This is a genomic window from Methylomonas sp. PHL2-19 (genome assembly GCF_059331595.1).
Genome location: NZ_CP196839.1, coordinates 1,557,134 through 1,613,654, shown reverse-complemented (window position 1 = coordinate 1,613,654; position 56,521 = coordinate 1,557,134). Strand labels below are relative to the sequence as shown.

General features: G+C 51.9%; 58 protein-coding genes, 1 tRNA gene and 1 riboswitch (2 of these 60 cut by a window edge). Of the genes, 26 read left to right on the top strand and 33 right to left on the bottom strand.

What is annotated here, in order from left to right:
* Positions 1-252, bottom strand: the 5' portion of a protein-coding gene (locus ACR02O_RS07765; protein ID WP_494523123.1) for a sigma-54 interaction domain-containing protein. 1,266 nt of this gene lie to the left of the window's left edge; only the first 252 of its 1,518 coding nucleotides appear in the window; the start codon lies at positions 250-252; its stop codon lies beyond the left edge, outside the window.
* A 103-nt stretch (positions 253-355) separates the two neighbouring features.
* Between ACR02O_RS07765 and ACR02O_RS07760 the strand changes: the two genes are divergently transcribed.
* Positions 356-520 carry a hypothetical protein gene (locus ACR02O_RS07760; RefSeq protein WP_494523122.1) on the top strand — a complete coding sequence of 55 codons (165 nt, stop codon included), beginning with the start codon at positions 356-358 and terminating at the stop codon, positions 518-520.
* A 231-nt stretch (positions 521-751) separates the two neighbouring features.
* On the opposite strand, the gene ACR02O_RS07755 is transcribed toward ACR02O_RS07760, so the two are convergent.
* From ACR02O_RS07755 to ACR02O_RS07745, 3 genes are all read right to left on the bottom strand, one after another.
* The gene (locus ACR02O_RS07755; protein WP_494523121.1) at positions 752-1,357 is read right to left on the bottom strand and encodes a hypothetical protein; all 606 of its coding nucleotides are present in this window, start codon (positions 1,355-1,357) and stop codon (positions 752-754) included.
* A 901-nt stretch (positions 1,358-2,258) separates the two neighbouring features.
* Positions 2,259-2,669 carry a hypothetical protein gene (locus ACR02O_RS07750; RefSeq protein WP_494523120.1) on the bottom strand — a complete coding sequence of 137 codons (411 nt, stop codon included), beginning with the start codon at positions 2,667-2,669 and terminating at the stop codon, positions 2,259-2,261.
* A 121-nt stretch (positions 2,670-2,790) separates the two neighbouring features.
* Positions 2,791-3,333 (bottom strand): flavin reductase family protein, encoded by a 543-nt coding sequence (locus tag ACR02O_RS07745; protein ID WP_494523460.1) that lies wholly within the window; start codon positions 3,331-3,333, stop codon positions 2,791-2,793.
* 369 nt (positions 3,334-3,702) lie between these two features.
* Between ACR02O_RS07745 and ACR02O_RS07740 the strand changes: the two genes are divergently transcribed.
* A complete protein-coding gene (locus tag ACR02O_RS07740) occupies positions 3,703-4,551 on the top strand; it encodes a DUF6387 family protein (protein WP_494523119.1) in 849 nt (282 codons plus the stop codon).
* Between the two features lie 300 nt (positions 4,552-4,851).
* Here ACR02O_RS07740 and ACR02O_RS07735 read toward each other — a convergent pair whose 3' ends face one another.
* Positions 4,852-5,754: a hypothetical protein gene (locus ACR02O_RS07735; protein ID WP_494523118.1), complete on the bottom strand. Its 903-nt coding sequence runs from the start codon at positions 5,752-5,754 to the stop codon at positions 4,852-4,854.
* A 178-nt stretch (positions 5,755-5,932) separates the two neighbouring features.
* On the bottom strand, positions 5,933-6,745 hold the full coding sequence (locus ACR02O_RS07730; RefSeq protein ID WP_494523117.1) for a hypothetical protein: 813 nt from the start codon (positions 6,743-6,745) through the stop codon (positions 5,933-5,935).
* Between the two features lie 998 nt (positions 6,746-7,743).
* On the opposite strand from ACR02O_RS07730, the gene ACR02O_RS07725 reads away from it, so the two are divergent.
* The 5 genes from ACR02O_RS07725 (at position 7,744) to ACR02O_RS07705 (ending at position 10,420) form a co-directional block, all read left to right on the top strand.
* The gene (locus tag ACR02O_RS07725) at positions 7,744-8,013 is read left to right on the top strand and encodes a hypothetical protein (RefSeq protein ID WP_494523116.1); all 270 of its coding nucleotides are present in this window, start codon (positions 7,744-7,746) and stop codon (positions 8,011-8,013) included.
* A gap of 95 nt (positions 8,014-8,108) precedes the next feature.
* Positions 8,109-8,459: a type I restriction endonuclease subunit M gene (locus tag ACR02O_RS07720; protein WP_494523115.1), complete on the top strand. Its 351-nt coding sequence runs from the start codon at positions 8,109-8,111 to the stop codon at positions 8,457-8,459.
* A 76-nt stretch (positions 8,460-8,535) separates the two neighbouring features.
* Positions 8,536-9,153 carry a hypothetical protein gene (locus ACR02O_RS07715; protein ID WP_064024759.1) on the top strand — a complete coding sequence of 206 codons (618 nt, stop codon included), beginning with the start codon at positions 8,536-8,538 and terminating at the stop codon, positions 9,151-9,153.
* Between the two features lie 140 nt (positions 9,154-9,293).
* Positions 9,294-9,806 carry a RadC family protein gene (gene radC, locus ACR02O_RS07710; protein WP_064024757.1) on the top strand — a complete coding sequence of 171 codons (513 nt, stop codon included), beginning with the start codon at positions 9,294-9,296 and terminating at the stop codon, positions 9,804-9,806.
* Between the two features lie 164 nt (positions 9,807-9,970).
* Positions 9,971-10,420 (top strand): hypothetical protein, encoded by a 450-nt coding sequence (locus tag ACR02O_RS07705; RefSeq protein WP_494523114.1) that lies wholly within the window; start codon positions 9,971-9,973, stop codon positions 10,418-10,420.
* 104 nt (positions 10,421-10,524) lie between these two features.
* Here the strand turns inward: ACR02O_RS07705 and map are convergent, their stop codons facing one another.
* The 7 genes from map to ACR02O_RS07670 all read right to left on the bottom strand — a co-directional run bounded on the left by map (position 10,525) and on the right by ACR02O_RS07670 (position 14,757).
* A complete protein-coding gene (gene map / locus ACR02O_RS07700) occupies positions 10,525-11,298 on the bottom strand; it encodes a type I methionyl aminopeptidase (protein WP_494523113.1) in 774 nt (257 codons plus the stop codon).
* Positions 11,291-11,497 (bottom strand): ParD-like family protein, encoded by a 207-nt coding sequence (locus tag ACR02O_RS07695; protein WP_064031023.1) that lies wholly within the window; start codon positions 11,495-11,497, stop codon positions 11,291-11,293. Before ACR02O_RS07695 ends, map begins: the two co-directional genes overlap by 8 nt.
* Positions 11,498-11,932: 435 nt before the next feature.
* Positions 11,933-12,008 (bottom strand) — tRNA-Lys (locus ACR02O_RS07690).
* 101 nt (positions 12,009-12,109) lie between these two features.
* Positions 12,110-12,658, bottom strand: coding sequence for a response regulator transcription factor (locus ACR02O_RS07685; protein WP_026603562.1), 549 nt, complete (start codon positions 12,656-12,658; stop codon positions 12,110-12,112).
* Positions 12,636-14,009: an ATP-binding protein gene (locus ACR02O_RS07680; RefSeq protein WP_415878990.1), complete on the bottom strand. Its 1,374-nt coding sequence runs from the start codon at positions 14,007-14,009 to the stop codon at positions 12,636-12,638. Before ACR02O_RS07680 ends, ACR02O_RS07685 begins: the two co-directional genes overlap by 23 nt.
* Before the next feature lie 266 nt (positions 14,010-14,275).
* Positions 14,276-14,551: a hypothetical protein gene (locus tag ACR02O_RS07675; protein WP_494523112.1), complete on the bottom strand. Its 276-nt coding sequence runs from the start codon at positions 14,549-14,551 to the stop codon at positions 14,276-14,278.
* 65 nt (positions 14,552-14,616) lie between these two features.
* Positions 14,617-14,757, bottom strand: a complete 141-nt coding sequence (locus ACR02O_RS07670) for a hypothetical protein (RefSeq protein WP_494523111.1) — start codon at positions 14,755-14,757, stop codon at positions 14,617-14,619.
* Between the two features lie 171 nt (positions 14,758-14,928).
* A riboswitch (cyclic di-GMP riboswitch) is annotated at positions 14,929-15,013 on the top strand.
* Between the two features lie 100 nt (positions 15,014-15,113).
* Between ACR02O_RS07670 and ACR02O_RS07665 the strand changes: the two genes are divergently transcribed.
* Together ACR02O_RS07665 and ACR02O_RS07660 are read left to right on the top strand one after the other, a co-directional pair.
* On the top strand, positions 15,114-16,226 hold the full coding sequence (locus ACR02O_RS07665; RefSeq protein WP_033158424.1) for a hypothetical protein: 1,113 nt from the start codon (positions 15,114-15,116) through the stop codon (positions 16,224-16,226).
* A gap of 99 nt (positions 16,227-16,325) precedes the next feature.
* The gene (locus ACR02O_RS07660; RefSeq protein WP_494523110.1) at positions 16,326-17,093 is read left to right on the top strand and encodes a hypothetical protein; all 768 of its coding nucleotides are present in this window, start codon (positions 16,326-16,328) and stop codon (positions 17,091-17,093) included.
* A gap of 195 nt (positions 17,094-17,288) precedes the next feature.
* On the opposite strand, the gene ACR02O_RS07655 is transcribed toward ACR02O_RS07660, so the two are convergent.
* From ACR02O_RS07655 to ACR02O_RS07635, 5 genes are all read right to left on the bottom strand, one after another.
* Complete coding sequence (locus ACR02O_RS07655; RefSeq protein WP_051670308.1) at positions 17,289-18,941, bottom strand: tetratricopeptide repeat-containing sulfotransferase family protein; 1,653 nt, start codon at positions 18,939-18,941, stop codon at positions 17,289-17,291.
* A gap of 41 nt (positions 18,942-18,982) precedes the next feature.
* Positions 18,983-20,350, bottom strand: coding sequence for a DNA repair protein RadA (radA, locus tag ACR02O_RS07650; RefSeq protein WP_101054680.1), 1,368 nt, complete (start codon positions 20,348-20,350; stop codon positions 18,983-18,985).
* Between the two features lie 12 nt (positions 20,351-20,362).
* On the bottom strand, positions 20,363-20,719 hold the full coding sequence (locus tag ACR02O_RS07645; protein WP_033158421.1) for a type II toxin-antitoxin system RelE/ParE family toxin: 357 nt from the start codon (positions 20,717-20,719) through the stop codon (positions 20,363-20,365).
* 3 nt (positions 20,720-20,722) lie between these two features.
* Positions 20,723-21,025: a type II toxin-antitoxin system Phd/YefM family antitoxin gene (locus ACR02O_RS07640; RefSeq protein ID WP_033158420.1), complete on the bottom strand. Its 303-nt coding sequence runs from the start codon at positions 21,023-21,025 to the stop codon at positions 20,723-20,725.
* A 208-nt stretch (positions 21,026-21,233) separates the two neighbouring features.
* Entirely contained in the window at positions 21,234-21,428 is a 195-nt protein-coding gene (locus ACR02O_RS07635; RefSeq protein WP_101054678.1) for a hypothetical protein, read from the bottom strand.
* 145 nt (positions 21,429-21,573) lie between these two features.
* On the opposite strand from ACR02O_RS07635, the gene ACR02O_RS07630 reads away from it, so the two are divergent.
* Positions 21,574-22,512, top strand: coding sequence for a hypothetical protein (locus ACR02O_RS07630; protein ID WP_033158418.1), 939 nt, complete (start codon positions 21,574-21,576; stop codon positions 22,510-22,512).
* Positions 22,513-22,678: 166 nt separating this feature from the next.
* On the opposite strand, the gene ACR02O_RS07625 is transcribed toward ACR02O_RS07630, so the two are convergent.
* The 4 genes from ACR02O_RS07625 to ACR02O_RS07610 all read right to left on the bottom strand — a co-directional run bounded on the left by ACR02O_RS07625 (position 22,679) and on the right by ACR02O_RS07610 (position 28,261).
* Complete coding sequence (locus tag ACR02O_RS07625; protein ID WP_033158417.1) at positions 22,679-24,271, bottom strand: phospholipase D-like domain-containing protein; 1,593 nt, start codon at positions 24,269-24,271, stop codon at positions 22,679-22,681.
* Positions 24,272-24,465: 194 nt separating this feature from the next.
* Positions 24,466-25,962, bottom strand: a complete 1,497-nt coding sequence (locus ACR02O_RS07620) for an endonuclease/exonuclease/phosphatase family protein (protein WP_033158416.1) — start codon at positions 25,960-25,962, stop codon at positions 24,466-24,468.
* Positions 25,963-26,010: 48 nt separating this feature from the next.
* A complete protein-coding gene (locus ACR02O_RS07615; protein ID WP_101054676.1) occupies positions 26,011-27,600 on the bottom strand; it encodes a glycoside hydrolase family 57 protein in 1,590 nt (529 codons plus the stop codon).
* A 7-nt stretch (positions 27,601-27,607) separates the two neighbouring features.
* Positions 27,608-28,261: a DUF4912 domain-containing protein gene (locus ACR02O_RS07610; RefSeq protein WP_033158414.1), complete on the bottom strand. Its 654-nt coding sequence runs from the start codon at positions 28,259-28,261 to the stop codon at positions 27,608-27,610.
* 217 nt (positions 28,262-28,478) lie between these two features.
* On the opposite strand from ACR02O_RS07610, the gene glgX reads away from it, so the two are divergent.
* Complete coding sequence (glgX, locus tag ACR02O_RS07605) at positions 28,479-30,677, top strand: glycogen debranching protein GlgX (protein ID WP_445368093.1); 2,199 nt, start codon at positions 28,479-28,481, stop codon at positions 30,675-30,677.
* A 174-nt stretch (positions 30,678-30,851) separates the two neighbouring features.
* On the opposite strand, the gene ACR02O_RS07600 is transcribed toward glgX, so the two are convergent.
* The 5 genes from ACR02O_RS07600 to ACR02O_RS07580 all read right to left on the bottom strand — a co-directional run bounded on the left by ACR02O_RS07600 (position 30,852) and on the right by ACR02O_RS07580 (position 34,488).
* Positions 30,852-31,268, bottom strand: a complete 417-nt coding sequence (locus tag ACR02O_RS07600) for a type VI secretion system amidase immunity protein Tai4 (RefSeq protein ID WP_458136800.1) — start codon at positions 31,266-31,268, stop codon at positions 30,852-30,854.
* A gap of 37 nt (positions 31,269-31,305) precedes the next feature.
* The gene (locus ACR02O_RS07595) at positions 31,306-31,440 is read right to left on the bottom strand and encodes a hypothetical protein (RefSeq protein ID WP_458136799.1); all 135 of its coding nucleotides are present in this window, start codon (positions 31,438-31,440) and stop codon (positions 31,306-31,308) included.
* A gap of 98 nt (positions 31,441-31,538) precedes the next feature.
* The gene (locus tag ACR02O_RS07590; protein ID WP_458136798.1) at positions 31,539-32,051 is read right to left on the bottom strand and encodes a hypothetical protein; all 513 of its coding nucleotides are present in this window, start codon (positions 32,049-32,051) and stop codon (positions 31,539-31,541) included.
* On the bottom strand, positions 32,048-32,683 hold the full coding sequence (locus ACR02O_RS07585; RefSeq protein WP_033158411.1) for a hypothetical protein: 636 nt from the start codon (positions 32,681-32,683) through the stop codon (positions 32,048-32,050). Before ACR02O_RS07585 ends, ACR02O_RS07590 begins: the two co-directional genes overlap by 4 nt.
* The gene (locus ACR02O_RS07580) at positions 32,680-34,488 is read right to left on the bottom strand and encodes a VWA domain-containing protein (protein ID WP_033158410.1); all 1,809 of its coding nucleotides are present in this window, start codon (positions 34,486-34,488) and stop codon (positions 32,680-32,682) included. The genes ACR02O_RS07585 and ACR02O_RS07580 overlap by 4 nt, the downstream gene beginning before the upstream one ends.
* 136 nt (positions 34,489-34,624) lie before the next feature.
* On the opposite strand from ACR02O_RS07580, the gene ACR02O_RS07575 reads away from it, so the two are divergent.
* The 3 genes from ACR02O_RS07575 (at position 34,625) to ACR02O_RS07565 (ending at position 37,279) form a co-directional block, all read left to right on the top strand.
* Positions 34,625-35,797 carry a phosphoglycerate kinase gene (locus ACR02O_RS07575; RefSeq protein ID WP_494523109.1) on the top strand — a complete coding sequence of 391 codons (1,173 nt, stop codon included), beginning with the start codon at positions 34,625-34,627 and terminating at the stop codon, positions 35,795-35,797.
* Positions 35,798-36,082: 285 nt separating this feature from the next.
* A complete protein-coding gene (locus tag ACR02O_RS07570; protein WP_171694377.1) occupies positions 36,083-36,442 on the top strand; it encodes a hypothetical protein in 360 nt (119 codons plus the stop codon).
* A 309-nt stretch (positions 36,443-36,751) separates the two neighbouring features.
* Positions 36,752-37,279 (top strand): REP-associated tyrosine transposase, encoded by a 528-nt coding sequence (locus tag ACR02O_RS07565; RefSeq protein WP_171694376.1) that lies wholly within the window; start codon positions 36,752-36,754, stop codon positions 37,277-37,279.
* A gap of 161 nt (positions 37,280-37,440) precedes the next feature.
* On the opposite strand, the gene ACR02O_RS07560 is transcribed toward ACR02O_RS07565, so the two are convergent.
* Genes ACR02O_RS07560 through ACR02O_RS07545 form a run of 4 tightly spaced genes read right to left on the bottom strand, consistent with a single transcriptional unit; the run spans position 37,441 to position 43,868 of the window.
* Positions 37,441-40,542, bottom strand: a complete 3,102-nt coding sequence (locus tag ACR02O_RS07560; RefSeq protein ID WP_458136794.1) for an efflux RND transporter permease subunit — start codon at positions 40,540-40,542, stop codon at positions 37,441-37,443.
* On the bottom strand, positions 40,539-41,651 hold the full coding sequence (locus ACR02O_RS07555) for an efflux RND transporter periplasmic adaptor subunit (RefSeq protein ID WP_494523108.1): 1,113 nt from the start codon (positions 41,649-41,651) through the stop codon (positions 40,539-40,541). The genes ACR02O_RS07560 and ACR02O_RS07555 overlap by 4 nt, the downstream gene beginning before the upstream one ends.
* Positions 41,648-43,210, bottom strand: a complete 1,563-nt coding sequence (locus tag ACR02O_RS07550; RefSeq protein ID WP_494523107.1) for an efflux transporter outer membrane subunit — start codon at positions 43,208-43,210, stop codon at positions 41,648-41,650. Before ACR02O_RS07550 ends, ACR02O_RS07555 begins: the two co-directional genes overlap by 4 nt.
* Entirely contained in the window at positions 43,200-43,868 is a 669-nt protein-coding gene (locus ACR02O_RS07545) for a CerR family C-terminal domain-containing protein (RefSeq protein ID WP_033158404.1), read from the bottom strand. Before ACR02O_RS07545 ends, ACR02O_RS07550 begins: the two co-directional genes overlap by 11 nt.
* 344 nt (positions 43,869-44,212) lie before the next feature.
* On the opposite strand from ACR02O_RS07545, the gene ACR02O_RS07540 reads away from it, so the two are divergent.
* The 6 genes from ACR02O_RS07540 to ACR02O_RS07515 all read left to right on the top strand — a co-directional run bounded on the left by ACR02O_RS07540 (position 44,213) and on the right by ACR02O_RS07515 (position 51,829).
* Positions 44,213-44,728: an RNA polymerase sigma factor gene (locus ACR02O_RS07540; protein ID WP_171694371.1), complete on the top strand. Its 516-nt coding sequence runs from the start codon at positions 44,213-44,215 to the stop codon at positions 44,726-44,728.
* A 12-nt stretch (positions 44,729-44,740) separates the two neighbouring features.
* The gene (locus ACR02O_RS07535) at positions 44,741-45,697 is read left to right on the top strand and encodes a FecR family protein (protein ID WP_494523106.1); all 957 of its coding nucleotides are present in this window, start codon (positions 44,741-44,743) and stop codon (positions 45,695-45,697) included.
* Positions 45,698-45,823: 126 nt separating this feature from the next.
* Positions 45,824-48,169: a TonB-dependent receptor gene (locus ACR02O_RS07530; RefSeq protein ID WP_494523105.1), complete on the top strand. Its 2,346-nt coding sequence runs from the start codon at positions 45,824-45,826 to the stop codon at positions 48,167-48,169.
* Between the two features lie 12 nt (positions 48,170-48,181).
* Positions 48,182-49,378 (top strand): PepSY-associated TM helix domain-containing protein, encoded by a 1,197-nt coding sequence (locus tag ACR02O_RS07525; protein WP_494523104.1) that lies wholly within the window; start codon positions 48,182-48,184, stop codon positions 49,376-49,378.
* Between the two features lie 171 nt (positions 49,379-49,549).
* Positions 49,550-50,452, top strand: coding sequence for a cation diffusion facilitator family transporter (locus ACR02O_RS07520; RefSeq protein ID WP_494523103.1), 903 nt, complete (start codon positions 49,550-49,552; stop codon positions 50,450-50,452).
* 99 nt (positions 50,453-50,551) lie between these two features.
* Complete coding sequence (locus tag ACR02O_RS07515) at positions 50,552-51,829, top strand: D-alanyl-D-alanine carboxypeptidase family protein (RefSeq protein ID WP_494523102.1); 1,278 nt, start codon at positions 50,552-50,554, stop codon at positions 51,827-51,829.
* 8 nt (positions 51,830-51,837) lie between these two features.
* Here the strand turns inward: ACR02O_RS07515 and ACR02O_RS07510 are convergent, their stop codons facing one another.
* Positions 51,838-52,044: a SlyX family protein gene (locus ACR02O_RS07510; protein WP_033158397.1), complete on the bottom strand. Its 207-nt coding sequence runs from the start codon at positions 52,042-52,044 to the stop codon at positions 51,838-51,840.
* 129 nt (positions 52,045-52,173) lie between these two features.
* On the opposite strand from ACR02O_RS07510, the gene ACR02O_RS07505 reads away from it, so the two are divergent.
* Genes ACR02O_RS07505 through ACR02O_RS07490 form a run of 4 tightly spaced genes read left to right on the top strand, consistent with a single transcriptional unit; the run spans position 52,174 to position 54,875 of the window.
* A complete protein-coding gene (locus tag ACR02O_RS07505) occupies positions 52,174-52,476 on the top strand; it encodes a DUF6763 family protein (RefSeq protein WP_033158396.1) in 303 nt (100 codons plus the stop codon).
* Between the two features lie 8 nt (positions 52,477-52,484).
* A complete protein-coding gene (locus ACR02O_RS07500) occupies positions 52,485-53,333 on the top strand; it encodes an ATPase (RefSeq protein WP_494523101.1) in 849 nt (282 codons plus the stop codon).
* 13 nt (positions 53,334-53,346) lie between these two features.
* Complete coding sequence (gene metA, locus ACR02O_RS07495; RefSeq protein WP_494523100.1) at positions 53,347-54,411, top strand: homoserine O-succinyltransferase MetA; 1,065 nt, start codon at positions 53,347-53,349, stop codon at positions 54,409-54,411.
* Complete coding sequence (locus ACR02O_RS07490; RefSeq protein WP_033158393.1) at positions 54,411-54,875, top strand: nucleoside deaminase; 465 nt, start codon at positions 54,411-54,413, stop codon at positions 54,873-54,875. Before metA ends, ACR02O_RS07490 begins: the two co-directional genes overlap by 1 nt.
* Here ACR02O_RS07490 and ACR02O_RS07485 read toward each other — a convergent pair.
* The gene (locus ACR02O_RS07485) at positions 54,869-55,315 is read right to left on the bottom strand and encodes a hypothetical protein (protein ID WP_129871437.1); all 447 of its coding nucleotides are present in this window, start codon (positions 55,313-55,315) and stop codon (positions 54,869-54,871) included. The genes ACR02O_RS07490 and ACR02O_RS07485 overlap by 7 nt on opposite strands.
* Before the next feature lie 211 nt (positions 55,316-55,526).
* On the opposite strand from ACR02O_RS07485, the gene hslV reads away from it, so the two are divergent.
* Both hslV and hslU read left to right on the top strand, forming a co-directional pair.
* Positions 55,527-56,087, top strand: coding sequence for an ATP-dependent protease subunit HslV (gene hslV, locus ACR02O_RS07480; RefSeq protein WP_020483114.1), 561 nt, complete (start codon positions 55,527-55,529; stop codon positions 56,085-56,087).
* Between the two features lie 4 nt (positions 56,088-56,091).
* Positions 56,092-56,521, top strand: partial view of an ATP-dependent protease ATPase subunit HslU gene (gene hslU / locus ACR02O_RS07475; RefSeq protein WP_458136783.1) — the start only. Its footprint extends 890 nt past the window's final position; the window shows 430 of its 1,320 coding nt (coding positions 1-430); the start codon lies at positions 56,092-56,094; the stop codon falls past the right edge of the window.

Below are 56,521 nucleotides of genomic sequence, written 5' to 3'. Positions count from 1 at the left end.
ATCGATTGGGGAACGCAGAGAGCATGGAATCGACAGGATTTTTATAGTATTGACCTGAGTTAGCCAATCAAGATAGGCAGCGACTTTTTGTGGGGCTTGATTGTGCAATAAATGCAGTTCATCAAAGCTGAGATTTTTTATGGCTCCGAGTATTGGCCCATCACCAATAGGTTCTTCGGCATTGTTAGGCAACAATCCAGCAGCCTTCAAATCGGCGATTCCCAACCAAGACAACAAGATCTGCTTGCTCATTAACATCTCTCGCATCGTGCTAAGAAGAGCTATCAAAAATAGCTGATGACCAATCCTACCACTTTGTCAGTAAATTTATTTGTTGAGCAATAATAATATTTATGTGTGCAAATTGATTCATATCCCCGAAAACGAGGGTATCATCAACCTTTACGCGCATTATTTAGGCTTATGCCAATTGGTACATGACGGCAGCATTACCGAACAGGCGGCAAGCGTTTTATGGTTAGAACAACGTAACAGCCTGATTGAAAAGCGCAAGAAATAAGCGGTTATAAATCGTTAGCGTCGGTTAGGCGAAACCCGATAGCAGACACTTACAGGCTAAACGTTCCGCCTCGCCTGGCAGAGCAACTACGGCCAATAACCGTCAGTCGGGGTTGATTGTTGAATGGCTGGTTTAGATTAGGAAATTGCTTGTTTAACGCTCCGCTTAAGGCGCGCGTATGAGCCAAAGGCGAATACGTCGCACTGGAAGCGATTGTTAGGCGCAAATTTGTTAGAATCCATACCAATGCTCAATCTTTTGAATATGCTTTTTTCTTTCCTCGCCGTCGGCGAAATAAGTGAGAACACAATCAGTTTGAACCTCTGCGATCTCTCCGTCTTTGGGGTCATGAGCCAAAATTTTATCGATATCGGCGCCCTCGAAGTACACACCTGAGAATACAAGTACTTCTTGGGATTTCTCCTTGACAGCATAAAATTCGGGCGCGAATGAATGTGCTTTTTCTTTGCTATTAAGAAGTAGTCTTGCCCGCACTACTGCACTTGGAGCTTTGACATTTCTGATGTCGCATTCGAGTAAATAATTTATTGCCAGTAATTTTTGCTCGTTGTTCACTATCAGAACAGTCGCATCATCGGGGAGCGCTTCCGGCTTTTCACCATTTTCTGGGTTTTTTGAAAACGACATTTCAAGAAAATAGGTGTGAACCTCTGGCAACCTTGTGACGTACGCATAAAAATCTCGCCCTGAAGTAAACACTACAGTTAATACTGCCAACACAAGCGACAAAACCGGGATGCTGAAGCCAATGTGATCGCGCCAATTTTGCCAATGCCCGCATTTAGTGCAAATCTTCGCTCCCTTTGGCAATGACAACTTGCAATATCTACAACTCTGACGGGTGTCCGTCTTGGGTTCCGACTCATTGCCTGGACTGAAGCACCGCTCATGAGTTTCTTTAGCTTCGGACGGTTCGCGGGACTTACACATACATCGTCAAATGGAATTTGGTCATGTTTTAACCTCGATCAAGCCGCTGAAGGACACATCACCTGTTGCAATAAGTATCGGGTAGTCAGTTAAGTTCGGCGCCTAACCAGTAATCAGATGGCTTCCGTATATCCACCGAAAAAACACCCTTTAAAGCAATAATTTCTTGATTTTCCCTTCTGTATATCGTCGGAGACAAGTAGATATGGCTGGTTAACATCAAATTGCTGACATTGAATCAGATTAGGCGATAGGCAGCAACGGGTCGCTATGTTAATCTACACATAGCGACCCCTATGTGTAGTTCCAAACTATGTGTATTTGCTAATTTACCTTGTGGCTCAGCCCTCGGTGTCCGTTGCATAAGGCCGAGTGCAACTACACATAATTTCAATGCTTGAAGATGTAGCATCAACATGCCATCGTTTGGATAACATCGGCTCATTGTTGATTCCAGCTCTTTGATACATAGCGATAGTCATGAAATCTCGAGTTAGGGTGCCAATTAGCTCTGAAATAGCTAACTGGTTGAGTGGTGCCGGACATGACTCATTGAAATCCCTGATGCCACTGAGTTTTTACTTCAGGACAATGGCAAAACTATGTGAAGCTAAGAATTGCTCATATTGACCGTATCCCAGGTGAACTCTACCCCTCATCCGGGTGATATTAACGATCTACACATAGTTTGGAACTACACATAGGGGTCGGCTCTTGTCTGTCAACCCTACTCAGTTTTCCGGTTTCTGACCGTCCGCTATAATCTTCAATTGGAAGAAGCTTGCAGCTATTCAAGGATTTCAGCAAAGTACAAATTCAAGTCATCCTTTTTCCCATTGGTGATGCGCTTGAGTACTTTGGCAAGGGGGAAGATCCAAGTTTCACCCTCCAACAAGCCGATAGCTTGGTGGTCATGGTTAATCTGCCATTCACCACCTTTGTTCCGACGGTAGACCTCGCCTATATAGCTCCCCAGCATTTTACAAACATTTTGGACGTCGCTTTCTGATGGCTCTTTTCTAAACAGTTTGGATATGAATCCTTTTGGGCGAGTGTGAAACAGTCGGTTTGCTAGCGTTTCAACTTGTTCCACGCTATCAACTGAAAAATCCAGTGTTATGCCAAAATTACTTTGAGCGAAATTAACAGCATTTGCCGCATAGGCAGCCATCATTTCATTCGGACTGGGTTCAGTCATCGTTGATTCCTAAAGGGCTAAATGGATTCTGCAGCAACTATACAATGCAGCCAGACGGTTTGGGACAAGGCATAATCCTAGGAGTCGAGTAATAGACCCCCCATTTCCAAAATTTGCAGTGTTATATACCATCGGGAAGTTTAGATCGCATCATTTCTCGTCGGTCGAGTTTGAATCCGTCAACTATGAAGGTCCCGTCGCCGTTTGCGTGAAGGGTTCGCTTCTCTTCTCGTAAATTATCATAGTAGGCTTCGACACCTTCAAGGACAACGATGTTGTGCTTTTCGACAATATCGATAACTTTACATTCGATATTTGCCAGGCATTCCCAAATAAGGGGTGCCCCGACTTGCTTTCCTTTGAGGGGAGTCAGTCCGAACTTTACAAATTTGTCCGTGTCGGCTCCAGAACAAGTCCCGACCCCAACCACGTGATCAATGAGTTCCATCGTAGGAATAGCAATGACGCATTCTTTGGAGTTCCGGAGCGCGGTATAGGAATAGTTCCAGGGCCCCGTCGTTATGGCAAATATCGGCTTGAAGTCCATTACCATGGTCCAAGAGATAGTCATGATGTTATTTTTCTCGCCATCATTTGTCGTAATGAAGACCACTGGGCCCGATTCGATCAACGTGAATGCTTTGGTGATCTGCATACTTTTCATCACTGAACGCCCCTCTGCCTTACAGAAACACATAACAAGCGGACATGGGCAGCCGCTCGCTTGGTACGCAACGCCAAGTATTTTGCAGGTAACAACAAACATTCCGGGCGTTGTAATCAGTATAGTTATCAATACACTCACGCCGCCTGATTGGACAGGAATCGTTGCTGGTATCCTTTGGAAATTAAAAACTTTAAAGCCTGGCGTTTAGCGGATTGGAAATCAAGTTGCGCTGGATCAAGCAGATCATCGGGAGTCTTAGCCTCAAAGCATTGAGCCAACCGATTAGTTGCAACCGGTAAGCTATGATTGCTGTTATGTTTAGTCCTACATAATTAGGATGGTTTTATTTATATTAAGGGTGAATATTTGAAAGTTAATAACATAAAAAATGATTTCGATACAAGCTGGTTTGATTTGAATAACTATAAACTGTTTGAGAAACTGAGTATTGCTGAGTGGATGTACCAACTTGAGTCACGTATCGAGTTTTCCGTTATCTTAGAGCGAAAACAGAACTTTTCGGGGGTAGATAATAATAAAGAATATTTCAGGTCATGGGCGAATGAATTGAAAAACGGATTAACTAATGAAAATTCAGACAATTATATCTGTGAAGAAATTAAAAAGAAGTCTTCACAAAATGAGAAATCGCCAATTATAAATACGGCAGCAAGAAGCCTTACAAATAATGATTTTGGAGACATGGTAGGCGAATTTCTTCGAATTAATACTTGGAGTAAAAATTTTAATGGACTTACAGGACCTTTCATCTTAAATAAAATAAAAGAACTAAATAAAAAAGGTAATGAAAATTATAGATATTATGCCCATAATTCAAGAGCGATTTTTGGCAAAATTGAAACTTTAATAGTTAATGTATCTGCGACCGATGAGCAAATAAAAAACGATTTCGCGCAATGGTTAAAGTATTACCGAAGTACAAGCAGCCGTAGTGCTATAAAAAATATAATCAAACAAAACGATTTTGACAATTGGGTAAAGTTTAGAGTTATTCCGTATCTTGATTTGTATCTAAATGCAAAGCTAGAAGGGAAAAAAATTACAAATGTGCACTATGCAAAACTCCTTTTCCCAGATGAGCCCGAAGTTGACACTGTTGAGCGTGTGCGTAAAGTAACCAAAGTTAAAGCAAAGTGGATGATCGATAATGAGATCCATCGCGTGCTAAGGAGCCAAATTGAAGCAATGCGTTAGCCGTGTCTTTTAATCACAACTAAGTAAGTGTTGGCTTGCTTAGCTGTTACCTTTGGGCCCGATCACGCCAGCGAAACCTGCCGAGCCAATTGATGTACTTGCCGAGACGTCCAATGTAGTTGGTATCTTCAAAGCCGCTCCCAAAAAACGACCAGCTGGCGCGCAGACGATGCCAAATTGAGCAAGGCTAGTTATGCTCGGCTGATAACCGCTCATATCCACTATTCGCCCCTGAAAAACTTGAAATTCACGCAATTATGTTGAGCCCTCATAGTGCGGAAAGCTATACCTTACTAGCTTTTAGGTTTTGCACCTCACATTTGAATCCATCCGCCAAATTAAAAAGCGTAAAGCCTGACGACGAGTATAGTCAAAATCCAATTGCTCATGGTCCACTAGTGGGAACTGATACTCAGATGAATATCGACGATAACAACGGCGTAGATTCGAATCGCAACAGACATTTAGAGCATGATTTATGCCGGATTCATAGGTAGTCATAGAAAACGCTTCAGAAAAACGATAATCAGCTAGTAAATCTGAATCATAAAACTCTAAGTTGTAAAGTAGATCCATAAGATTATCACCTAACCCATCCAATGAACAATTAAGATTGCGTAATCTAAGTTCTAAACGAGTTTCTGCACCATCATAAGCAGTATCATTATCACTTTGTTCTTCGGCTTTATTGTAAATGGTAACCCGACAGTCACTATGCTCACTCCCTGCAATTTGAGAAAGCATTTTCCCATCTTCAGCTCTAAAGATTTCTGAAGAGGTAGCAGCAGGTTTATAGAGATAAATATCAGAATATTCTTGAAAAATATCAACAGTTAAATCTAATCGGGTAACTCTGCAATCAAAATAAATTGTTTTAACTAACTTTAAACCTAAGACCTTAATCAAGAATTCCATCAGGTTTTTCTTAGCTTTCTTAGTCAATTTAGCCGGATTAAATTCGACTCGAATAAAATTATTATTTTTATTCCTTGGGTAAATGGATATAGAAGCGCTATTTTCTGAGTCAACTTGAATGGTATAGTTATTTTTATACCTGCCTTTACCATCTTTATGTACTCTAATACTATACATTTTCTTTATAGCAGGTTCAGATATATTATCAACTACTGACAATCTGTATTTTTCTGGTACAAATAGCGTAAACGCTAACTTGTCAAATATTAAGCATTGTTTTGGCATCATAATAGTACTAATAATATTTAAACATTTAATTGTAAATTAACATTTTATAAGCGTGATACCTACAAAATATTCCCAAATGAAAACAGTCCATTTTGTACTTCGCAATCATGTTGTCTTTACAATTGAGCAGAGTAGTCGTTTCCTGTGCAAAATGTACGGTCACGACTACATACAGCAATCATGGGTAAATCAATTGATTTACCCTAAAGATAAACGTTACATGGGTACCATTATTGGATAATAGCCTCCCAAAAAACGATTGAATTATTGAGACAACGGTTGTTTTAAACGTTCCCGATTCGCCAAGTACGAACAAACTAACTGTATTATCGATGAATAAGGTCAAGATAGAACGTGAATAGAAAGCGATAAGCAAAATCGCCACTCCCTTTCTTTTGCGATATATTTTCAATATTTTTCGCACTGAATGAATTATTTTTCTAGCGCTAAAGCCTGCTGCTAATTCATCCGTAATCGATATATCACCAAATCCACCCGGCAAGCTTGCTCGAATGTTTTTGTCAAATTTTTTTGCAAAAATACACCCACCATTAGTAACGTATCCAATCTCTTGTCCATAGATAAAACCCGTAAAGCTATATCTCTCGTCACCTATAATATTTTTACTGTTTGATTTTATCGCTTCAGTAATTTTTGTTTTAGCTCCTTTATATGAAGATTTATTTGCATCACTCCCCCAATATCTTGCAATCCAGTCACCTTTTTCATACTCAACAGCCTCAACTGTTACTGTAGGAAGTACTTTGCCTTCATGGTTTTTGCCAGTTATTACAAAGTGGTGAGCTATATTATTATCAACATCTATCATAGATATGTCTTTTTCGATAGTCGCTGAAAAATCACTCAAGATTATTTCATTATTCTCATTAACTTCAATTACGCGATTATCAGAAATTATTAAGTTTTTATTAAAAACTTCCGAATCTATCGCCATTTTTTCTAAAACGGATTTCGATTTTTCATTACTCATTACACGACCTGCAATTGATAATTTATGGCATCTATACGTGAACAACACTACAAGCGCTGTTTTCCGAAGTGTTATTTCATGGCAAAAAGCTTATAGAATTAAAAATTCTTCTTAATCACCTCTCATCTGTTGTGCTGGTGATTAGTATTGTCCTGAATTTTTTCTAAATATCTAAGTAACGACATTTAGAGTTTTTTGTTCCGGCGTCATATACTTTATTTTTTATTCCGGAACCAAAATTAACAATTTTCATTCCGATTTTTTTAGAAATGAAGTGTTCACCAGTCTTTAAGAAATCTGGTTTACATACGCATGGTCAATCAATTGAGGAGTTCGTTGGCAAAGAGTTATGGAGGAGTCCGGGCTGTTTTGTTAAACAGTTGCCGTATTATGCCCGGGGGGGTAGCCTTGGCTCCCGACAGCATGCGGATTCGGCGCTTTCAGAGCTTGGGTGAGTACTACAGCTCTTCTGATAAAAAACTTGACGCACGTCTGCACCTTAATGAGCCTACATGTGCCGGCCTAGAACTTGAAAGGGTGGGTCAACATCATGGCCTTAGATCACTGATTGAGCGCATAAAAGCTAAGATGGTTTTTTGTTGAGATCAAAGCGAAATTGCTATATCGGTTTGAGGGATATTTAGGATTGTCTTTTTGGATAATAGTGGGACAAATTGTCAATCACGCTCATTTTTTCTTCTAGCTGTTCAAACCTGTAAAACTGCCAGCCGATTTCAGCGCGAATATCGGTTGTAGCCTCAGAAAGCTTAGGTTGGGATAAGTCATTGAATATGTTATACTATATCAACAGCAATCATATTTCGTTTGATCGCTGTTCTCACCCTCCGCCTCTCGACGCTTCCATGACATGACGCCTATTTTCATCGGGTTTGATCATCCGCTGCGCGTTCGTGCGCCTGTGGTTTTGTGCGGGTTAGTCTGAGGTTCGGAGGGATGTGCTCGTTTAATGTTGTTTACTTCATAACAGGAGACATCTGATGTCAATTACCACGCTTGATAATGCCAGTCCGTCGCTACAGGTGTTAGCCGACGGTTTAAAAGCCGCTTGTCGGGACTACACGCAGACGCTGCAACAGCCCGCTTCTTATGCCCTGACCCTGGAACTGGGCCATACCGTGCGCTATTTAGCCCGCTGTATCACGTTGGTGTTATGCGCGGCACTGGGTGAGCACGATCCAGATTTAGACGAGTTGGACAATCTGAGTCTGACTGACCTCAGCGGTGAAGACGATGACGAACAGGAATAAGCGCAATCGCTTAGGTCGATTTAATCACTTGGCCTTAAGGCGGCTTAGTTTAAGAGCTAGCCTGTTTTTCCGATTCGCCCAGGGAGGACACAACTATGTCCAGTGATGCCGAGCACGAAGACGTTGGAGTTCAACCGTGTCTGCCGCAACCGCGTTTCGAATCAGGGGAGTTGGTGGCGACGCCGGGTGCTTTGGATGTCCTGGAGCGCTTAGGCATCAGCCCGTTCGATTTACTGCGCCGTCATGTCCGCGGGGATTGGGGCGATGTCTGTGCCGAGGATGCCAAGGCCAATGAAGACGCCTTACGCAGCGGCTCACGCCTACTGTCAGCCTATGAATTACCTACCCCAGCAGCGGATAGCCCTGCAACGGGGTCAGTCAAGCTCTGGTTGATATCCGAGGCAGACCGTAGCGTGACCACCATTCTGTTGCCCGAGGAGTATTGAACAACAACTGGCTGTTCGTTTTCACTTCCTATTTTTCAACACTGATTGATTTCGTAAATACTTTGGAGAACTTATCATGACGCAAAAAACTACCCAACCCGCATTAGATTCTAATACCCCCGCTAAAGCCGCTGCAGAGACTGGCCCAACCGATAGTGCAACTACAGGTACGGCGACTGCTAAAGGCGCGGCTACCACTGCCGGTAAAACCGCGTCGGTCAAACCTGTAAAAAATCAACCTTCGCCTGAGCAAGTCAAGGCGTCAGCTTTGGCTGGCGATGACGGCATTGGCCATGATAATGGCGTTGGCGGTGGTACTGGCACGGATGCTGATGCTAATGGTAACGGTGATACTGAGAGTGGTACCGATAAGGGTGTCCTTGACGGTGATGGTGATACTGATCAGGCTGGCGTTGACGGTGCGGGTGTTAGTGCCCCTGCAACGATTGCCACAGATGCCACTGCAGGTACCAACATTGGGCACACACGTACACCGGCTGGCAAAAGCACCGGCAAAGCCGCTGACACCAAAGGTGAACTCTCGCCGGAAATCGTGGAACTGGTGACGGAGTTACGCGATACGGTCAAGCAACTTGCCCCCAATCGGCATACGCCTAAGACCTTGAAACGGGCTTTGTCCAATGTCGCTGCGATTCTGCAGGACATCGACAGCCTCTATCAACAGACCGAATAACCGCTATTCGTAGTGATAAGCGCTTGTCAGTTGTACTAGTTCTGAACTGACGCACCTTTAATTTACATCCCGACGTGACTTTTCCGAATGGGCTTCACCGCTCAGGCTAAGTCACGTCCATCGTTTTTGGAGTATTGACCATGACCAATCAGCAGCCATCCGATCATCCCTTTCAAGTTCATGAACTGCCCGACCAGTTTTGGGTGTTGCGCCCGGTAACCACGGAGGAAATTCTGACCATGGCCCGGCAATTGATTCAGGCGCGCTTCAGCCGGGGCCAGGCGATTACCAGTCCCAACGACACCCGCGAGTTTTTGATGTTGCAGTTGGCTACGTTGGAACACGAGGTGTTTTACTGCATTTTCCTGGATAACCAGCATAAAGTCCTGTTAGCCGAAGCCTGTTTTCAAGGCACGGTGGATGGCGCCAATGTCTATCCACGGGAAATCGTCAAACGTGCCCTGCAACTGAATGCCAGTGCAGTGATTCTGGCGCATAACCATCCTTCGGGTTTGGCCGAGCCCAGTCAAGCCGATCAACTGATCACCCATAAGTTGAAAGACGCCTTGGCATTAATCGAGGTACGGGTACTGGATCACTTCGTAATTGGCGGCACCGAATTTTGTTCGTTTGCGGAACGGGGCTTGTTATGAGCAGGCAATATAGCATTAGGTCAAGTCAATCGAATGGCAACTTAGCCGACAACGACAACGACAACGACAGTGGCGTCTCCAACTGCAGCGGCTTGGGTGTTATCAGTGATCATTTTCTCCCTGCATTTTGTACGGGTTGCAAAAATCGACAGTACACGCGGTACATGACGCGAGCATCGGGCATGTTAATGATGATTAACATGCCTGGTAGCGCATCGGTATACCGCAACGAGGCTAGCAGCACGGTGTTGGACGATTACGAAATTGACGCTACGCTGTATTTTATTCTGCGCTCGGTCGATCCTGAATTTGACGAGGACTCGGATAATTTCTTAGCCACCCGCGAGATCAGTCTCAAAGGGCTGGATGTCGATAATCGGCTTGCCGACGGCCAAGACCACCGTAATCCCCTGCGGTCATATCCCGAGCCACTACGCCAAGTTATTCTGTGCCGGTTATTTTATGACTTGATCAGTTATAACTACAGTTTGGCACAACCCGAGCTGAGCCTGCGGGACTGCTTACGCATAGACAACATCTGGGTCAATGTGGCCATAAGGCATCAGGCGACTTTGGATATTGAAACCGGTGAGTGGGAAAAGCCAAATGCCTGAGAGATTTATGATGTAATAAGTTAGAGAGCAAAAACGGGGCTTGGGTTTTTATTGAACTGTCATTCAGTTTTTAGCACTTAGTGCCGTTTAAATTGAAGTTTTTGTTAAACGCGCTCTTCATCTCGCAGAGTCAGAACTTCATAGCCATCTGCTGTAACCGCAATAGTGTGTTCCCATTGTGCAGAGAGTTTTTTGTCACGAGTAACAACTGTCCAACCATCACGCTTCGTTTTTACTTTAGCTTCGCCTTGGTTGATCATAGGCTCAATGGTAAAAGTCATACCTTCTTGCAAAACAATTCCGCTATTCGGTTTTCCGTAATGTAAAACCTTAGGCTCCTCGTGCATTTCTTGACCAATACCGTGACCGCAGTATTCGCGTACAACCGAGTAGCCTTGTGAAGACGCAAATTTTTTAATCGCGTAACCAATATCACCAAGTGTTGCGCCGGGTTTCACTGCGCGAATACCCTGCCACATAGCCTCGTAAGTTTTATCAACTAGCCTTTGGGCTAATGGCGAAACATCCCCAACCATGTACATTTTACTTGAGTCGGTGATAAAACCATTTTTTTCAAGCGTTATATCCACATTGATGATGTCGCCGGACTTAAGCAATTGAGTCATGGAAGGTATGCCGTGACACACCACATCATTGATCGATGTGTTTAGAACAAAAGGGAAATCATATTGCCCTTTACTGGCCGGTCTTGCATTTAACGTGTTGGTAATAAAATCTTCAACCCGATCATTTATGTCCATGGTTGAAATGCCCGCTTTGATGTGTTGATCGAGATAAGTGAACACAGATGCGAGCAAACGCCCTGATTCACGCATCAAATCAAGTTCATTCTCATTTTTTAGGATACCACTAGCCATTGCTAACTTCATTTAACTCAACAGCAGCAAGGCGTAATTGTTCTCGCAAAATCTCTGTGTAAGTCATATTGGGATGAGTTTCGGCGAGCATGCCGATTTTTATCCAAAACTCAGCCTGGGAATTGATCGAACGAACCATCGTGCTACTGGCTTTCCGAATCTCTTCATGTAGTTCGTCACTGATTTTAACGATACCCATATTTACCTCAAATATACGAAACGTATATATATCGTATATCAATGTGGCAATATTCACAAGAGTCTGCAAAGGATGTTTAGCGTTCAAGCTATCCGGTCTACCGTAGCCGATCCGGTCATTGAGCAAGGGGTTAAGGCTCACTCTTTTTGCCCGCACCGCTCTGGAAAGGTGGAACCTGACTTCTTGGCACGTGTTACCGGTATGTGCGGGTAACCGTGAGCACACAATGCTGCAACGTGTTTTTTTGGCTAACGCCCTCAATCCAATCTGGCGTTATAAGCAGGAGCTAATTAATACGGCTAGTGTGTCATGCGGACGAATTGAGCCGGTGATGCGTGAAATCAAGTCACGCAAAATTCACGCAAGGCAAATTTCAGGCATAAAAAAAGCAGGTATCGAACTAACGATAACTGCTTGTTTTTCCTAGTCATTCGATGGTGGGTCGTGTGCGATTCGAACGCACGACCATCGCATTAAAAGTGCGGTGCTCTACCGGCTGAGCTAACGACCCCCTGAATGAGCCGCCCATTATACTCAGAAATATTAGTTTTGCAACGATTACTTGTAATAAATACAAAATAATATCTTCACTTCCTAAATAGTGCTGGTCGCCTACTCTTTTACCGGCCGTTTTTCCAGCTTTCTTTGCAAGGTTCTTCTGTGCATATTCAATGCTCTGGCGGCGGCTGAGATGTTACCGTCGTGCTGCATCAGCACCTTTTGCAAGTGCTCCCACTCCAAGCGCTTTACCGATAGCGGATTGTCACTGATGGCTACCGAGGCATCGCCTTCGTTCTTGTACAAAGCACTGACAATCTCATCAGCGTTGGCCGGCTTGGTCAGATAATGAATCGCGCCCAATTTGATAGCCTCCACAGCGGTGGCGATACTGGCGAAACCGGTCAGCATGACGATTTGGGTATTGTCATCTAAAGAAATCAATTTCTTGACCATTTCCAAACCGGAGTCAAAACCGATCCGCAAGTCGATTACCGCGTATTCAGGCTCGGTTTGTTCCGCCAGTTTCATTGCCGTATCGACATCATTGGCGACAGTCACTTGAAAATTACGCTTTTCCAGTGCCGGCTTCAACACCGAACAAAAGGTGACGTCATCATCGACAAGCAATAAATTGGGTTTATCCATAGGTAATTGATTCATGCATACTCTCCTTAGCTAAAAGCGGCAAACTGATTTCAACGCAAGCACCGCCCGACTCTAAATTACTGAACTGTATTTTACCGCCGAGTCGCTTGATAGTGGTATAAGTCAAAAACAAGCCAACTCCCATGCCTTGCTTATTGCTCTTGACCGGTTGGTGCCCGGCAAACTCGATAAATTCAGCCGGCAAGCCTGGACCGAAATCCCGGATTTTCAAGTTTAGCGTTGCTTCATCCCATTCCACATGAAACTCGATGCCCGCATCGACCGGCGATGCCTCGGCAGCGTTATTTAGGATATTAATGATGGAGTGAGTCACAGTACGTTCCGCAATCACGCGCGCTTCCATATCCACATTCGGCGAAATAAATAGCTTGAGCCTGGTGGCGGCTTTATGCGTGCGCCACTGGCCTAATACTTCATCGATATATTCGCTCACCAGCATCACCTTGCCGGATTCCGCCCGCATCTCGCCGGCGGAGGCCGACATCACCGACAAGGCTTGTTTGCAGCGATCAATCTGCTGTTGAACAATTACCAGTTTCTGATGCAGATCCGGATAGCGATGCGCCGACAGCTCTTCCGCCATCTCATGCGTCAAAATGGCGATCGTGCCCAGCGGCGTACCCATATCATGCGCGGCGCTGGCTGCCAAGGTGCCTAGGGACACCACGCGCTCGTCGCGTAGCGCACTCTCGCGGGCATCCGCTAAATTACGCTCCCGCTCTTTCAAGGTCTTGGACAGTTCGACCACAAAAAAAGCGACTAAGCCGGCGCTAAACACAAAACCAAACCACATACCGAATACATGCAGATTGAAATAACGCCTGTCGTTCATCAAATGCATTTGCAGGCTCATTTCCGGCGTCATCTCCGTCATCGCCGGATGGGCCATGTGCGGCTCGACAGCCGGCAAGGGTACGTTGTAGGCAATCAATACCGTATACACGCAGGAGGTAATGATCACCATATTCCAGGCATAAGCCTGCGGCAGCATGATGGCAGTTACAATCAAAGGCAGCAGAAACACCCAAATGATCGGGTTTGACGCGCCGCCGGTCAGATAAAGCAGATAGGCCAACGCCAACACGTCCATGCATATTTGCGAAAAAATCTCGTGCTCGGTAACTTCTTCCGGCGTCCTCAGCCGTAGCCAGGTGTAAAGATTAAGTATGGAAATCGCAAAAATCGCCAGCCACAGCTGGTTTTGCGGCAAATTAATACCCAGGCCGTTCACTGCAATAAACACCGCCACCGTAACGGCAAACAGCATCAAATTTCTAAGAATGTATAACCACCGCAGGTTTTCGCGAATGGATATTTCGGCTTTGGGCAGAATGTGTGAAAGCATAGAAACAACACTAAATTGAAGAACGCATCGCCGCTAGATACTACCGCCGCTTGCTTAAGAAGGTGGAAAGCCGACCAAACCTGGATGGCGGCCACCTAAGTATTCAATCGATTTTTGATAGCAACCTTCACTCCAACCGCTACATGCCATGGCAAATAAGGAATTAGGCTAGCCACTTAAAAGATCGAACGACAATCTACGAGCTAATCTTTTAGGAACAAGCGTCACGATCTGACGAATCATGTCCCAAAAAATAGTGCGGCATATCACGCACCAGCCAAACGCCAGCCGCCGTTTTTATCCACCCACCTCATGCTCAGCCAGTACCAAAACGTCATAGGCAGCATCATCGCAAACCATTCCCAATCGTCGATCAAAAATAATTTGGCAACCCAGCCATTGCCATCGAAATAGAGCGACCAAGGCACACAGTAAAGAGTAAAAACAATACTACTCCAGATCAACAGTAACGCGCCTTTGCGGGTTTCTATACTCGACAGGGCCAGGAACACCCACAGCGGGGTTTTATCGGTTTTTTGCATACATCTCTCCACTGAAAAATCTCGTGCCAACCCAATGAGCGGCGCAACAACCTAACAATAAACGACTAGAAAAGAAAGAAATTCCTGATCAAATCCACCAAAACAAACTTCACCACCAAGCGGGGATTATCTCCCAACAATTGAACTGTGTTATTTAAAATAAGCGCATGCGCTATTTCGCTGAATTTCGCCAGCAGCTCACTCATGCCATCCCAGGCAAAATAAGCAGCAATACAATGATATTTATATATTTTATTAAGTTGGCCCGCTATTCGCTGTAACTAGTGTACTTGCTTCGTGGTTTGCTTTCCGAAAAGCGGTTAGTAGGTCTCTATCCCTGCCATGTCTGCCGCTGGCGGAATGAGCAAATCTCTGAAAGCAAGCTTTGCCACACCCGTCGTGAGGCGGGGCCGGAAAATCACGGTTCTTAAAAAACGATTTAAAGAAGGCCGGATTGCCCCCATGCGCGCCATGGGCGAGGGCAAAGTTTGGCTCGCTGCTGTTGGTCAAGTTTTGTCAGTTTCGCTGTTACCTTTAATTCCAATAACAAAAGAGGACGATCATGATCTTTCATAAAACGGCTATAGCAGCTATTTTGACAACTGGCCTGGCGGCTGTTTCCAGCCAAGCGTTCGCGCACTCTTACTACAACCTGACCGGCGCGGGCACAGTAGCCTCCGGTAACTCCGCTATCGGCTTCGGCATAGCCAACAGCATCAACGGCACAGACGGTGTATCTGCAAACTCCAACGGCACCAATAGAGTCGCTAACGGTACCAACGTTTATACGGTCGGCGACTTAAACGCTAACACCTTAATTCCGGGCACAGGTACCGCGGCTGAGACAGCCACAGAAGTAGCAGGCAACCTGCCCTATATGTGGTATTCAGGTCAGCATACAACAGCTACAGGTTTCACCAAACGCGAATTACATACGGGCTCCAGCGCTACAGACAACGATGGCGCACTGACAGCAAATCTTATTAACTCAAACCCTAGTTTCGGCACCAATACTATCGGTAGCTTGTGGAAAGCTTACTCGGACAAAAACGGCGGCACCAACGCCGCCACCTGGGGCACCATCATGGCCGATCTGCCAGCTGATGGCGACCATCCTTACTTAGCGGTAGCAGGCAATTCGGCATCAACCGGCCTGGGACTGGACTACGGCTTGATTCATATTAGCTGCGGCGCAAACACAGCAAGCGCTAACTGCGCCAGCGCGGGCAATATCAAAACCACCATTACCGTGAAAAACGACGCCGATTACAGCCAATTTAACGGCTTATTGGACGTGGCCCTGTATCGCAATGTGGACAGCAGTTCCACATCTGACCGTAACGCAGCTGCCACAATCGGCGAAACGGGCCTGCAAGGCTCAAGCTTGGGCGAAGCTATCTGGACAGCCAGCATGAGCAGCACTTCCGACACCTTGTTCTACTCGTTTGTGTTCGACCAAGCCGAGTGGAATGCCACAGGCACACCCGGGCTGCACACCAATGGCTTTTATACCTTGGTGGTCGGCGCGCACGGTGGCGGCGCGCTCGATGGCGTAACCTACGACGTACTGGTTACCACTTCGGCAGTGCCTGTTCCAGGCGCAGTCTGGCTGTTCGGCAGCGCGATGGCCGGCTTGATCGGTTTCGGCCGCCGCAAACAAGCACTAGCGGCTTAATTACCCAGCGGGGTTGCCGCCAAACAACGGCAATCCCCTCACCAAGCGCTGTTTAACAACAGGTTTTAGCTCATATATTTAATTCGATAGAGATCCAAAATGACTGCAAACTTAACCTTTAAGAAACTAGCATTAGCCGGCGCCATGGGCGCGTTAATGTCAATCAGCGGCATGGCTAGCGCTCACATAACCTACAATTTAGCTTCCGGAGATCCCTTACCAGACGGTTCTGCCGCAGGCCCATGGTCGGCCGGCGATCCAGGCTATATTGGCAATTTGCCCGCCACCTGGGTAGCGATGATCCACAATGACGGCGGCGTTGCCAACTCGCAAACCGCCAGCGGCCACGGCATAGGCATGGGCGCCAAAGCTTATAAAGACGGCGCGACAAACTGGGGGCATACCGCCGATTACGGTTTGTTTGAACTGCATGCCGACGCAGAAGTGACTATCACCGTATCGTCGGACGGCTCCAATCTGCGCCCGGCTTTTGGTTTGTGGAGCGGCTGGGATACCGCGGGTAGCAGCAGTCGTCATCAAGAATACCTGAACAACGGTGCTCTGAATCCCATGGCTGCCAGCCCACTTGGCACAACGCTGGCTTTGGTTGACGCAAACGCCTGGGCCTTCGCAGCCACTCAAGGCACCACCGCCAGCGCGACGCTGACCCGTTTCCTGACTGCCGGTACTTACACACTGATTTTGGGTGGTTACGACGGCACGGTAGGCGGCGCCAATCTGGCCTATACCGCTACCATCTCCGCCGCCGCATCACCAGTACCCGTGCCGGGTGCGGTTTGGCTGTTCGGTAGCGCGATGGCGGGCTTAGTCGGTTTCGGCAAACGCAAAACCACAGAAAACGTCTGAGACGTATCTATGTCACTTAAAGCTGATTTTTAACCCGGCGCCCTTAATTACCAGTGTGATCAAGGGCCGGGTTAATCAGCAAGAAATTGGATCGGTTTCGGTCAAGGATGACCGGGGGCACGGAAGCTCCATTTTTACATCCGTTTGATCGTAGTCTACTTGATCAAAAAGCTTGAACAACCCTGCCCATTCGCTTCATTCGTAACCGAACGCATCGATATACGACGCTAAAATCGGTAATACGGGTTCGTAAAACTTTTCATAGTGCTGCCAACGCGCCACCGAGCGCGAATAAATCGGCTGAGCGACAGCGGCAAAACTCGGCGTGGCAATGTAACGGCCCTTAGCCTTCTCATGAAACGCGCTAACTTCGGCCACCCATTCCAAATCCAATAAGGTAAACACCCGGCGAAAACTGGTTTCGAAATCGTTGACCGTGTCCTCGTAACGCAATTCCATATAACGCGGCTGCATCATCGGTTTAATGTAAAGCCACAGATCCATTACGGCCGCATATTGCTTGGCCACACCTTCCCAGCTCAGTAGATTGACTGTCACGCTAGACGGCTTAAACGCCTGCTGGAAGCAACTCAAACACACATCGCGCGGATCGCGTAGCGCAAAGATAATCCTGGCCTCCGGAAATAGGCTGCTAATCAGGCCAATATCGATACTGTTCAGCGCTACTTTATCGATAAAACATTTATTCAAGGCACCCGCGCCATATTCTTCGCTAACCCGCCGCCAATAGTAAGCGCGCAACTTTCGGACATCATCCAGACCAAGCTGGCGGAGGGCGGCCGGGATGTCTTCTCGCACACCGCTCAACCTTTGCAGCTCTTGGATCAAACCATGAATCAGATCATTTTCATCGGAGGTAAACACCTCGGGATGCGCCGCCAGCACTTGCTCGGTCAACGTCGTGCCGGACCTCAAAAAGCCCAGCAGAAACGTCGGGGCCGGCAAGTTATCGGCAAAGTCGCTGAGAGCCCATCGATGCAGTAACGCCTGATCAAAGCCCTGCTTGTTACGTTGAATCGCACGAAATACCTGTCCGGCGTCAAGTGAGCTGAGTTCAGGTAATTGCTTATACAAAGCCTTAGCTTGCTGGCAAGCCGCAAACGATGCATCGTATTCTTCCAATTTATCCAGCACGCCAACCAACTCCTGCCAGGCGCGTGCGGTCTGCTGCATATTGCGATTGGCGGCTATCACAGCCTGAAAGCGCTGCTTGGCTGCCGGCAAACGGTTTAAATGCGCTTCCAGCACCGCCAGCATATTATTGCAGGCCGGATCATCCGGACGTAACTCGCAAACCTTGCTGGCAAAAGGCAAAGCCTCTTCGAATCGATTAACCCTTGTCAAATACAGGGCGCGATTATTCAGCGCGGCAGGGTTCTCAGGTTCCAGTTTGACCGCCAATTCGGTTAATTTCAGCGCGGTATCCAGATCGCCCCAGTGATGCAATTGCTCGGCCAGTTCCAGCATAAAACGGATATTGCAGGTTTGCTGAGCGTCGATTTCCAGTTGAAGAGCGGCCTGCTGTAGATAGGCTAAGCCTTCCCGGCGCTGCTGCTGCCAACACAAAGCCTGTCCCAATCCGGCCAGTGCTTCTGCATGATTGGGTTGGATCGCTAACACTTGCCGAAACCCATGCAACGTACCCGCCATATCGCGCCGCGCCACGGCTTGCCAGGCTTGTTTTAAGGCGTCGTCCACACTGGGTTGAACCGGCCTCGCCGCCGCCTCGGCTTGCTTTAAACAACAGGCTTTGTATTTCTTGCCGCTGCCGCATGGGCACGGATCGTTACGGCCAAATTTACCGTTGACGGCTGCTGTATTTTTCATATCGTTCCCTGACGAAGTTTGGCATTGATTATGGGCAGCAATTATAAATCCGCCAGCACGGCCAGCGCTTCTTGAATGTTACTGACTGCATGGATTTGCAAGTTTTTCACCGGATCCTTGGGTTTGTTGCTCTTAGGAATAATCGCCTTTTTGAAACCATGCTTGGCCGCCTCGTTGAGCCGAGCATGGCCGTTGGCCACCGGACGAATTTCGCCATTCAAACCCACCTCACCGAAGAACACAGTGTCGTAAGGAATGATGCGATCACGCAGACTGGACACCACGCCTATCATGATCGCCAAGTCGCTGCTGGTTTCCGTGACTTTAATGCCGCCGACCACGTTGGCGTAAATCTCGTCGTTGCCGGTAAAAATCCCGCCGTGGCGCGACAACACCGCCAGCAACATGGCCAGCCGGTTTTGGTCAAGACCCACCGCCAAACGGCGCGGATTGCCGTACTGGCTTTCGGTGACCAAGGCCTGAATCTCCACCAGTAAGGGCCGGGTACCTTCCCACAACACCGTCACCACACTGCCGGGCGACGGTTTTTCCGCACGCGACAGAAACATCGCCGACGGGTTTTTCACTTCCTTCAAGCCACTGCTTTCCATCGCAAAGAAGCCCAACTCGCCGACACTCCCGAAGCGATTCTTGTCGGCGCGCAACACCCTAAAGCGTGAATCGTCGGTAGACGACAACACCACTTGCGCATCGACGATATGGCTCAAGGTCATTGGGCCAGCGAGCGATTGATCCTTGGTCACATGGCCGACCATGAAAAACGACACGCCGGTAAGTTTGGCGTATTGTGTCAGATAGCTGGCGGATTCGCGCACCTGCGATACCGAACCCGGCGCCGAGTCCGAGTCGGCGGTATACATCACCTGAATCGAATCGATGATCACCACCTTGGGCTGTTCCTCGTCCAAGACTTGGCAAATCTGCTGTACCGAAGTTTCGGCCAACATTTTGATGCCGGCGGTATTCAATTGCAGACGATGGGCGCGCTCGGCGATCTGTTGCAGCGATTCCTCGCCCGACACATACAACACCGGCAGTTGCTGCGCAATATGACCGATGGCTTGCAGCAGGATGGTACTCTTGCCGGCACCCGGTGCGCCGCCGATCAACACCACGCTGCCGGTAACGATGCCGCCGCCCAACACCCGGTCGAACTCGGCCAGACCGCTGGAAATCCGTTCAGCTTGCGCCAGATTGACTTCGGACAACAACCGTACTTCGCTGCGGCTACCGGCATAGCCGGAATTATCGCGCGCGGTTTTGCCGCTACCCAACTTCACTTCCTTGATGCTGTTCCAGGCCCCGCACTGGTTGCACTGCCCGGACCAGCCGGGAAAATCGGCGCCGCATTCGGTGCATACGTAAGCGGATTTTGATTTTTTTGCCATAGGGATAAAGGTTTAACGATTTAGCCACAAGCCAGCCAAATCATAGCTGAGTTGTTGGTAGTGTTTGATGGCGAGCAGATATACGGCGTCAGTCGGTAAGTACAACAGCAAATAGTCCTCTAAAACATATTCACGGACCGCCGGATAATGGTCGGCAATTCGCCCGGTCGCGCTCAGCGCTTCCACCGAGTCTGGGTTATGGCGAGCAAATAACCGACCCATTTCCGGATAACGCTCGAGATTAGGGATAACGGAGTCCTCCAAACTATCAAGCAGCCGATCATAAGCCTGCGGAAAATTGTTTACTTGCCAATAGCCTTCTATGTCTTGCAAATTGGCGAGAAAGTTATCGGTAAAACGTACCTGCATGGGTCAGGTGGATACGGATTTAGCCCGGTCTTGCTTGATTTGCTTTAACGCTTCGCGGGCATCCTGGTGACGCCCTGCATCGAGATCAGCCAATCCGCGTTCGATTTCATGCAATAACAGTAAGTGGATATGCGCACGCTCCAGGCGATGGTAGTGATCTAAGCGTTCCGCGCCGATCAACGCGGCTACGCCTTCACCGTTTTTGGTAATGATTTTTTCCTTACCGGTTTGCACCTCGCTCACCAAAGCGGATAACTGGGTCCTGGCCTCGGAAAACGGCACTATATCGGCCACGGCAATACTCATAACAACTCCTGAATAGTTTGCTCAAAATTTCGCTCAATATTATGAGCTTTTTGCTGATTTGCATAGCGATACCTCCCGGTTTATCTCATCTTCGGCTGCCTATCTTTGACGCGCCAGCTTGACCACACATTTGGCGCTGTAGTGATTGGTTATGTGCCGGAGCTTACGAGTGGTTAATTCTGCCTTGTCAGATTCTCGGTAGTGCTCGTCATTTCGGCAGGGATAGCCGAAATCCAGACACCACGGACGGATCGAAGCTTGCCATCCAGGCGGGCATGACGGCGTTGCTTAAATCTGACAAAGTAGAATTAATGGCCGGGCTTTTTAAATCTGTTTCTATCGAGCCGTTGCGGACTATGGCTCGATCTGATTCAATGGCAACAGTCTGGCCGTTACCGGTCATTATTTCTCCGCCGGATGATATACAGAAAGGAAGATCATATGCAGATCAATAAATTATCGTGCCAAAGATCATTTTTCGGTAGATATGCCGAGCCTCAGAACCACCTCCCAGACGCTCTACTGCACTCCTGATGACCTCAATACACATGCTATTTCTGGCCGCATTCACGGCGGCCGCATCCATTGGATTTGTCTACTACCAGTCCCCTCGCTGGAACTACGTTGACCTTGTGTACTACCCTCTAGCTGCGATCGGTGTGATCTTGCTATTCTCGTCAAACGAAGTTCAGCGCAAGCTCTTTGCCCTAAATTCAGTGGCAGAGAACAGTCGAACGGCGCTTGAGACAATGCAGCGTGAGCGGCCGAACATTGAGATAGGAGAAACGGAAGCCGCATTCGACTCAAGTTTGCAGAGCATAAAGGTCATTCGTGACTCTGCCTCCGTCTGCGCGCAGCCACCTTCGAGCGCAACCGGTCAGTGCCTAGCAGCCGTCAGATTCGCCGAGCCTACTGCTGCATTTCTGTCGACCGCGCAAGCGGCGTACCCAAACTTTGAGGACAGACTGCTGGCCTCCTGCGCAGCAGCCGACAAGTTGATTGAGAGCCTCACTAAGGGCGACAGGATGTCGTCACTTGTTGCGGGTCCTATGGCTTCCCTTTACCTGTCCGCTGTCTCTTCACGCACTTCGCTAGTATCCGACGCACTTTCGTTCAAGGAGAATATGCAGGTCGAGATCGACAAGTTGCATCAGCAAGCGTTCAAACCAACCCATCCCGGCAGCGCTCTACTTCACGAGATTCAATACGAAGAGGCGTCCCTGGCTCAATTGATTCTTTTCGGCATCTCCAAGTGCACGACTGCCCCCAGACAGCAACTAGAGCACCTCGGAAAATGGAAGGTTTCGACACGAACCAAACAGCAAGAACTTGTGGAGATTGAGAATCAGCGGTTGGCCTTGCGAGAGCAAACGGTCAGCGCCTCGACGTTTTCTTGGATCCAGTTGAACCTCTGGCCCTACGTGCTCATAGCAGCCCTGTCGCTGAAGTTTGGTAAGGGGGTAGCAGCAGTTCGCAAAGCAAGCTGAGGCCTAACATGTTGGTCAAACGGTCCCGCCACGGCCAGGGCGCCTCGCCTCCGCGGGTCAGTTACCTCTACGCTAATCGTTCATTCAAAAATCCACCACGATAGACAGCGTTAGGTCGAAAACGTTATTCAGGAAGATCTGAGTCGTCGTATACCTGAAATGTTTGTCAGTAAAACACCCTAAACAAACGCTGAATCTGCCCAAACTCGTAGAGATAGGGCTGGGCCACGTCGCGGTTGGCGGCGACGACGATCAAGTCGTGGGAGAACACCGAGGTGTTGTACCAGTTGAAACTACCATCAATGACGATGTAATCGTCAATCACGCAATATTTGCTATGGATGGGCGAATACGGCACCGGCAAGTCGTCTTGGCCATAGACCAATCCCACTCGAATCCCAGCATCGCGCAGACGTTGCACGGCCGGTAACAGTGGTCGTGCCAATTCGTCGGCCATACTGCGCTCGACGCCGATTTTGCCTTGACGGGCCAAGTGGCCGTTGAACAGCAGCTGCACATCAACACCACGGTCGCGGGCCTGGATCAAGGCGTTGACGACGCTATCGTGGTGATCGCCCAGCAAATCGCCGATCAAAAACAAACACAACTTCAAGGAGCGGCGCGCTCTATGAATTTCCGCCAATATCGCGTGATGCGGCCGGTAAACCCTGCCATTGGCCATGGTGTGGCGGCCAAAGGTGTATAGCAGATTGAACGGACTGAGCGGATCGACGCCATACTTTTGAATCACGCCGCCGCGCTGGCTCTGGAAGATGTTATCCAGCAAGCGGCACACACCCTTGGAATGAAAACTCATCCCGGATTCCCAATTGGCCCACCAACGATCAAAGGTGATGTTAAACGAGCCGATAATGCAATCCTCGTCGTTGAAGATCACGAACTTGGTGTGCATGTCCGGCTCGACTTCGATCAAGTGGTGTTTGGGCGTGCAAAACACGCCCACTAGTTCAATACCGGAGCGCTTCAAGCGCGCGTAATTCTGGCTATTGGTCAGCGTCATCTTCCGCCAATCGACAATGCATTGCACCCAAACACCCTGCTGGCTGGCATGAATCAAGTGATTAATAAAATCGCCGTCGTCTATGCAATCCACGCTGACTTTGATGGTGCATAAGCGGTCTGGCTGACTGTGTTTGGCCGCGATGACTTTATCGATATGATCGTGAATAAAACGCTTGGGGTGATACGGGTGAAATTGCTGGCCCTTGGTAAATTTGGGGGTCAGTTGCAGGGAATCGAAATGATGGTTGTACCAATCCACATCACTCTGCAATTGACCTGGGTCCAGCTCATAACTGCGGAAATGGTTGGGCGTGGCCCAATGCTCGTTGATATGGCGCTGCTGCGGGTGGTTATCCCTTAACTGGTCGCCGTCCATGAAAATATACTCATGGCGCGAGGCGATGGAATGCTCACCCAAATGCACGATAAACGAGAACTTGATGCAGCTGATCTTGCCGAACTGCCCGGAATACGGCATCACGTAAAAATCCCGCGTCGAGCGTTTGTGCTTGTCCCATTCCACGTCATAAGCATCGGTGTCGACGATATAGGTCTCGCAAATCGACTCCCGATACACCTTCAGCACCACCTTCAAGTTAGCGGCTATGCCGTGCGACAGATGAAAGTCTATCTTGCCCCAGCGAACGTCGAAGGTTTCCCTGAAATCGTTACCTCGTTGGAAACAACCGCCCAATTTGCCAAATACCGGTTTGGCGTAATGTTCTGCTACTTGCATATGGTGCTGCCTAATTAAACAAGCTTTATCTTAATTGTAAAATCGCCTACGGGGACCTCAAAACATTAAAAACCTCCTTCTCCCTCAGGGAGAAGCTTGGGATGAGGGGATTAAAATCCATTGTTTACATCCCTCACCCCAGCCCTCTCCCTGAGGGAAGGGGATTTTTAGAGGTTGCCCCTTTGCAATTCAGTTTATAGCGGCTCAAAGGTTAACAGATAGCCGCAATGATCCGATACCGGCCCGTAATCCTGCTCGGTGAACACGGTTCGCGCCGAGCTGGCCCGCAAGCCGCTATTCCTGTCCATGAAAATGTAATCGATTCGATAATCGTCGGCCAGATAATCCCGCCAATGCGCATCGTTAACCCGAAAAATTTGTTCGAACAACGCCGGGGCGTTGGCGGCGAGATATTGATCTTCGTATTGATGGCCGTCGACCACCAGTTGATAGCCCGTCGAACCGGCGGCGATATTGAAATCACCGCATAGCAAGGTGGCATCCACCTCGGCGCTGCGTTTATCGTTCGCCCACGCGGATAGTCGTTGAAATTGTTGCTGGAAACCGTCTTCCCACCAACTTAAATGCGCGGAAAACACATCGACGGTACCGACATACGGCACCTTGATCCGCGCCGATACCACTTTGCGGGAATGAATGCTATAGGCATCGTGGCTATCGGATACGTAGCGGGCTTCTTGCTCTATAAAGGGATAGCGGCTAAGAATGGCCACGCCCTCGCGGAATTTGTCGAACCCCAGGTGCGACCAATCCGTGTACAGATGAAACGGTTGCGGCAAGCGCTGGTTGATGATATTAGCAGAATTGGACGGCCAATCGCCGCGCCCGTCATTCCAATACTCGGCCACTTCCTGCAGGCAAACCACATCCGCGCCCAACTCGTCGATAGCGTTAGCAATTTGCCAAAATTTCCGGTCTTGGTCTTCCTCTTGGTAACAGTGCAGATTCAAAATCAACAGCCGTAGCGGCGTGCGGCTTAGCGCGTAATTTTGCCCGGCATTGTTATCCCACAGCCGTTGCTGCTTGTTTTCACAGCAGATGCTGTATTGCAAACGAAAAGCGTCCCCTACCCTGATCCGCCCGTTCCACACTTGCGCAAGATGCAAGCCGGCATAGAGGGCTTTATGGGCAGACTTCCTTTGCGCCTGGCGGCGGCAGCTGGTGGTGTGACTGTGTTGCCAATCGTCGATAGTCCAATGGATCGTGACATGGTCTATTTCCAGCGCAGCGTCCACCGCCAGTTTGACCGGCACGGAATGTTGCCCGTCCTGAAGTTGTTCGGCGTGGCTCAATTGCAGCATGGCCGCGGCACTGGTCAATCTAGCCCCACTACCCGCGCCGCTAAAATAGTCGCCACCTTCGTTGTTGTCCCAATATTCGCTGCCGGCTGCTTGCAGACGCAAAGCAAAACGAATATCGCCGGGTATGTCGGCATGCGGCTGCGGCGGAAATAGGATGTCGGCCTGCCAATACTCCTGCCTGTCTTCCGCCTTACGGTTGAATAAGGCCGGCAAAACATGCCAGACGCCATCTTCGCCGGCCCAGAGCACGTCAACTTGCTTGTGATAATCCAGGTCGGCCACCCGCATCAAAAACTGCAAGGATTGCTGACAGGCGGCGGCTTTGCCGGTGACGTTATTGGCTACATACAACAATTGGATGTTATCCATAGCTCCCCCTGGAGGTTGGGTTAAGCAGTGCCCAAAACGGGCCTTTGTCTAGGCGGCATAATGGCGAAAATCGATGTCAGGAAAAATATCGTCCATGATTTCCAGCGCGGTCAGGTAGCGTTCATCGATACGGTTTTTGCGAATCGCATCGTGCAGATAATTAAAACGAGCCAAATGGTCGGTGATGCGTTTGCGCGCATAATCGATAGTGGTACCGGCCTTCATGATAAACGGCCAATCCGAAGACTGCGCCAGCAACAATGACCGGGCAGCCTGATTTAACGCCCGTTGTTGTAAATCACTCACAGTAAAACCGCGTAAATCGTTGGCCAGCTTTTCCATTTCGGCGGCGGCCTTGTGTAACAGGGGATAAATCCAGTCATTGCTTTCGTTCAGCCAATAACTGGAATAACCGTGTTCGCCCCAACTGGAAGCGGCCGGCGTAGCCTGCACATGCTGCAACGGCAATTGCAAATAATCGCCGCAACTGACGGTCTGGATACCGTTTTCGCTGCTCGCCGCCAAGCGTAACACTTGTTCAAGCCATAAAGGCCCTTCGAACCACCAATGTCCGAATAGTTCAGCATCGTAAGGCGCGACGATAAGCGGCGCTTGCGGCATTTCCGCAGTCAGCGCGTCAATTTGCTGCTGACGGCGCACGATAAAATCCTCGGCATGTTGGCGCGCCTTCTGCTTGGCCCGCTCCGGTTGGTACACCTGCTTGGTTTGCTTGGCGCCGGTAATCCGGTAGTACTTGATGCCGGTGTTGATCCGGGTTTCGCCGTCCAGAATATAAGGCGCGATATATTCCAAGGGCAAGTCAAAGCCGATGTCGCGATAATACTCGCGATAATCCCCATCCCCCGGATAGCCTTCCTCGGCGCTCCACACCTGCCGCGACGAAGCCGGATCGCGGCCGAACGCCGCCACGCCATTGCCGCAATCCAACGGCGCATACACACCATGGCGCGGCGGTTGGTCGGCATCCATGACTGCATGGCTATCGACGAAAAAATAAGTGATGCCTTCGGCTTTTAGCGCCTGTTCCAGGCCCGGATAGTAACCGCATTCCGGCAACCAAAATCCGCTGGGTGCAAAGCCGAATTGGCTCTTAAAACTGGCGATACCCACGCCGATTTGATTACGCACCGACACCGGACTGACATTTAACAAGGGTAAAAAGCCATGGGTGGCTGCGGTGGTAATCAACTCCAGGCAGCCCGCGCTGTGATGCCGTTGAAACTCCGTCAGCAAATCGCATTCATAGCGGTGCTGGTAGCGATGCAAGGCGTCCTGAAACCACTGCATATACATCTGCGCCAGCGGCTCGAACTGCGGTAGCCTGCGCGTGCGCTCCAACTCCCGCTCCGCCAGTTCCAGCCGGCCTTGCAGATAATGCAGATAACGGTTTTGCAGCAAGGGATCGCGCAACATCGTCATCAACGTCGGCGACAAGGACAAGGTCAGCCGGTACGGCACTTGATCGACATGCAAACGTTCCAGCATCGCCAACAAGGGCAAATAGCATTCGGTAATGGCTTCGAACAACCAGTTTTCTTCAAAAAAACTGTCGTGTTCGGGATGATGCACATAGGGCAAATGGGCATGCAAAACGATGCTGAGATAGCCTTTGTTCATCGCGGAATTAGTTTTGTTGGCCGGACGCGGTTACGGCAAGCGCCGAAGACGCCTGGGAAGGCAGCATTATAAACTGCGCCATCGCCGGCGACAGCCTTTCCGTCATCGGCGACACTTGCGGCGCGACTGCGGCAGCCTGCGAATACGCCAAGGGATTGAATTCCTGCTGAGCATTGAGCCGACCAATCGCCACCTGGTAAATCCCGGCGATGCAGGTGTCGCCGCTGGGCAGCGTAATCTGCTGTTGGCTGCGTTCGGCGGCAACCGGCACATCGAACCAGGTTTTGGCCGATTCAGCCGGCAACGGGACCGCTTCGGGCGGCGCAGGATGACTGTATACGCGCAAGGTCAAAGGCTGGACATCTGCCGGTGGCTCGGTAAGCGGCACAGACGCCTGAGCGGCTTCATCCAGCTGCCAATAGACATGAATATGTTCCGGATCGACCGGCAACGCCACCAGCTTGGCGCTTTCAGCTTGGGCGGCAGCGCGTTGCTGGGGTGGGGCAAATTCGCGATTAATCTGCTGACTAATGCTTAACAACTCTTGCGGCGAGAAGCCAGTACTCGTTAACCGCGCCGCGCCGGCTCTAAACCGGCGCGGGGCAAAACCCCGGCTAATCTCCAGACTGATAGCCCGCATTTCCTCCGCAGAAAGCGGCATGCGGACTTGAGACGGTGAGGAGGAAAAGGCCATCGGCAATGTTAACGGGTCGGGTGACTAGGTTTTATCCTGTGGGTAGCGGACACTCCGCGACGTATCGCCGCAGCGACCAGGCTTTATAGACTCTAACCGTTGTCGATTATTTACGCAAGGCGTAGGCCCGCAGCCCTTATATGCAGTAAAATCAGGACTAATTCACAGTTTCTCGGTAAAGGGCATGCACAAACCATACAGTTTAAAGTCAGGGAGTCCCTATCCTCACGGCGCCCGGGTCAGCGAGGGCGGCGTCAACTTCTCCATCTCCAGCCGCCACGCGACGGACGTGGAACTGCTGTTATTTGCCGAATCCGACAGCATAAAACCTTTACAAGTCATACCCTTACAAAAAGAGAAAAACCATACGTTTTTCTCCTGGCACGTGTTTGTCGAAGAACTGCCGGTCGGCACCTGGTATGCGTGGCGCATCGACGGCCCCGCCAACACGCGCGAATCGGGCTTGCGGTTTGATCGCGAAAAATTATTGCTGGACCCTTGGGCGCGCGCAATCAGCGACAAATTATGGAACCGCGCCGCCGCCTGCAAGCCCGGTGATAATAGCCAACATGCCATGCGCGCGGTGGTGGTAGATGACCGTTACGACTGGGAAGGCGACACACCGCTGGCTATTCGCAGCGAAAAAGCCATTATTTACGAATTGCATGTCGGCGGCTTTACCCGTCACACCTCCGCCAAGGTTAAACACCCCGGCACCTTTATCGGCCTGATCGAAAAAATCCCTTACCTGAAAAAGCTGGGCATTACCCATGTCGAACTGCTGCCTATCATGGCCTTCGACGAGCAAGACGTGCCGCCGCATACCGCCGATCTGGGCTTGAAAAACTATTGGGGCTACAGCACGCACAGCTTCTTTAGCCCGCATCCCGGATACTGCGTCACGCCGGAACAAGGCACGCATATCCGCGAATTCCGCGATCTGGTGAAAGCCTTGCACAAGGCCGGCATCGGCGTGATCATGGACGTGGTGTTCAATCACACCTCCGAAGCCGGCGCCGACGGTCCGGTGATCAATTTCAAAGGCATTACCGGCAACAGCTTTTATTTGACCGACAAGCACGACAAACGCATCTTTCACGACTATACCGGCTGCGGCAACACCGTGAACGCCAACCACCCGCTGGTCACCAACTTCATCATCAGCTGCCTGGAATACTGGGTGCGGGAAATGCATGTGGACGGCTTTAGATTCGACCTGGCCAGCGCGTTGGCGCGCGGCGAAGACGGCAGCGTACTGCAGGATCCGCCGCTGGTCTGGGGCATAGAACTATCCGAACAACTGGCCAAAACCAAGCTAATTGCGGAGGCCTGGGATGCCTCGGGACTATACCAAGTCGGCAACTTTCCCGGCTACCGCTGGGGCGAATGGAACGGCCGCTACCGCGACGTAATTCGCCGCTTCCTGCGCGGCGACACCGGCATCATCGCCGAAGTGGCCACCCGAATTTGCGGCAGTAGCGATCTCTATCAACATCAGCACCGCTTGCCGATCAGCGGCATTAACTTTGTCACCTGCCACGACGGTTTTACGTTAAAAGACTTGTTCAGCTACAACGAAAAACACAATACCGCCAACGGCGAAAACAATCGAGACGGTTGCAGTAATAATCTCAGCAGCAACTGCGGCGTGGAAGGCCCAACCCCCGACCCGGCCATAGTCAAACTGCGGCGGCAACAGGTGAAAAACGCCTTTACGGTTTTGCTGCTTAGCCATGGCGTACCGATGTTGCTGGCTGGCGACGAATTTCTGCACACCCAGCAAGGCAATAACAACTGTTATTGTCAGGATAACGAATTGAGCTGGCTGAATTGGGATAAAGCCAAGGACAATGCCGACGTGCTGCACTTTGTGCAGCAGATGATCCGTTTGCGCAAACGCCATCCGGCCTTGATGCGCCGAAACTTCCTCACCGGCCGAAAAATGGAAGATAAGGATATGGCCGACATCAGCTGGCATGGCCTGGAAGTAGATCAACCGCCGCGTTGGGACGACCCGAACACGCGGATTCTGGCCTTTACGCTGGCGGCATTAGGCAAAGATGAACCCGACCTGCACGCAATAATGAACATGTCCGACAGCAAACACAACCTGCAGCTACCGGAGGTTGAGGGCAAGAGCTGGTGTCTGGCCGTGGATACCGCGCAAACATCGCCCAAAGACATTATCGAGCCGGCCGAGCAAAAAGCACTGAGCAGACCCTGGTATACCGTGGAGCCGCACTCCATTGTGGTGTTTGAAAACACCCATCAAACCGGTATCGATGGAGGCGATAGCGTGGCCAAACGGTCCGCCAGTTTTTTCAGCAAATTGACCGGCATCAAGTTGCTCGACCAGCCAGCGACGGAGATCCCGACAAATTGACAAGATGATCGCGAGGTCGGCAGCATCCTAACAACGCACATAACCGCGATGGCTATCAGTTTTGCCATGATTACAGCCCGCCGGCTATCGCCGACCCATGAGCCATAATTTTCGTGCCAGGAAAAACTTTGCCTCCCAGTCCGAGGCCGGGATTACTCATAAACCAGTAAATTACTACCGCTTGGCCGGCTTATCCCCTACCCAGTTAGGATGTGGGACATACTTATGAACCTGTGCATCAAGTTCCGGGCTGTGATACATGTCCAGGCATTTGAGCAGGTTGAATTTCGCCCCAGCGTACCCTTCCACCGGAGTGCTGTAGTCTCGATGCAGATATTTCTCAACAAGCTGATCGGTTGCCGGATTCCCTTTATCGTCGTTGTAATACGTCCATTCCAAAAACGCGCTCTTGGTAATGTCAGCGTCCTCGCCTGCCGGCGAATCCTTGTAAGCGGTTGATAAGCAGGCGGCCAGCGCCCTGTCCTTATAATTTTCAGCGTTGCTACGTCGTGTGGCAGCGATGGAATCGGCGATAGCCGTCAGTGAATAGCAACATAGCCCGACCGCAACGCATGCGCGGATGGCTTTCATTTGAGCTCCAAGAAATTTGCCAGGCTGGCGCGGTATATCACGCCTGGCTCGTTGAAATAGCAGTGGTCATAACAAGCCGTTCCGTCGAATAGCGTTGCATGACCGCTAGCATCACTCCCGCCATGAACTTCAAAGAGAACAAACCCTTTTTACCCGGTAAAAATAGTTTCAATAGTCTCACCTTCCTTGGTTTTCTTCGCTGTCGCAGGGATGAACACAAAAGCTTGAATAGGGGGCAACCTTCCCCTCTAAGTCAGAACAGTTGTTGCATCAATCAAACACATCACCCCAATCCGGTGGTGGTGGAGCCTCTTCGGGCAGGGTCGCGTCAGAGTCAGCCGGTTTTGACTGCTCGGAATCGGTGTCGGCAAATTGTTCGTCAGTCTCCGCAGCCTGCTCGTCGGCAACCGGTTTTTCAGCCACTTTGGGTAAGCCGTCCAGATAACTATCCAGCAAAAGGCACAGGTTTTCGTAAAAACCGGCCACGGTCTGCTGCTGCATTTGCTGCTCTATAAACCCATACAAAAACTGCTTTTCCGCCGCAATCAGGGTGTCGCTGACAGCCTCCGCGGTTGGTTCGTCTAAGTGATGTTTACTGACCAAGGCCAATACCAACCTGTCGCCGCGCCGTTCCTGCCGGTCCTTAATGTCTTCCAGCAACTCTTCGATGCCGGCCAGCCGCCGACGTTTATGCCGCCGATTAACGACTAACACCGCGATCAAGCCGGTCAACAACACCAGCGATAGCTCTCCTAAGCCGATAAGCAGCAGAGATTGCATCATTTCCCCAGCTCCGTAATGCTTTCACGCACACCGCGTTCGGCATCATGAAAAATTTGCAGCATCTTTTTACTGCTGTTTTCCAACTCTAAGGCGGTCTGATTGCCGCTAAACACTCGGGTATATTCGGCGGACATTTCGTCTATGGTTTTCATCGCGTTATCCAGTTGCCGCACCAGTTGTTGGTTAATCCGCTCCAAGCCGGCCAATTGGTTCGCTTGGGGCGAATCCTGCGCCGCAGCAACCGGCGCAAGCGTGCCCCGATTCGCCAGCAAATTCTGATATGGCTCGGTTAGCCGACCGATACGTTGCTCAATCTCACTCAACAACACCAATTCGCGTTTTAAAAACAAGCGAATAACCCCTTCAAACACAGCGCGTTCTGATGCATTGACTTCTTGCAACAATGGCTCAATCTCCGCTGTAGCCAACCCGCAGTTTTCTTCCAGAAATTGCTCCAACCAGCGAGTCTTCACGATGGACTGCTCTTCAAGCTCGGTAATGAAATGTTCAATTTCGGCCATCTCCTTCCCTCGCCGGTTTCTCGAGATAAAAAACAGCACGATAACCAACAGCGTCAAAACCCCCAACGCCTCCGCCGCTAATATCACTACCACGGAATCGAATGGATTCATGACAATCTCTCCAGTAACTGCTGATGTTTATCTGCTTGGCTTTTTTTCAGGTATCGATAGGTAAAAAATCCACCCACACCCAATATCAGATTGATGGCCAACATGATGCCGCCAACCAACAACCAATTGGTTTCCGGGGCGTCCGGCGGCGGATGTAGCTCATGCTCAGCCTGCTCATGCTGCCCGGCATCGGCTTCGTGATCGGTTTTTTCAGGATCAGCTGATTCGTGATGCGCATCCGTATATGCCGCCGGTGCGGCAGCCTCGACTTTCTCGGCAGGAACGAACCAACTGTCATCGATACTCAGCGGTTTGATCGCCGGCGCCAACGGCTTGCCGGCATGATCTTTAGCCATCACATTAAAATTGACATGCGTGGTGGTCTGCGCCGGCAAACCGGCCAAATCCAGCAGCCAAACCCCGTCTTTATTTGTCAATGCGCGGGTTTCCGGCTCATGCCCGGTTTGGTTAATCACTGCATTGACCACCAAACCGGCGGGATCGATCAGTTTGGTATCCGGTAACAGTTTTAGGGTGACTTGGCGTTGTGCTGCATCGACGTGCTTCTCGACCGTAATCGGCGTGGCAACCACTTCGATCTCATGAATAATTTCCCGCTTGAAGGTCTTGCCGTCGGCAACGATTTTCAGCAAATGCTTGCCCAAACTTAAATGCTCAGTCTTGTGCTGGTAAAAACCGGGTTCTGCAACCACGACCAGCATTTTTGCCGGTGCTTGCTGATCCTGGATCACTTCCAGGGTCAGCATGCCCAGGAAATCGGCGCGGGTTATCAGCTTATCCTTGTCGGTGAAATGCGCCTTAATCGGCAAGGCTTCATTCTCGCCCAGAAAATTAGGTATCTCACTGAGTTGCAATTTCAGGTCGGTGACGATCATGACTTGGTTATCGGGATCGACTTCCGCCACCAAACGCCATTCGCCGATCAAGGGTTGCTTGACGGTGATCAGGTCGTAAGCCTGGCTTTCCAGCCAGGACACGTTGGCGACCATGCTTTGTTTACTGATACTTTTGCCGTCCGGCGCAACCAATTGGGTTGGCGCGGCATGCGGTTTTTTGAACACCAACACCGAAAACTCGTGGATGCCGCTATCGACCTGGAATTTATTATCGGTCAGCGGCAAAGTCTCTTTCGGCGCGGCTTTTTGGGCCATTTTCAAAAACACCCGTTGCAATTGCTCCGCCGATTGCGCGGTTTCCGCCCAGCCGCCGGTCTCGAAAGCCAGTTTTTCCAACAACTCTTTATCGGCTTGCTCGGACAATGCCACGGTTTGTACGTTGATGTTTTGCTGCTGGAGTTTGGGGATCCACTCGCTGAGGATGCGCTCGCGGGAATCCGCGCTTTGCATGATGTCCTTGGAAATGTCCACAAAACCGTCGGTCAATAAAATCAGATGTTTCTTGCCGCCGCCCTTAAAGCCCTGGCTCAGCACCGTCTGAATCGCGTCCTCGATGTGGGTATACAAACCGCGAGAATGAATATTGCCGATGGTTTTGCCGGCTTGCTGTTTCCAGGTTGCATTGACAGCATCGGTAGCGGACAGCGGCGCGGTTTTTTCGGCGAATAACCAAAACGCGGCCTTGGCACCGTCCGGCAACAAATTGACTAACAAACGGCTGGCCTCGACGCGCAGATTGTCCGGATCGTTCTGTTTCATGCTGCCGGATACGTCTATCAACACTTGAATTTCGTCGGCGCCGGCAGCGGCAGGCAAGGGTTGGCAGCGCGCAGAATCAACAGTAACCACCAACACACAGAACACCGTAAAAATAAACGCCTTGAACATAAGTCCGCCGGTAAAAGTTTAGGCAACGGATAGCAAATATAGTCCAAGCGCCTGACTATTCTGTTATTTTTTAATTCAGGCTGCGGCCGGCGTTACACTTTATAATGTTTTCACTATTTCAACCAAAGGAGAACTTATGTCTATCAAACGAATGGTCGATCTGGATTTGGCCGGCAAGCGCGTACTAATCCGCCAAGATTTGAATGTGCCGGTTAAAGACGGCAAAGTCACCAGCGACTTGCGTATCCAGGCCAGCGTCCCGACCGTGGAAGCCGCATTGGCCGGCGGCGCGGCAGTGATTTTGATGTCGCACTTGGGCCGTCCCACCGAAGGCGAGTACGACGAAGCATCAAGCCTTAAACCCGTCGCCGAGCGTTTTTCAAAATTGCTGGGTCAACCGGTACGTTTGGTGAAAGATTGGCTGGAAGGCGTGGAAGTTAGACGCGGCGAAGTAGTGCTTTGCGAGAACGTGCGTTTCAATAAGGGCGAAAAGAAAAACAGCGCCGAACTGGGCCAAAAAATGGCCGCGCTGTGCGACATATTCGTGATGGACGCCTTTGGTACCGCGCACCGCGCCGAAGCCTCGACTCATGCGGTAGCCGAACACGCCGCCGTCGCTTGCGCCGGTCCGCTGTTGGCCGCCGAACTGGATGCACTCGGCAAAGCCCTGGAAACTCCTGCCCGTCCCTTGGTAGCTATCGTCGGTGGTTCCAAAGTATCTACCAAATTGACCGTGCTGGAATCCTTGTCGTCAAAAGTCGATCAATTGATCGTCGGCGGCGGTATCGCCAACACCTTTATCGCCGCTGCCGGTTACTCCGTTGGTAAATCCCTGTACGAAGCAGATTTAATCCCGGAAGCCAAACGCTTGATCGCGTCGGCAAAAGAACGCGGCGCGGATATTCCGGTACCGGTTGATGTGGTCTGCGCGAAAGAATTTTCCGAAAGCGCTGCGGCTACCGTGAAAAACGTCGCCGACGTGGAAGCTGACGACTTGATCCTGGACATCGGGCCAGAAACCAGCAAGCAATACGCCGAGATTCTGAAAACCGCCGGCACCATCGTCTGGAACGGCCCGGTTGGCGTATTCGAAATCGACCAATTCGGCGAAGGCACCAAATCGCTGTCGATGGCAATTGCCGAAAGCCCTGCGTTCTCAATCGCGGGCGGCGGCGACACATTAGCGGCGATAGACAAATACGGCATCGCCGACAAAGTGTCTTACACCTCAACCGGCGGCGGCGCGTTCCTGGAGTTCCTGGAAGGTAAAGAATTGCCGGCGGTCGCTATTCTGCAGACTCGCGCTTAACGCGTTAGCTTTGCAGGTTTAATCGACCCTGCCAGTCTCTTATTATCTGAAATTGGGTACCAGTTGATCCGCATGAAAAATTGTTGATCGACTGGTTGCAACCCGTTGCCTTCTATCACCCACAGTGATTCCATGGCTGTAATTCGATCTTTACCAGACAAAATCTTTTCGTCATCGATGATATACAGAAGGGACAATTATATGCATATCAATAAATTACTTCTTCAAAGAGTATTTTTGGTAAATAGACGAAAACCATCTCATAACTAACCATGTGATGAACGAATGAAACTCCTAGCGGAACCGTCTCGATTCATCCCGTTCCTAGGCATTATTGCGCTGATAGCAGTCGGAATACATACTTCATTTGAATGTACTTCTCGAGATCCAGCTGGCTCAGCTATAAAATGGATGATTGTCTATGTGTCGCCACTGTTGCTCGTTGCCCTCGCGGTCGCTGTAGGAAAAATAAAATCAGCTGCTTTATTTTCTGCCTACTTTGCGATTTCAGTAGGTGGTTATATTGAGTACGGCTATTATTTGTCAGGCGGCCCCAGCCAAATATTGATCTTGGTAATTAGTCTTGTCGCATACTGGATAAGTGGATTTATAGCACTGTTTTCTTTCGATGAATCCAAGCCATGAATTTTGTTGGCTTAGGCTTTCCACATAACTGGACGCTTAAGGGGACGCTGCTCGCCCCATAGCTCCAAGCCGACGCCCTCGATTCCGCTATCGCTGCATCGAGGCTCCGAACGCCAACACCCTTCAATTGCCGGCATGAGCTTGATGGCCGGCAGGATAGCAAGTAGCCTCGATGAAATCGAGGTTTCGAAGACCAACCCCCTTCAATTGCCGATTTGGGTTTGGTAGTCTGTAAGCCGACGTCCTCGATTCCGCTGACGCTGCATCGAGGCTACAATGGCCGGACTTCAATCGACGTAAGGAATGGCGATGGTGGCGTATCGGCGTAATTTCGTGGCGGGTGGCACCTACTTTTTTACGGTGACTTTGCGTGATCGTCGGGCACGTTTCCTGGTCGAACATATCGGCGATTTACGCCGGGCGTTTGCGCAAACCCGCGCCCGAAAACCCTTCGTGATTGAGGCTATGGTGGTATTGCCCGATCATTTGCATGCCATATGGCGTTTGCCGGAACACGATACCGATTATCCCGGACGCTGGAAGTCAATCAAGTCGCTGTTCACTCAAGCGCTGAACAGCCATGGTATCGATGTCGGCAAACGGCATGACGGCAGCGCATCCATCTGGCAACGCCGTTATTGGGAACATACCATTCGCGACGAACAGGATGGGTTGCATCACATCGATTACATTCACTTCAACCCGGTGAAGCACGGTTGGGCGCACCGCGTGCAAGATTGGCCGTTTTCATCGTTTCACCGTTATGTCCATCGCGGTTGGCTCCCTCTGAACTGGGCTGGCGAGAATGTTGCCGATCAGAGTTTCGGCGAACCGTAGCCTCGATGAAATCAATGCTCCGAACGCCAACACCCTTCAATTGCCGGCATAAGCTTGATGGCCGGCAGGATAGTTCGAACATCGCCTGACGCCCTACCCTAGCCCGACCGCTTCTGTTTCATCTTTCCGAATGCGCTATGGATGATGCCGTGTTTCGAAAATCACGATTCGACAGCAACAGCTTTGGGCGCCGTAAAGCGTTTCCAAACTGCCATGCCCAGATTTTTGAAATCGTCCAGATAGGTGTAAGCCACCGGAATCACCAATAAACTCAGCAAGGTGGACGTCACCAAACCGCCGATTACGGCGACGGCCATCGGGCTGCGAAAGGAGGAATCGGCGTTGCCCATGCCTATCGCAATCGGCAACATACCGGCACCCATCGCAATCGTGGTCATCACAATCGGCCGGGCTCGTTTATGGCAAGCATCCAATAGCGCATCTACCCGGCTCAAGCCCTGTTCGCGGCGAGCAATGATGGCGTAATCAACCAACAGGATGGAGTTTTTGGTGGCTATCCCCATCAGCATTACCAAACCAATTAAAGACGGCATCGAAAAGGCCTTGCCGGTCAACAGCAGCGCCACAAAGCCGCCGCCGAAGGACAACGGCAACGCCGCCAAAATGGTGATGGGTTGCAGGAAGTCTTTAAACAGCAACACCAGCACGATGAAGATGCACAACACGCCGGTCAGCATCGCCAAGCCAAAACTGGCGAACAGCTCCCCCATCATTTCCGCATCACCGATGTTGATGCGCTTCACGCCGGCCGGCAGGTTTTTAATGCTATCCAGATTTTCCACCGCAGCGGCAACGTCACCCAGCGGCTGGCCGGACAATTCGATTTCGAAATTGATATTCCGCGACCTGTCGTATCGATCAATCACCGCTGGACCGCTGGACAGTTCCAGTTTCGCCACCTGGCCGACCATCACAGCGCCGATGCCGGGCTTGGCGGACGGCACGGCCAAGCGTTCCAATACGCTCAAATCTTGCCGGCCTTCATCGGCGAGTTTGACGACCATCGGCACCTGGCGTTGCGCCAGATTGAGCTTGGATAAAGACCAATCGTAATCGCCCAAAGTGGCGATGCGCAGGGTTTCCGCTAGTGCCGTGGTGGTCACGCCCAGATCGGCGGCGCGGGCGAAGTCCGGCCTTACCGCAATTTCCGGCCGCACCAGCGCGGCGCTGGAGGCGATGCTGCCCAGGCCGGGAATGGTTCTGAGGTCGCGTTCCAGATTGCGGGCGGCGGCGCTCAAAGCCTGTGGATCGTCGCCGCTCAATACCAACACGTATTTTTCGCCGGAAGCGCCCAATCCCACTTTGGTGCGCACGCCGGGTAGTTTTTGCAGGGCCAGGCGGATATTTTGTTCAATGGCCTGTTTACGCACCGGCCGGTCCTGGCGATTGGCCAGGGTAATCGTCAGCGTAGCTTTGCGGACCTCGCCGGCGCCCTGGTTGCCGGCCATCGGATCGCTACCCGCCGAACCGCTGCCGATGGTGGTGTAAATCGTTTTTACATAGTCGATGTTGGCAATCAATTTTCTAGCCGCTTCGGCGGAAGCGCGCGTTTGCGCCAGACTCGAACCGGGCGGCAACTCTACGAATACCTGGGTTTGCGGATTATCGTCCGCCGGGATAAAGCCGGTCGGCAATAACGGAATCAAAAACAGCGAGCCGATAAAAAACGCCGCCGCGCCGCCCATCGTAGCCAGCCGATGATGCAGACACCAGCCCGCCAACTTCATATAAGTGCGCATCACCGCACCTTCCTTGGGCTCAGAATGGTCGAGGTCTTTCAGCATATACGCCGCCATCATCGGCGTCAGCATCCTGGCGACCACCAAGGACGCCATTATCGCCAGCGCCGCCGTCCAGCCGAATTGCTTGAAAAACCGCCCAGCCACACCGCTCATGAAGGCGGTCGGCAGAAATACCGCGACCAGCGCAAACGTGGTCGCCACTACAGCCAAGCCGATTTCGTCAGCGGCCTGCATCGCGGCTTGATACGGCGTTTTACCCATCCGCAGGTGGCGGACGATGTTTTCCACTTCGACGATGGCGTCGTCCACCAGAATACCGATCACCAAGGACAAGGCCAACAGCGTGATCACGTTGAGCGAAAAGCCCAAATAATCCATGCCCAGGAAGGCCGGAATCACCGACAGCGGCAACGCCACGGCCGAAATAAAAGTGGCCCGCCAATCGCGCAAGAACAGCCAGACCACCAAAACCGCCAGCAACGCGCCTTCGTAAAGCATGGTCATCGAGCCTTGAAATTCTTCCTCGACCGGCGTGACAAAGTTAAACGCTTCGGTGAATTCGATATCCGGATTGGCGACACGCAATTCTGCCAGCGCTTTTTGTACGCCAGCACCGACCTCCACTTCACTGGCACCCCGGCTACGGGTCACTTCAAAGCCCACTACCGGTTTGCCGTTCAGCAGCGCCAACGCGCGCGGTTCCGCTACCGAGTCGTCTACCTTGGCGACTTGATCGAGCCGAATATGGCGGCCATCGGCCAGTGAAAGCTGCAAGGGCCGTATTTCCTCGACCGAGGCCACGTTGGCCAAGGTCCGCACCGGTTGCTCGCCGCTACCCAAATCGATCCGGCCGCCGGCGCTCTCACGCTGGATTTGCCGCAATTGCCGGGAAATGTCCGACGCCGTGGCGCCCAAGGCTTGCAGCTTGACCGGGTCCAACGCTATCGTCACCTCCCGGCTGACGCCGCCCACCCGATTGACCGCACCCACGCCGCGTACCGCCAACAGGCGTTTGGCTACCGTATCTTCCACAAACCAGGACAGCGCTTCTTCATCGCGCTGCGCGGAGCTGACGGTTAAGGCCAAAATCGGCGAACCGGCCAAATCCAGCTTGGTGACAACCGGATCGCGCAGGTCACCCGGCAAATCGGCACGGACTTTGGACACCGCGGAACGCACATCGTCCAAGGCTTCCTGCACCGGTTTTTCCAGACGAAATTCGGCGGTAATCGTGGCGCTGCCATCTTGGACTTTGGAAGTGATATGTTTCAAACCCTGCAAGGTGGCGATGGCGTTTTCGATTTTCCGTGCCACCTCGGTTTCCAGTTGCGACGGCGAAGCACCGGGCAGCGAGGTCGAGACCGTGATGGTGGGCAAATCCAGATCAGGGAAGTTCTGGATTTTCATCGATTTAAAGCTGAGCAAACCGGCGAAACTGAGCAGCACGAACAACATCATCGCCGGAATGGGGTTACGGATACACCAGGCTGAGACGTTCATTGTGTCACCACCCGCACGCTATCGCCGTCGGCCAAAAACGAGGCACCGCCAGCCACCAACCGATCTTCGGCGGCCACGCCGGCTAAAATTTCCACCTGGTCGCCGTTTCTGCGGCCCAATTGCACTTTGACCTGCTTGACGCGCGCCCGGTCTTCGGTTTGTTCGGTCAACAAGAATACATAACTAAAGCCCTCCCGCAGCGACAGCGCCTCTTGCGGCACCGTTAGCGCCGTGGAACTGCCCAATTCAAATTCGCCGCGGGCGAACATACCGGCACGCAAACCGGTCTGCGCGGCATGAGGTAAGTCAACATAAACCAGGCCATTGCGGTTTTGCACATCCAGGGTAGGCGCCAGGAAACGCACTTCACCGTCGATACTGCCAACATTCGGGACCTCTACCCTCACCTTATCGCCCGGTTTCAGTTGCGTCATTTCGGCGGCGGTAAGCTCGCCGCGCCATTCCAGGCGGTTTTGCCGAATCAAGCGAAACAATTCCTGACCTTTCGTGGCGACCGCGCCCAAGGTGGCGCTGCGCGCGGAAATCACGCCGTCGTCGCTGGCCAATACCTTGGTGTATTTCAGGCGTAACAATTGTGCATCCAACTGCGCCTTGGCGGATTGCAGTTTGGCCTCCGCGGTTTTCGCGCCGGTCAGATACTGATCCACTTGTTGCGCGCTCAAAGCGCCGGATACCGAGACCTTGCGCGCCCGATCGGCGTTAAGCCGCGCTTCGGCCAGATTGGCTTCGGCTTCCGCCACGACGCCGCGGGCTTGCGCGACATCGGCCAATACGCTTTCGTCCGAAAAGGTGGCCAACACCTGGCCTTTTTTAACGGCTTCGCCGATTTGCACGTTAACCGCGCTCAGGCGCAAATCGCCGATTTCGGCGCCGATCACGGCTTCCTGCCAAGCCGCAATCGAACCGTTAGCCGTGAGGCTGAGCGGAATATCATGCGTCTGCGGACGGATCGCGGACACGCTGAGCGCCGGATTGGCAGCCGGTGCTTCGGTAGATGGCGTGGGCTGGCTGACGCGGCCGATCGCTACGCCAATGCCGATTAATAGTAGTAAGGCAGCGAATAGCGCGCCTATTTTTCCCTTGGTCATGAGTTTCCTCCGTTGAAGATGTCGTTTTGATTCGGATATAAATGCGTGTTGCCGATGGCTCTAAGTTTGGCTGGGCCTGCTGTCGCCGTGTCTGGATTCGGCGACTCGCCAGCATCGGTCCAGCCGCCGCCCGCCGCGCGATACAGCGCGATCCAGGCGCCGACCTGTTCCTGCTCCAGTTCTTCTAGCGCCAGTTCAGAGGCCAGCACGTTGCGGCGGGCAGTTTCCACATCCAGCAAATTACCCAGTCCGCTTTGGTAGAGCGTTTGCAGCGCCTGAAAGTTTGCCCGGTAACCGCTGACCGCCTCGCGGCCTTGCGGCAAGCGTTGGCGGCTGCTGTCCAGACGCACCAGGGCGTCTTCGACTTCCTTGACCGCCGTGCGCACCTTGGCGCGGAAACGGCTTTCCGCTGCTTGGTATTGCACCTTGGCGACTTCCACGTCGGCCGCGCGCTTGCCGGCGTCGAACAGTGGCAAGCTCAGCGTCGGCCCTATCGCCCAAGTCTGCGCCAGCATCAACGCCGCGCCGTTGATGTTTTGCAGGGTCGGAGTGATGTTGCCGGACAGGCTCAGTTTCGGAAATTGTTTGGCCCGTTGCACACCGATATTGGCGCTGGCCTCGGCGAGGTCGCGTTCGGCGGCCGCCACGTCGGGCCGTTGCAATAACACCTTGGCCGGTAAGGACGCGATTTCGAACGCCGGTGGGTTGGGCAGTTTCGCCGCCTGATCGGCCGAGCCGTTCAGTAACGACCGCAAGTCGGCTTCCGCGAGGCCGGTCATCGCCACCAGGCTTTTGATGGAACGTTCGCACTGGGCTTGTTGTTGCAGCAAGGTTCTGCTGCCTTCGGCGGCACTGGCGGTAGCCAAGGCTACATCGCCCGGTGAGCGGAACCCGCTCTGGCCGGCAGCCGCCGCTACCCGCGCCGATTCGCGGCGCGAATCGCTGTCGGTACGCAATAGTTGCACTTGCGCTTCGCAATAGCGGTAAGACAGGTAGGCATCGGCCACTTCCACCGCCACCGCGACTCTGGCGTCGTGCCAGGAGGCGTTGCGCGATTCCAGTTGGCTTTGGGCCGCTTCCTGCTGCCGGGCCAAACCGCCAAACAAGTCTATTTCCCAACTGGATTGCAATCCGGCCGAGAATTGGTTCCAGATGAACGGCGTGCCGCCAAACGAAGACGAGGAGCGTTTGGAAACAAGCTCGGAATCCAGTTTCGGCAGGATGGCCGCATCGGCGCCCACGAGATTTGCCCTAGCTTCTTCGATGCGCGCTCGGGCGTCGGCGACCGTGGCGCTCACCTGTTCGGCTGCGCTTAACAGGCGAATCAGAGCCGAGTCCTGAAAACGCTCCCACCAGCGCATCAGCTCGGCGGGGTCGCCTTGATGCGCCTGCTGCCGTTTGGCCGCGTCCGCTTGCGGCGCTTGCCAGCTCGCAGGCGCCGGCAATGGTTCTGTTTGATAATCAGGGCCGACGGTCGTCAATAAACCGCCAGACCCGCAAGCCGAAAGCAGCAAGGGGATCAGACTCAAGCCCAGCGGCCGCGAGATATTATTGTTCATGGTCGCCATCCCGAGCCCGGCGCGCGGCTTCGCCTTCGATCATGGCCAGTGCGTAGCCGGCCAGACGTTCCGCTAGTACGTCGATGTTTTGTGGAGAATTTAAAATTTGCGGGGAAATCATCGAGATGACGTCTTGTCCCACATAGAAATGCACCGCCATGCCTATCATCGCGAAAACCAGCCGATGCAAGTCGTCGTCGATGCCGCTCAATCCCAAATGTTCCTTGAGCAGCAACACCAGGGATTCATGCTGCGGTTTGATTTCCGCATCGATTTCCTGCTGCCAGGCGCCCGTCGGCTCGATCATCTCCCGGAAGTGCAGCTTCATCACAAGCCCAAAGTCCTCGCCTTCTTTCAGCGGCTCCAGGAATTCGCTGAAAAACCGGGTCAACACTTCGGGCAACGGTAAGTCGGCATAGGCCGCGACATCGGAGCCGCAACGTGCGTCGCCCATCGGTTCGAAGAATGCGGCGCGATATAGACCGGCCTTATCGCCGAAATAGTAGCGAATGGCCGAAATATTGGCGCCAGCCGCCTCGCAGATTTCCCGCGTGGAAGCGGCCTTGTAGCCTTTTTCGGCAAACAGCCGCAATGCCGCCATGACCAGCCGGCTGCGTGCGTCGTGAGTTTCGGTTTCGGAGTTTTCAGGTGCGACCATGCTGCCTCGGCGGAAGTGCTTGTTAAAAAAAATCAATCGATTGATTTAAACAATATCAATCAATCGATTGATTGTCAATTTTTGGATTGTGTTTAAAGGACAACTTTTCCTCGATTCCTGCCGAAGAATGACTTCCATTGCAGCTGATTTGCACAAAAAAATCAGGTCATATGCCACAGGTAATTACGTTAAATGACATAGTTTTAAACGTAAGCCTCCCCCTACACCTCCCCTCAACAACCTTACAGCCGAGCACTATTGGAATTGGACGGCTTTATGCGTTTATTGGCACACAGCTTGCGGCAGTTTCCGTCTTTCGTTCACAAAAATCCGGAGCTTGTCACTTGTCCGTCATCGCCATAAAGCACGATCAGATAGCCGAATTATTTCTGACTCATAAAGAAGCCATCGTCGATTTTTTGCTGCGCAAGGTAAAGTGCCCCGATGCCGCACAAGATCTGAGTCAGGAAACTTATTTGCGTTTGCTGGGCAAGGACAGTCTGACACACACCGACAATCTGCCCGGTTATCTGTTTCGTACCGCCGAACGCCTGTCGATAGACTTTATTCGCCACCATCAGCGCAGCGGTGCAAAAACCCAAGAATTGGACGACGAGCTGACTTGCCCGCTGATGCAACCGGAAGACTTTGCCATTCTTAGCCAACAATGCGAACGCCTGTTGCAGGCTATCGCCAGCCTGCCGCGGCAATGCCGGCATATTTTGCTGCTGCGCAAGATCGACGAACTCACTTATGCCCAAATCGCCGGAAAACTGGGTATTTCCGAGAAAACGGTGCAACGCCAGTTGGTCAAGGCCATGTTGCACTGCCATCACATGCTAATCGGCACGCAGCACTAAACCGGCCAATCGATGACGGCGCCCAAGCTTTCGCAATCGCAAAAAATTCTTCAGCAAGCTGCGACCTGGTTCGTGGAGTTACAGTCTGAATCCTGTGATGAGCAGCGGCGTCAAGCATTCGCGCAATGGCTTCTGCAAAATCCAGCGCATCAGACCGCTTACGACGACATCGCCAACCTTTGGGGCAACCTGGACGAGCTAAAAACCACTGAGGTCGCCGGCTTGAATACCGCGCGCTCCGCAAGGCCCCGCGTCTGGCGAAACGGCAAAATGTTAACCGTTAGCCTGCTGCTTGCCACCGTGTTGACCGGCGCATGGCTGGACTTCAAGGCGCCCAGCACAGTTTACCAAACAGGCATAGGCGAACGGCAAACCGTGCAACTGGCCGACGGCTCCCAACTGCAATTGAATACCGATACACAACTGCGCGTACGTCTGTCCTGGTGGCGCCGCGAGATCGAGTTGCAGCAAGGCGAAGCCATGTTCAACGTCGCCCATCAGGCCTGGCACCCGTTTACCGTACATACCGGCAATCTACAAATTAAAGACATCGGCACCGTGTTTAACGTGCGGCATGATAATCACGGCACCGCCGTATCGGTCTTGGAAGGCGAAGTTGCCCTACATGCCGGCCGTAGCTGGTTTGGCGAAAATTTACCCGCCGGCTTCAGCCGCAAAATAGATGCAGGCGGCCACTGGCAAAAACCCGAAAAAACCAATACCAAGCAAGTGGCGGCATGGCTCAACGGCCAACTGTTGTTCGACCACACGCCGCTGACGGAAGTCGTCGCGGAATTGGAGCGTTATCACGCCGTGCGTTTTGCGTTTGCCGATCCTGCCTTGGCCAAGCAAACCCTGAGCGGCAGTTTCAATAGCGCCGATCTCAAGCCGTTTCTGCAGGCCCTGGAAAAAATCCTGCCTGTCCGCGTGCAGCGCCAAAAACAAACCGTCGTGCTTTACAGCCGCTAACAAACAGGTGTTCGTGTTTGGGTTAAAAAAATATTCCCCAAACCTGTCCAGTTTGACCTGTCTGCTTCGTTAATGGGGTATGGCGAGTCAAAAAATATTGCCACCCACGACTAACAGGAGACGATCATGGATTGCAAACTTAACACCACACCCGCGAAAAAACCGCGCCGACAGGCGCCCCTGCTGGCGTTGGCCCTAGCCGCTTCAATCGACGCAAGTGCGGCAGGCAGCACCAGCGCAAGCATAGACCTTCCCGCGCAGCCGCTGGCAGCGACGCTGGAGAACTTGGCAAAGTCCACCAATACCAAATTGATCTATGCCGACTCGATGGTGCAAGGCTTGCAAGCCCAGCCGCTGAAGGGCCAATACACCGTACAACAGGCGCTAGAAAAAGTGTTAAGTCAGAATGGCTTACAGTACGAGCAAGTAGGCGAAGGCGTCATTGCGGTTAAAAAAGTCCCCGCGCCAAAACCACAAGCCGTTAAGGACGATTCGACTTTCGAGCTGGGTGCGGTCACAGTGAGTGATCAAACCGAGAGCATGAAATTAACCAGCAAGGACATTGCTACTTCGGTGGACATCATGTACGCCGATAAAATCGCCGACCAAAACGTATTAACGGCCTACGATTTGTTCCACCGCATGCCTGGCGTTCAAGTGACCCAATTCGGCCAAGGCATCACCACCGGCAAAATGTCGTTTCGCGGTTTCAATGGCGAAGGCCGGGTTAACGCGGTCAAATTATTGATCGACGGCGTGCCTAGCAACACCAACAGCGGCGACACCTATTTTATCGACTCGCTGTTTCCGCTGGACATCGAGTCCATCGAAGTGGTGCGCGGCACCAACGACGCCCGCTACGGCCTGCACTCCTTCGCCGGCAACATCAGCATGAACACCACCACCGGCGGCAACTACGCTAAGGCCCGGGCCAGTTTTGGCAGTTTCAATACCCACGACATCCAATCCGGTCTGGGCTATGAAAAAGACGGTTTCTCGCAGAACTATCAAATTTCCTACCGCGCCAGCGACGGCTACCGCGACCATAGCGACACCGACAAAAACAGCTTTTCCGGGAAATGGTTCTATACGCCTGACAACCAAAAATACAAAATAGGTTTGATCGCCCGCTGGAGCGAAGCCGGCGCCCAAGAACCCGGCTATATGACTTACCAGGAACAGTTACTCAATCAAACCCAAACCTTCACCCGAAATGCCACTGACGGTGGCAAACGCACGGTTGGCCAGGTCAGCACCCACTTGGACGTCAACCTCAGCCCGACCTTATTCTGGTCGTCCAAGGTCTACGGCACATTGTTCGACGACCAGCGTTATGTCACCTATGGCCCTGGCGCAGCACAGCAAGAACGCGACCGCGACGAAATTCAGTACGGCGCGATGACCTCGCTGACCTACCATCCGGTGGTTAGTTGGTTGGACGACTTTTCCCTGGAAACCGGCTTCGACTTCCAGCAACAGGAAAACAAATATCTGCGTTATCTAACCGATAGCAGGGTTCGCCGTAGCAGCGGTTTGCGTAACGACGAGAAGTGGGACTTCCTGAACTACGGCGGCTACATCCAGGCGATCATCAAGCCTTTCAAATGGTTGAAACTGACACCGGGTTACCGCGCCGACATCGTCGACGGCAGCTTCTTCAGCTATCGCCCCGACTCAGCGTTCGGCTCCTACCCCCTTAACGACTACGGCACGATTTCGCAACCCAAAATAGGCGCGGTGATTACGCCGATCGAAGGCTACAGCCTTTACGGCAACTGGGGCCGCACCTTCCAGGTCGGCCTGGGCCAAGCCACCTTCATCGGCCGCAACCAAGCGAATATCGGCCCCTCGTTGAACGATGGCTGGGAAGTGGGCGTCAAGCTGAAACCGGTCGACTGGGCCGAGGGCCGGGTCGCCTATTGGTCGCAAAAAGCCAGCAACGAAATTAGCCGCGATCTGGCCAGCGTGGAGTCGAGCCAAATAGGCCCCACACTGCGCCAAGGCGTGGACATTGAAGTCAAAGTTTATCCCACCGATAAAGTCGGGGTTTGGGCTGCCTACTCCTTGCAGGAGGCTAAAGTCACCAATCCGCCGGCGGTTTCGGCTGGCACGATGGAATACGTCGCCGGCAATCAGGTGGTCAATACCCCGAATTATTTGTTTTCGGCCGGTATCGACTACCAAATCCTGCCGCAACTGCGCTCTTCGCTGTGGACCAGCGGCCAAGGCGACTACTTTGTCGATCAAGCCAATCAGCGCGGCCAATACGGTGAGTACGCCCTGCTCAACCTCGATTTGGGCTATCAGGTGACCAAGGAAGTGGAATTGCAATTTCAAGCTAAAAACCTGACCGACGTTCGCCGGGAATATGTTTGGTATTCCGAATCATTCGGTGCCACCGCCCAACCGTTCTTCTCGCCCGGCGACGGCATTGCCTTCTACGGCGCCGTCAACGTCAAGTTCGACTACTAAGCTCGTATCGCCATGAAATCGACGGCCAACAAGAAACAGGCTAGACGCCAATTCTGGCTGGCCGTACATTTATACCTCGGGCTGTCGTTGGGCTTGATCATCGCCCTGGTCGGCCTGACCGGCAGCCTTTTGGTGTTTTATATCGATCTGGACGAGTGGCTGAATCCACAGTTGATCATTTCCGAATCCAGCGCCCAGCGGCAAAGCTACGAGGATATTTTTCAAGCCCTACGTCGCGCGGAGCCTACGCGGCAACGCGGCTGGCGGCTGGAAATTCCCGACGATCCGCGGCGCGCCATCACCGCCCGCTACTATAAACCGCAAGAAACCGAGCATCACGGCTTTGCGCCGCTGATGCTGTCGGTCGATCCTTATACCGGTACGGTCCTCGCCAATCGTTTCTGGGGCGAATTTGCGATGACCTGGCTTTACGATTTGCATTACAAGCTGCTACTGGATAATCCCGGCAAAATTTTGATGGCCATCGTCGGCGGCTTGTTGCTGATGTCCTTGATCAGCGGCGTCTATCTGTGGTGGCCGCCGTTGCACAAATTAAAGAGCGCCTTGAGCCTAAAACGCCATGCCAGCCGCGAACGCCTAAATTACGATTTACATAAACTGGCGGGCGTCTACAGCCTGATTGTGATGCTGGTATTGGCGGTCACCGGGATTGCTTTGGAGATCCCGCAATACGTCAATCCGATACTGGGTTATTTCTCGCCTTTGCAGGCATCGCCCGCGCCAAAATCCGCCATCACCGAAAACAACCCAGCGCGCATCAGCCTGGATCAAGCCGTCGCGGTCGGCCAAGCCCGGTTTCCGCAGGCGCGCCTGTGTTGGATAGAGACACCGCACGACGCCAACGGCAGCTATCGCATCAATTTACGCCAGGCTGGCGAGCCCAGTCAGCGCTTTCCCAAAACCAACGTCTGGGTCGATCAATATTCCGGCCAGGTGTTGGCGGTCAGCAACCCCGAAGAACTGGGCGGCTCGGACACAATCATCAACTGGCTGCATCCGCTACATACCGGGGAGGCGTTTGGCTTGACCGGGCAATTGCTGGTGTTGATTGCCGGCTTGCTCTGCCCGCTGCTGTTCATCACCGGCGTGATACGCTGGCTGCAAAAACGCCGCGGCCGGCAACTGCGTCCTCGGCACCAGCAAGCGGCAAAAAACTCGCCCCTACCGCCCGCCTTACAGAATCCATAAGCTCGTTATTGCCTAGTTGACAGCCAATCGCTCAACTTGTCTGTCAACGCCTAAGTATTTGCAGCAAATCCGCTCGACTCATCTAAAATCTGCATAAATACTTGATCTGTTTCGGTGCTGTTTGCCGCAAACAATCGCCGCCTAATTCTTAATTTTTTTGGCCCATAGCTCATGTCTCATAGCAATTCCGCCTCAGCCATCATTTATGCGTTTGCCGCCAACCTGGGTATCGCGTTGATCAAAACCGGCGCTGCAATCTGGACCGGTTCCGGCTCGCTGCTGGCGGAAGCCATTCATTCCTTCGCCGATTGCGGCAATCAGGTCTTGCTGTTTATCGGCATGAAACGCTCGGCGCGGGCGGCAACCCAACACCACCCGATGGGCTATGGCCGGGAAGCGTATATCTGGTCGATGATGGTCGCGATTACGCTATTCTCGGTTGGCGGCTTGTTCTCGATCCACGAAGGTTGGTTGCGTTTTCACGAAGCGCACACCGTGGAAAACGCCGGTATGGCTTTGGCGATACTGGCTATCGCCGTGATTTTGGAAGGCTTTTCGTTGCGCGCGGCCTTGGGGGCCATGGCAAGCGAACGCGGCGAAAGAGGCATGTGGCAATGGTTTAAAGAAACACAATCCAGCGAATTGATGGTGGTCATCGGCGAGGACTTGGCGGCGCTGCTTGGTCTGGTGATCGCGGCGGCGATGCTGGGCTTGACTATGCTTACCGGTAATTCAATGTACGACGCAGTGGGCTCGATGTTAATTGGCGCCTTATTGGTCGTCGTAGCGGTGTTAGTCGGCCGGGAAGTGCATTCTTTGCTGCTCGGTGAGGCCGATGCGGGGATTCGCGATGCCGTTCGCGGCTATCTGGAAAAGCAAGGCTGCGTCAATCGCGTACTGAATATTTGGGCTATTAGCCACGGCAGCCAAGTGATGCTGGCCATTAAAGCCGAATTGCCGGCGGATTTAAGCGTGGGGGAAGCTGTTGAATTAATTAACGGAATGGAAAAAGAGATCAAAACCGACCATCCCCGCATTAATTGGGTCTTTTTCGAAATCGATAATTCTGATTAAATAATATAGTCAAATGTTTAGGCCACATATCTGGAGCAAAGTAATAACTTGAGCACCCTACCCAAAACCCATTTAGCGTTACTTTCTCTAGCTTGCCTAATGCTGCAAAGCGCTCCTGCGGCCGCCAGATATGCGGCGATTGTCATCGACGCCGACACCGGCCGCGTGGTTCACGAAACCGAATCCACTCAACGCTGGTATCCCGCGTCGTTGACCAAAGTCATGACTATCTATTTAACCCTGTCGGCATTGGAAAATGGCCGTCTGCGACTGACCGATACCGTGTTTGCATCAAAACACGCCGCCTCGCAACCGCCTTCCAAGCTGGGTTTGCGCACCGGCCAAAGTTTGACGGTGGAACAAGCCATCATGGCGGTCACCACCCGTTCCGCGAACGACGCGGCGGTCGTGCTAGCGGAAAAGCTGGGCGGTACGGAAAGCAATTTTGCGGCGATGATGACCCAGCAAGCGCGTACGCTGGGCATGTACAACAGCTCGTTCGAAAACGCCAGCGGCTTGCCCAACGACGGGCAAATCAGTAGCGCCCGCGACCTGGCCTTGTTATCTGCTGCTTTGATTCGCGATTTTCCGCAACACTATCATTATTTTTCGGCGACGGAATTTAACTACAAAGGCCGGGTAATGCCCAATACCAACCGCATCCTGAAAAGCTATCCGGATGCCGACGGCCTGAAAACCGGTTTTACCTGCGGCTCCGGCTACAACCTGATCGCCTCGGCCAAACGCAACGGCCACCGCTTGATCGGCGTGTTATTGGGCGCGCACAGTAGCGGCGAACGCTTTGAACAAATGGGTAATTTATTGGACATGGGCTTTGCCAATAGCGAAAAAGGCCTGTTCGGCGAGCATATTTCGCAATTGAAGGATTACAGTGCCCTGCCGCCACCGTTTCAATTGTCGTCCAACCGTTGTGCCGGCAGTGCGGAACAAATGGGCGCCGACTCCGGCAGTAGCCGTTATGAGCCGATTCATATCAACGCACCTTACAACAGTCGCCGCGAAAAACTCACGCAATTGGCGCAAGCCAAACCGCAAAGCCGCGGCAATGTTTGGACCGTCAGCATGGGAAGTTTCCCCAGAAAAATCGATGCCGATGTCAATCTACAGCGTGCGCGTAATGCGCTCGGCCCGTTAGCTAAAACCGGGCGGGCCGGCATCGTCAAAACCAAAGTCAAAAACGCCACATCTTGGCGGGCGCAATGGACCGGCTTACAGCAAGACGACAGTCAGGATTTTTGTCGGCGCTTGCGCGCCAAACATATGGATTGCAGCGCCTCGCCGCAACCTCGAACCAGCTTGGCAACAGCATCCAACCCGACGAAGCAGCTACGCCGCGTCAGCCATCGTAAGTCGTAATTGATAAGTCAGTAATGGGGCGGACGCTCATCAACCGCCCCCGCTTGTCGCTCATCCAGCGCCAGGCTTTTGATCTTGTCGTGCAGCAACTTACAGGTTTCTTCCAGTTTGCCGATTTGCTTTTGCTGGTCCGCCACCACTTGGTTCAACGCCTGAATCAAATCTTCCTGATACGCTTGTTTGATCTCCAATTCGATGAATCTTTCTTCGCTCATGGCTCCCGCCGCTGACTGTGTAAATTTGCCATTCTAATCGAAAATCCCGACAGTTTTGCCGCATGCACTCGCACAGCTTCTATAAACTCGCTATCATTGATAAGTCATCAACATAGCGAGGATGCAACTATGGCAACTATTACAGATCCGGTCATTGGCCGCTGGTATAAAGACCTGGAAAGTAATCTTACCTTCAAGGTGGTAGCGATTGAGGGTAACGACGAATCGGTGGAAGTTCAGTTCGCCAACGGCGATTTGGGCGAATACGACAACGAATCCTGGTACGGCTCCACTATCGATTACATCGAAGATCCGGAAGACTGGAGCGCGCCGTTCGACGAGTTGGAAGCCGACGATCTGGGCTACACAGACCCCGATAGACACGCCCGCCCGGATGCGGAAGATTTGGACATTAGCGATTTGTTGGATTGAGATAATTTATGAGAATGACCCCGCAACAATTTCTGGACTGGGAATCCAAGAGTATCACCCTGCTGGCCATGTCCGGCGCCGGCAAAACCACCCTCTCCGCCAAGTTACCCAGGGATAAATGGTTTCATTATTCCGGCGACTACCGCATCGGTACCAAATACCTGGAAGAGCCGATTCTGGACAACATCAAGCAGCAAGCCATGGGCGTACCGTTTTTGCGCGATTTGCTGAAATCCGACTCGATCTACATCTGCAGCAATATCACCGTGGAAAACCTGGCACCGGTGTCCAGCTTTCTCGGCAAAATCGGCGATCCGGCTAAAGGCGGCTTGTCGCAAGCCGAATTCAAACGTCGCCAAGCGCTCCATCATCAAGCCGAAATCGCGGCGATGAACGACGTGCCGGACTTTATCCATAAAGCCGAAGACATCTACGGCTACAAGCATTTCATCAACGACGCCGGCGGTAGCGTTTGCGAACTGGATTGTCCGGAAGTGCTGGAAAATTTGGCCAAACACACGCTGATCGTCTACATCAAAATTCCGCCGGCTTTGGAACAGACCATCATCGACCGCGCCAAAAAAGATCCCAAACCCCTGTACTACCGCCCTGAATTCGTCGATGAAAAATTGGACCAATTCATGAGTGAGCGCGGTTACAATTCTACCGATCAGATTCCACCGGACGAATTCGTCAGCTGGGTATTTCCGGAGCTGTTCAAAGCCAGGGTACCGCGCTACGAAGCGATTGCCGCCCAGTACGGCTACACCATCAGTGCCGACGAAACCGCTAAAGTCAATAACGAAGACGACTTTATCCGCCTGATTGCCGAGGCAATCGCCCGGCAACAATCTTGAGACCGTTCTTGTAATGCCGCTAGTTGCCCATACCGCTTTACCCACTTTTCAGCGTCTGCACGAAGAAGGCGAAGAAATTCTCAGCCCGGACCGCGCCAGCCATCAATCGATTAGAGAGTTGCACATCGGCTTGTTGAATATCATGCCGGACGCTGCGCTGGAAGCCACGGAGCGCCAGTTTTTCCGACTGGTTGGCGCGTGTAATCAGATCGCCCAGTTTCATGTGCACCCGTTTACGATTGCGGGCCTGGAAAGAAGCCCGCAAGCCCTGGCGCATATCCAGCAATATTACGAATCCTTCGAGCAAATCAGACAAGACGGCCTGGATGCCTTGATTATCAGCGGTGCCAATGTCACCCACGACCATTTGCAGGAGGAAGATTTTTGGCGGCCGTTAACCGAAGTGTTCGAATGGGCCACGCAAAACGTCACCTCGGTACTGTGTTCGTGCCTGGCCACCCATGCCTTTATTCAGCATTGTTACGGTGTGGAGCGCACGCGCCTGCCGGCCAAGCGTTGGGGCGTGTTTTCGCATAAAGTGGTCGATAGGCAGCATCCCCTGGTGGCGGAAATCAACACCCGCTTCGATGTGCCGCATTCGCGTTTTAACGAAGTGTTTCAGCGCGACATGGAAACACACGGACTGAAAGTCCTGGTGGCCAGCGAATCTGCCGGCGTGCATCTCGCCGTCAGTCCGGATGGTTTTCGGATTGTGTTCTTCCAGGGCCATCCGGAGTACGACGACATTAGCCTGCTCAAAGAATACAAGCGCGAAGTACTGCGTTATTACAACGGCGAGCGCGACGACTACCCACCCTACCCCGAGCATTATTTCGATAACGAAGTGCAACAGCTACTGGCCGAGTACACAGAACACGTGAAAGAAGCCAAGCTTGGTAACTGCCCACTGCAAGCCATGCCAGAGCAACAAATCATCGAGCACTTGGACATCACCTGGCGGGATTCCGCTAAAGCCGTGTTTAATAACTGGCTGGGGAAGGTTTATCAGATCACCAACGAAGACCGCCGATTGCCGTTCATGGACGGTATTAATCCTGATAATCCGCTGGATTTGTAATGCACGAAGGCTTTCTAAACCAAGCCATCGCACTAGCCTGCGATAACATCGACCAAGGTGGCGGGCCGTTCGGCGCGATTGTCGTTAGAGACGGCGAAATTATTGCCGCCAGCGGGAATCGGGTGACGCCGGATCTGGACCCGACCGCTCACGCCGAAATCGTCGCCATTCGGCTGGCTTGTCAAAAACTAGGCGATTTTCAATTAACCGATTGCACCCTCTACACGAGTTGCGAGCCTTGCCCGATGTGCTTGGGTGCCATCTATTGGGCAAGACTGCAAGCCGTTTACTTTGCTTGCGACCGTTTCGACGCCGCTAAAGCCGGGTTCGACGACGGTTTTATTTACACCGAAATCGACAAACCCGCCCTGCAACGCCGGATCGTCATGCAGCAACTCTCGCTCGACTCGGCCAATCGCCCCTTCCAAATGTGGCGGATCAAAACAGATAAAATTCGCTACTGAGCCGCCGCCGGCTGTTCCGCCGGTTTAGCGGTTGCCTCACCTTTAATTTTAAGCAACCAGCCATCCTGACCCAAACAGCCGCTCTCCAATTTGCTTTCTGCGGATTTAGCGGTGACATGCACACGGGCAAATCCCGGCGTCAATGGCGGCAATTTCGCGGTCACAAAGTAAAAGTTCTTTTTATCCACCACATTGACTTTCATTTTTTCGCCACGCGCTTCGGCGGTCACGGTCAATGGATCGGCATTGTGGGAGATATGAAAAGAGATTTCCGTACCCGCATCGACCTCGGCTTTTTGTTCAGGCACAAAATCCCGGAATTTGGGCCTTTTACACTCTTTCAAGCGCTCTTCTTCTTCCGGCGATAAAGCCAGGGCCGCCGTTGAAAACACCATAGCACCCAGCAAGCACGCACCTCTCCAGCGATTTGACAATTTCATGACTAGCTACCCTCTTGTTGTTATTGTAATGTTGGAAACGCCGGTCAATGCGGCGCATCCTTTAAAATACCAGCACTTTGAACTTTAATCAGTTTTCTTGCTTTGTTCAATCTTTGCGCCTTTTACCCACCGGGCTTACGGTTTTAAACTTCTACCCTATCGCCGTCGAGAACATGTAAAATCGCCGCCTTTCCCTTTCTCATTCACAGACATGACGAACTTCAGAGGCACCACCATTCTTTCCGTCAGACGCGGCGATAAAGTCGTGATCGGCGGCGATGGCCAAGTCACCCTGGGCAACACCGTGATGAAGGGCAATGCCCGTAAAGTCAGACGCCTGTACCACGACAAAGTGATTGCCGGTTTCGCCGGCGCGACGGCCGATGCGTTTACCTTATTCGAACATTTCGAAGGCAAGCTGGAAAAACATCGTGGCAATCTGACCCGTGCCGCCGTGGAAATGGCCAAAGACTGGCGCACCGACCGCGCCCTACGCAAGCTGGAAGCCTTGTTGATCATCGCCGACAGCAAAACCTCGCTGGTGATTTCCGGTACCGGCGACGTCATCGAACCGGAATACGACTTTATCGCCATCGGCTCCGGCGGCGCGTTTGCCCAAAGCGCTGCGCGCGCCTTACTGGAAAATACCGAACTCAGCGCCCGCGAAATCGTCGAGAAATCGCTAGGCATTGCCGCCGATATTTGCATTTACACCAACCACAATCTGCGCATCGAAGAATTAGACGCCGAACCCCAACCGGCACAAGAGTAAAACCATGAGTCAAATGACCCCGAGAGAAATCGTCAGCGAACTGGACAAACACATCGTCGGCCAAGCCGCCGCCAAACGCTCCGTCGCAATAGCCCTGCGTAACCGCTGGCGCCGCAGCCAGGTTACCGCCGAATTGCGCGATGAAATCACCCCGAAAAATATTCTAATGATCGGCCCCACCGGCGTCGGTAAAACAGAAATCGCCCGCCGTCTGGCTCGCTTGGCCAACGCGCCTTTCATCAAAATTGAAGCCACCAAATTTACCGAAGTGGGTTATGTCGGCCGCGACGTTGAATCGATTATTCGCGACTTGATCGATAGCGCCGTGAAAACCACCCGCATTTCGGCGATGGAACGTGTGCAAAACCGCGCCGCCGATGCCGCCGAAGAAAAAGTGCTGGATATTCTATTGCCGCGCGCCGAAGGCGGCATGC

Excerpts from the sequence above, each read along its gene's own strand:
- map (WP_494523113.1), bottom strand. The coding sequence starts at position 11,298 with ATGGCTAGTGGTATCCTAAAAAATGAGAATGAACTTGATTTGATGCGT.
- metA (WP_494523100.1), top strand. The coding sequence starts at position 53,347 with ATGCCGCTAGTTGCCCATACCGCTTTACCCACTTTTCAGCGTCTGCAC.
- ACR02O_RS07625 (WP_033158417.1), bottom strand. The coding sequence starts at position 24,271 with ATGCAAGTAGCAGAACATTACGCCAAACCGGTATTTGGCAAATTGGGC.
- ACR02O_RS07545 (WP_033158404.1), bottom strand. The coding sequence starts at position 43,868 with ATGGTCGCACCTGAAAACTCCGAAACCGAAACTCACGACGCACGCAGC.
- ACR02O_RS07555 (WP_494523108.1), bottom strand. The coding sequence starts at position 41,651 with ATGACCAAGGGAAAAATAGGCGCGCTATTCGCTGCCTTACTACTATTA.
- ACR02O_RS07490 (WP_033158393.1), top strand. The coding sequence starts at position 54,411 with ATGCACGAAGGCTTTCTAAACCAAGCCATCGCACTAGCCTGCGATAAC.
- ACR02O_RS07665 (WP_033158424.1), top strand. The coding sequence starts at position 15,114 with ATGATCTTTCATAAAACGGCTATAGCAGCTATTTTGACAACTGGCCTG.
- ACR02O_RS07600 (WP_458136800.1), bottom strand. The coding sequence starts at position 31,268 with ATGAAAGCCATCCGCGCATGCGTTGCGGTCGGGCTATGTTGCTATTCA.
- ACR02O_RS07530 (WP_494523105.1), top strand. The coding sequence starts at position 45,824 with ATGGATTGCAAACTTAACACCACACCCGCGAAAAAACCGCGCCGACAG.
- ACR02O_RS07520 (WP_494523103.1), top strand. The coding sequence starts at position 49,550 with ATGTCTCATAGCAATTCCGCCTCAGCCATCATTTATGCGTTTGCCGCC.
- ACR02O_RS07535 (WP_494523106.1), top strand. The coding sequence starts at position 44,741 with ATGACGGCGCCCAAGCTTTCGCAATCGCAAAAAATTCTTCAGCAAGCT.
- ACR02O_RS07610 (WP_033158414.1), bottom strand. The coding sequence starts at position 28,261 with ATGCCGCTTTCTGCGGAGGAAATGCGGGCTATCAGTCTGGAGATTAGC.
- ACR02O_RS07715 (WP_064024759.1), top strand. The coding sequence starts at position 8,536 with ATGACGCAAAAAACTACCCAACCCGCATTAGATTCTAATACCCCCGCT.
- ACR02O_RS07580 (WP_033158410.1), bottom strand. The coding sequence starts at position 34,488 with ATGTTCAAGGCGTTTATTTTTACGGTGTTCTGTGTGTTGGTGGTTACT.
- ACR02O_RS07640 (WP_033158420.1), bottom strand. The coding sequence starts at position 21,025 with ATGAGTATTGCCGTGGCCGATATAGTGCCGTTTTCCGAGGCCAGGACC.
- ACR02O_RS07510 (WP_033158397.1), bottom strand. The coding sequence starts at position 52,044 with ATGAGCGAAGAAAGATTCATCGAATTGGAGATCAAACAAGCGTATCAG.
- ACR02O_RS07630 (WP_033158418.1), top strand. The coding sequence starts at position 21,574 with ATGCTATTTCTGGCCGCATTCACGGCGGCCGCATCCATTGGATTTGTC.
- ACR02O_RS07680 (WP_415878990.1), bottom strand. The coding sequence starts at position 14,009 with ATGCTTTCACACATTCTGCCCAAAGCCGAAATATCCATTCGCGAAAAC.
- hslV (WP_020483114.1), top strand. The coding sequence starts at position 55,527 with ATGACGAACTTCAGAGGCACCACCATTCTTTCCGTCAGACGCGGCGAT.
- ACR02O_RS07565 (WP_171694376.1), top strand. The coding sequence starts at position 36,752 with ATGGTGGCGTATCGGCGTAATTTCGTGGCGGGTGGCACCTACTTTTTT.
- ACR02O_RS07485 (WP_129871437.1), bottom strand. The coding sequence starts at position 55,315 with ATGAAATTGTCAAATCGCTGGAGAGGTGCGTGCTTGCTGGGTGCTATG.
- ACR02O_RS07525 (WP_494523104.1), top strand. The coding sequence starts at position 48,182 with ATGAAATCGACGGCCAACAAGAAACAGGCTAGACGCCAATTCTGGCTG.
- ACR02O_RS07695 (WP_064031023.1), bottom strand. The coding sequence starts at position 11,497 with ATGGGTATCGTTAAAATCAGTGACGAACTACATGAAGAGATTCGGAAA.
- ACR02O_RS07590 (WP_458136798.1), bottom strand. The coding sequence starts at position 32,051 with ATGATGCAATCTCTGCTGCTTATCGGCTTAGGAGAGCTATCGCTGGTG.
- ACR02O_RS07730 (WP_494523117.1), bottom strand. The coding sequence starts at position 6,745 with ATGAGTAATGAAAAATCGAAATCCGTTTTAGAAAAAATGGCGATAGAT.
- ACR02O_RS07575 (WP_494523109.1), top strand. The coding sequence starts at position 34,625 with ATGTCTATCAAACGAATGGTCGATCTGGATTTGGCCGGCAAGCGCGTA.
- ACR02O_RS07705 (WP_494523114.1), top strand. The coding sequence starts at position 9,971 with ATGACGCGAGCATCGGGCATGTTAATGATGATTAACATGCCTGGTAGC.
- ACR02O_RS07735 (WP_494523118.1), bottom strand. The coding sequence starts at position 5,754 with ATGATGCCAAAACAATGCTTAATATTTGACAAGTTAGCGTTTACGCTA.
- ACR02O_RS07725 (WP_494523116.1), top strand. The coding sequence starts at position 7,744 with ATGTCAATTACCACGCTTGATAATGCCAGTCCGTCGCTACAGGTGTTA.
- ACR02O_RS07620 (WP_033158416.1), bottom strand. The coding sequence starts at position 25,962 with ATGGATAACATCCAATTGTTGTATGTAGCCAATAACGTCACCGGCAAA.
- ACR02O_RS07570 (WP_171694377.1), top strand. The coding sequence starts at position 36,083 with ATGAAACTCCTAGCGGAACCGTCTCGATTCATCCCGTTCCTAGGCATT.
- ACR02O_RS07745 (WP_494523460.1), bottom strand. The coding sequence starts at position 3,333 with ATGAAAAGTATGCAGATCACCAAAGCATTCACGTTGATCGAATCGGGC.
- ACR02O_RS07720 (WP_494523115.1), top strand. The coding sequence starts at position 8,109 with ATGTCCAGTGATGCCGAGCACGAAGACGTTGGAGTTCAACCGTGTCTG.
- ACR02O_RS07645 (WP_033158421.1), bottom strand. The coding sequence starts at position 20,719 with ATGCAGGTACGTTTTACCGATAACTTTCTCGCCAATTTGCAAGACATA.
- ACR02O_RS07550 (WP_494523107.1), bottom strand. The coding sequence starts at position 43,210 with ATGAACAATAATATCTCGCGGCCGCTGGGCTTGAGTCTGATCCCCTTG.
- radC (WP_064024757.1), top strand. The coding sequence starts at position 9,294 with ATGACCAATCAGCAGCCATCCGATCATCCCTTTCAAGTTCATGAACTG.
- ACR02O_RS07660 (WP_494523110.1), top strand. The coding sequence starts at position 16,326 with ATGACTGCAAACTTAACCTTTAAGAAACTAGCATTAGCCGGCGCCATG.
- ACR02O_RS07685 (WP_026603562.1), bottom strand. The coding sequence starts at position 12,658 with ATGAATCAATTACCTATGGATAAACCCAATTTATTGCTTGTCGATGAT.
- ACR02O_RS07635 (WP_101054678.1), bottom strand. The coding sequence starts at position 21,428 with ATGACCGGTAACGGCCAGACTGTTGCCATTGAATCAGATCGAGCCATA.
- ACR02O_RS07585 (WP_033158411.1), bottom strand. The coding sequence starts at position 32,683 with ATGAATCCATTCGATTCCGTGGTAGTGATATTAGCGGCGGAGGCGTTG.
- glgX (WP_445368093.1), top strand. The coding sequence starts at position 28,479 with ATGCACAAACCATACAGTTTAAAGTCAGGGAGTCCCTATCCTCACGGC.
- radA (WP_101054680.1), bottom strand. The coding sequence starts at position 20,350 with ATGGCAAAAAAATCAAAATCCGCTTACGTATGCACCGAATGCGGCGCC.
- ACR02O_RS07655 (WP_051670308.1), bottom strand. The coding sequence starts at position 18,941 with ATGAAAAATACAGCAGCCGTCAACGGTAAATTTGGCCGTAACGATCCG.
- ACR02O_RS07515 (WP_494523102.1), top strand. The coding sequence starts at position 50,552 with ATGCTGCAAAGCGCTCCTGCGGCCGCCAGATATGCGGCGATTGTCATC.
- ACR02O_RS07560 (WP_458136794.1), bottom strand. The coding sequence starts at position 40,542 with ATGAACGTCTCAGCCTGGTGTATCCGTAACCCCATTCCGGCGATGATG.
- ACR02O_RS07500 (WP_494523101.1), top strand. The coding sequence starts at position 52,485 with ATGAGAATGACCCCGCAACAATTTCTGGACTGGGAATCCAAGAGTATC.
- ACR02O_RS07750 (WP_494523120.1), bottom strand. The coding sequence starts at position 2,669 with ATGACTGAACCCAGTCCGAATGAAATGATGGCTGCCTATGCGGCAAAT.
- ACR02O_RS07615 (WP_101054676.1), bottom strand. The coding sequence starts at position 27,600 with ATGAACAAAGGCTATCTCAGCATCGTTTTGCATGCCCATTTGCCCTAT.
- ACR02O_RS07675 (WP_494523112.1), bottom strand. The coding sequence starts at position 14,551 with ATGCAAAAAACCGATAAAACCCCGCTGTGGGTGTTCCTGGCCCTGTCG.
- ACR02O_RS07670 (WP_494523111.1), bottom strand. The coding sequence starts at position 14,757 with ATGAGTGAGCTGCTGGCGAAATTCAGCGAAATAGCGCATGCGCTTATT.
- ACR02O_RS07505 (WP_033158396.1), top strand. The coding sequence starts at position 52,174 with ATGGCAACTATTACAGATCCGGTCATTGGCCGCTGGTATAAAGACCTG.